Annotated in this window: 57 protein-coding genes, 1 pseudogene and 1 riboswitch (1 of these 59 running past the window's edge); of the genes and pseudogenes, 11 read left to right on the plus strand and 47 right to left on the minus strand. The window is 61.0% G+C overall.

Going from position 1 to position 57056, the window contains the following annotated elements; genetic code table 11:
* Positions 1 to 70: 70 nt before the first annotated feature.
* Positions 71 to 1282: a tyrosine--tRNA ligase gene (tyrS, locus tag DW925_RS00005; RefSeq protein ID WP_117629202.1), complete on the minus strand. Its 1212-nt coding sequence runs from the start codon at positions 1280 to 1282 to the stop codon at positions 71 to 73.
* Positions 1283 to 1379: 97 nt separating this feature from the next.
* Entirely contained in the window at positions 1380 to 3356 is a 1977-nt protein-coding gene (locus tag DW925_RS00010; protein WP_158551615.1) for a U32 family peptidase, read from the minus strand.
* Between the two features lie 162 nt (positions 3357 to 3518).
* Between DW925_RS00010 and DW925_RS00015 the strand changes: the two genes are divergently transcribed.
* Positions 3519 to 5735, plus strand: coding sequence for a transglycosylase domain-containing protein (locus DW925_RS00015; protein WP_117629204.1), 2217 nt, complete (start codon positions 3519 to 3521; stop codon positions 5733 to 5735).
* A 184-nt stretch (positions 5736 to 5919) separates the two neighbouring features.
* Here DW925_RS00015 and DW925_RS00020 read toward each other — a convergent pair whose 3' ends face one another.
* The 23 genes from DW925_RS00020 to yqeB all read right to left on the minus strand — a co-directional run bounded on the left by DW925_RS00020 (position 5920) and on the right by yqeB (position 20550).
* The gene (locus DW925_RS00020; RefSeq protein WP_006235280.1) at positions 5920 to 6357 is read right to left on the minus strand and encodes an arginine repressor; all 438 of its coding nucleotides are present in this window, start codon (positions 6355 to 6357) and stop codon (positions 5920 to 5922) included.
* Between the two features lie 132 nt (positions 6358 to 6489).
* The gene (locus DW925_RS00025) at positions 6490 to 7488 is read right to left on the minus strand and encodes a glycosyltransferase (protein ID WP_158549267.1); all 999 of its coding nucleotides are present in this window, start codon (positions 7486 to 7488) and stop codon (positions 6490 to 6492) included.
* 203 nt (positions 7489 to 7691) lie between these two features.
* A complete protein-coding gene (truA, locus tag DW925_RS00030; protein WP_117629206.1) occupies positions 7692 to 8516 on the minus strand; it encodes a tRNA pseudouridine(38-40) synthase TruA in 825 nt (274 codons plus the stop codon).
* A 92-nt stretch (positions 8517 to 8608) separates the two neighbouring features.
* Complete coding sequence (rplQ, locus tag DW925_RS00035) at positions 8609 to 9076, minus strand: 50S ribosomal protein L17 (protein ID WP_006235277.1); 468 nt, start codon at positions 9074 to 9076, stop codon at positions 8609 to 8611.
* Between the two features lie 30 nt (positions 9077 to 9106).
* On the minus strand, positions 9107 to 10048 hold the full coding sequence (locus DW925_RS00040; protein ID WP_006235276.1) for a DNA-directed RNA polymerase subunit alpha: 942 nt from the start codon (positions 10046 to 10048) through the stop codon (positions 9107 to 9109).
* A gap of 32 nt (positions 10049 to 10080) precedes the next feature.
* Complete coding sequence (gene rpsD / locus DW925_RS00045; protein ID WP_006235275.1) at positions 10081 to 10677, minus strand: 30S ribosomal protein S4; 597 nt, start codon at positions 10675 to 10677, stop codon at positions 10081 to 10083.
* A gap of 19 nt (positions 10678 to 10696) precedes the next feature.
* Positions 10697 to 11101 (minus strand): 30S ribosomal protein S11, encoded by a 405-nt coding sequence (gene rpsK / locus DW925_RS00050; RefSeq protein ID WP_006235274.1) that lies wholly within the window; start codon positions 11099 to 11101, stop codon positions 10697 to 10699.
* Between the two features lie 14 nt (positions 11102 to 11115).
* Positions 11116 to 11490, minus strand: a complete 375-nt coding sequence (rpsM, locus tag DW925_RS00055; protein WP_022094275.1) for a 30S ribosomal protein S13 — start codon at positions 11488 to 11490, stop codon at positions 11116 to 11118.
* Positions 11491 to 11504: 14 nt separating this feature from the next.
* Positions 11505 to 11618: a 50S ribosomal protein L36 gene (gene rpmJ, locus DW925_RS00060; RefSeq protein WP_006363204.1), complete on the minus strand. Its 114-nt coding sequence runs from the start codon at positions 11616 to 11618 to the stop codon at positions 11505 to 11507.
* 150 nt (positions 11619 to 11768) lie between these two features.
* Entirely contained in the window at positions 11769 to 11987 is a 219-nt protein-coding gene (gene infA / locus DW925_RS00065; protein ID WP_035137443.1) for a translation initiation factor IF-1, read from the minus strand.
* Positions 11988 to 12135: 148 nt separating this feature from the next.
* On the minus strand, positions 12136 to 12924 hold the full coding sequence (map, locus tag DW925_RS00070; RefSeq protein WP_006235270.1) for a type I methionyl aminopeptidase: 789 nt from the start codon (positions 12922 to 12924) through the stop codon (positions 12136 to 12138).
* The gene (locus DW925_RS00075) at positions 12921 to 13547 is read right to left on the minus strand and encodes an adenylate kinase (RefSeq protein ID WP_055252238.1); all 627 of its coding nucleotides are present in this window, start codon (positions 13545 to 13547) and stop codon (positions 12921 to 12923) included. The genes map and DW925_RS00075 overlap by 4 nt, the downstream gene beginning before the upstream one ends.
* A gap of 18 nt (positions 13548 to 13565) precedes the next feature.
* Positions 13566 to 14852, minus strand: a complete 1287-nt coding sequence (gene secY, locus DW925_RS00080) for a preprotein translocase subunit SecY (protein WP_035137447.1) — start codon at positions 14850 to 14852, stop codon at positions 13566 to 13568.
* Positions 14846 to 15295, minus strand: a complete 450-nt coding sequence (gene rplO / locus DW925_RS00085; RefSeq protein ID WP_006235267.1) for a 50S ribosomal protein L15 — start codon at positions 15293 to 15295, stop codon at positions 14846 to 14848. The genes secY and rplO overlap by 7 nt, the downstream gene beginning before the upstream one ends.
* 3 nt (positions 15296 to 15298) lie before the next feature.
* The gene (gene rpmD / locus DW925_RS00090; protein WP_006235266.1) at positions 15299 to 15481 is read right to left on the minus strand and encodes a 50S ribosomal protein L30; all 183 of its coding nucleotides are present in this window, start codon (positions 15479 to 15481) and stop codon (positions 15299 to 15301) included.
* Positions 15482 to 15483: 2 nt separating this feature from the next.
* Entirely contained in the window at positions 15484 to 16008 is a 525-nt protein-coding gene (gene rpsE, locus DW925_RS00095; RefSeq protein WP_055252236.1) for a 30S ribosomal protein S5, read from the minus strand.
* A 14-nt stretch (positions 16009 to 16022) separates the two neighbouring features.
* Positions 16023 to 16391 carry a 50S ribosomal protein L18 gene (gene rplR / locus DW925_RS00100; RefSeq protein ID WP_006235264.1) on the minus strand — a complete coding sequence of 123 codons (369 nt, stop codon included), beginning with the start codon at positions 16389 to 16391 and terminating at the stop codon, positions 16023 to 16025.
* A gap of 75 nt (positions 16392 to 16466) precedes the next feature.
* Positions 16467 to 17003 (minus strand): 50S ribosomal protein L6, encoded by a 537-nt coding sequence (gene rplF / locus DW925_RS00105; RefSeq protein ID WP_006235263.1) that lies wholly within the window; start codon positions 17001 to 17003, stop codon positions 16467 to 16469.
* Positions 17004 to 17036: 33 nt separating this feature from the next.
* Positions 17037 to 17435 (minus strand): 30S ribosomal protein S8, encoded by a 399-nt coding sequence (gene rpsH / locus DW925_RS00110; protein WP_006235262.1) that lies wholly within the window; start codon positions 17433 to 17435, stop codon positions 17037 to 17039.
* Between the two features lie 119 nt (positions 17436 to 17554).
* Entirely contained in the window at positions 17555 to 17740 is a 186-nt protein-coding gene (locus DW925_RS00115) for a type Z 30S ribosomal protein S14 (RefSeq protein ID WP_022094280.1), read from the minus strand.
* Positions 17741 to 17819: 79 nt separating this feature from the next.
* The gene (gene rplE / locus DW925_RS00120) at positions 17820 to 18377 is read right to left on the minus strand and encodes a 50S ribosomal protein L5 (protein ID WP_006235260.1); all 558 of its coding nucleotides are present in this window, start codon (positions 18375 to 18377) and stop codon (positions 17820 to 17822) included.
* Positions 18378 to 18702: 325 nt separating this feature from the next.
* Positions 18703 to 19746: an XdhC family protein gene (locus DW925_RS00125; protein WP_117583041.1), complete on the minus strand. Its 1044-nt coding sequence runs from the start codon at positions 19744 to 19746 to the stop codon at positions 18703 to 18705.
* Between the two features lie 9 nt (positions 19747 to 19755).
* On the minus strand, positions 19756 to 20550 hold the full coding sequence (gene yqeB / locus DW925_RS00130) for a selenium-dependent molybdenum cofactor biosynthesis protein YqeB (RefSeq protein WP_117583042.1): 795 nt from the start codon (positions 20548 to 20550) through the stop codon (positions 19756 to 19758).
* 102 nt (positions 20551 to 20652) lie between these two features.
* On the opposite strand from yqeB, the gene yqeC reads away from it, so the two are divergent.
* Complete coding sequence (gene yqeC, locus DW925_RS00135; RefSeq protein ID WP_117583043.1) at positions 20653 to 21390, plus strand: selenium cofactor biosynthesis protein YqeC; 738 nt, start codon at positions 20653 to 20655, stop codon at positions 21388 to 21390.
* Between the two features lie 79 nt (positions 21391 to 21469).
* Here the strand turns inward: yqeC and hydA are convergent, their stop codons facing one another.
* The 5 genes from hydA to dpaL all read right to left on the minus strand — a co-directional run bounded on the left by hydA (position 21470) and on the right by dpaL (position 27853).
* Positions 21470 to 22837, minus strand: a complete 1368-nt coding sequence (gene hydA, locus DW925_RS00140; protein WP_117583044.1) for a dihydropyrimidinase — start codon at positions 22835 to 22837, stop codon at positions 21470 to 21472.
* 9 nt (positions 22838 to 22846) lie between these two features.
* Positions 22847 to 23461 carry a nucleotidyltransferase family protein gene (locus DW925_RS00145; RefSeq protein WP_158551618.1) on the minus strand — a complete coding sequence of 205 codons (615 nt, stop codon included), beginning with the start codon at positions 23459 to 23461 and terminating at the stop codon, positions 22847 to 22849.
* Positions 23462 to 23611: 150 nt separating this feature from the next.
* On the minus strand, positions 23612 to 24814 hold the full coding sequence (ygeW, locus tag DW925_RS00150; protein ID WP_055252229.1) for a knotted carbamoyltransferase YgeW: 1203 nt from the start codon (positions 24812 to 24814) through the stop codon (positions 23612 to 23614).
* 201 nt (positions 24815 to 25015) lie between these two features.
* Positions 25016 to 26401, minus strand: a complete 1386-nt coding sequence (locus DW925_RS00155) for a YgeY family selenium metabolism-linked hydrolase (protein WP_099432046.1) — start codon at positions 26399 to 26401, stop codon at positions 25016 to 25018.
* Between the two features lie 237 nt (positions 26402 to 26638).
* Positions 26639 to 27853: a diaminopropionate ammonia-lyase gene (dpaL, locus tag DW925_RS00160; RefSeq protein WP_055252227.1), complete on the minus strand. Its 1215-nt coding sequence runs from the start codon at positions 27851 to 27853 to the stop codon at positions 26639 to 26641.
* A gap of 277 nt (positions 27854 to 28130) precedes the next feature.
* Here dpaL and DW925_RS00165 point away from each other — a divergent pair, with 277 nt between their 5' ends.
* The 5 genes from DW925_RS00165 (at position 28131) to DW925_RS00185 (ending at position 34239) form a co-directional block, all read left to right on the plus strand.
* On the plus strand, positions 28131 to 28784 hold the full coding sequence (locus tag DW925_RS00165) for a transcriptional regulator (protein ID WP_117647522.1): 654 nt from the start codon (positions 28131 to 28133) through the stop codon (positions 28782 to 28784).
* Positions 28785 to 28907: 123 nt separating this feature from the next.
* Positions 28908 to 29894: a hypothetical protein gene (locus tag DW925_RS10155; RefSeq protein ID WP_117790099.1), complete on the plus strand. Its 987-nt coding sequence runs from the start codon at positions 28908 to 28910 to the stop codon at positions 29892 to 29894.
* A gap of 266 nt (positions 29895 to 30160) precedes the next feature.
* A riboswitch (SAM riboswitch) is annotated at positions 30161 to 30251 on the plus strand.
* Between the two features lie 8 nt (positions 30252 to 30259).
* Positions 30260 to 30625 (plus strand): hypothetical protein, encoded by a 366-nt coding sequence (locus tag DW925_RS00175; RefSeq protein WP_117790100.1) that lies wholly within the window; start codon positions 30260 to 30262, stop codon positions 30623 to 30625.
* Positions 30626 to 31015: 390 nt separating this feature from the next.
* The gene (locus tag DW925_RS00180; protein ID WP_233540195.1) at positions 31016 to 32821 is read left to right on the plus strand and encodes a hypothetical protein; all 1806 of its coding nucleotides are present in this window, start codon (positions 31016 to 31018) and stop codon (positions 32819 to 32821) included.
* A gap of 182 nt (positions 32822 to 33003) precedes the next feature.
* Complete coding sequence (locus DW925_RS00185) at positions 33004 to 34239, plus strand: hypothetical protein (RefSeq protein ID WP_117790102.1); 1236 nt, start codon at positions 33004 to 33006, stop codon at positions 34237 to 34239.
* A gap of 43 nt (positions 34240 to 34282) precedes the next feature.
* On the opposite strand, the gene DW925_RS00190 is transcribed toward DW925_RS00185, so the two are convergent.
* The 3 genes from DW925_RS00190 to DW925_RS00200 form a co-directional block, all read right to left on the minus strand.
* A complete protein-coding gene (locus DW925_RS00190) occupies positions 34283 to 34534 on the minus strand; it encodes a hypothetical protein (protein ID WP_117790103.1) in 252 nt (83 codons plus the stop codon).
* Positions 34531 to 35016 carry an exonuclease domain-containing protein gene (locus DW925_RS00195; protein WP_158565713.1) on the minus strand — a complete coding sequence of 162 codons (486 nt, stop codon included), beginning with the start codon at positions 35014 to 35016 and terminating at the stop codon, positions 34531 to 34533. The genes DW925_RS00190 and DW925_RS00195 overlap by 4 nt, the downstream gene beginning before the upstream one ends.
* A gap of 466 nt (positions 35017 to 35482) precedes the next feature.
* Entirely contained in the window at positions 35483 to 36094 is a 612-nt protein-coding gene (locus tag DW925_RS00200; RefSeq protein WP_233540196.1) for a DUF4143 domain-containing protein, read from the minus strand.
* 841 nt (positions 36095 to 36935) lie between these two features.
* Here DW925_RS00200 and DW925_RS10060 point away from each other — a divergent pair.
* Complete coding sequence (locus tag DW925_RS10060) at positions 36936 to 37934, plus strand: hypothetical protein (RefSeq protein ID WP_147349505.1); 999 nt, start codon at positions 36936 to 36938, stop codon at positions 37932 to 37934.
* A gap of 345 nt (positions 37935 to 38279) precedes the next feature.
* On the opposite strand, the gene xdh is transcribed toward DW925_RS10060, so the two are convergent.
* The 5 genes from xdh to DW925_RS00235 form a co-directional block, all read right to left on the minus strand.
* Positions 38280 to 41057: a selenium-dependent xanthine dehydrogenase gene (gene xdh, locus DW925_RS00215; RefSeq protein WP_117790107.1), complete on the minus strand. Its 2778-nt coding sequence runs from the start codon at positions 41055 to 41057 to the stop codon at positions 38280 to 38282.
* Positions 41058 to 41069: 12 nt separating this feature from the next.
* Positions 41070 to 41549, minus strand: coding sequence for a 4Fe-4S binding protein (locus DW925_RS00220; protein WP_006235055.1), 480 nt, complete (start codon positions 41547 to 41549; stop codon positions 41070 to 41072).
* Positions 41550 to 41560: 11 nt separating this feature from the next.
* Positions 41561 to 44560: a putative selenate reductase subunit YgfK gene (gene ygfK / locus DW925_RS00225; RefSeq protein WP_117790108.1), complete on the minus strand. Its 3000-nt coding sequence runs from the start codon at positions 44558 to 44560 to the stop codon at positions 41561 to 41563.
* Positions 44561 to 44710: 150 nt separating this feature from the next.
* Positions 44711 to 46066: a putative aminohydrolase SsnA gene (gene ssnA / locus DW925_RS00230; RefSeq protein WP_117790109.1), complete on the minus strand. Its 1356-nt coding sequence runs from the start codon at positions 46064 to 46066 to the stop codon at positions 44711 to 44713.
* A gap of 195 nt (positions 46067 to 46261) precedes the next feature.
* A complete protein-coding gene (locus DW925_RS00235) occupies positions 46262 to 47656 on the minus strand; it encodes a uracil-xanthine permease family protein (RefSeq protein WP_055285183.1) in 1395 nt (464 codons plus the stop codon).
* A 352-nt stretch (positions 47657 to 48008) separates the two neighbouring features.
* On the opposite strand from DW925_RS00235, the gene DW925_RS00240 reads away from it, so the two are divergent.
* On the plus strand, positions 48009 to 48665 hold the full coding sequence (locus DW925_RS00240; protein ID WP_233540197.1) for a transcriptional regulator: 657 nt from the start codon (positions 48009 to 48011) through the stop codon (positions 48663 to 48665).
* Between the two features lie 112 nt (positions 48666 to 48777).
* Here DW925_RS00240 and DW925_RS00245 read toward each other — a convergent pair whose 3' ends face one another.
* Entirely contained in the window at positions 48778 to 49155 is a 378-nt protein-coding gene (locus DW925_RS00245) for a RidA family protein (protein ID WP_117583058.1), read from the minus strand.
* 298 nt (positions 49156 to 49453) lie between these two features.
* Between DW925_RS00245 and DW925_RS00250 the strand changes: the two genes are divergently transcribed.
* Entirely contained in the window at positions 49454 to 51949 is a 2496-nt protein-coding gene (locus tag DW925_RS00250; RefSeq protein ID WP_117790110.1) for a U32 family peptidase, read from the plus strand.
* 15 nt (positions 51950 to 51964) lie between these two features.
* Positions 51965 to 52624: an RluA family pseudouridine synthase gene (locus DW925_RS00255; protein WP_233509001.1), complete on the plus strand. Its 660-nt coding sequence runs from the start codon at positions 51965 to 51967 to the stop codon at positions 52622 to 52624.
* A 431-nt stretch (positions 52625 to 53055) separates the two neighbouring features.
* Here the strand turns inward: DW925_RS00255 and DW925_RS00260 are convergent, their stop codons facing one another.
* The 8 genes and pseudogenes from DW925_RS00260 to rpsC form a co-directional block, all read right to left on the minus strand.
* Positions 53056 to 53802 carry a DeoR/GlpR family DNA-binding transcription regulator gene (locus DW925_RS00260; RefSeq protein WP_117639605.1) on the minus strand — a complete coding sequence of 249 codons (747 nt, stop codon included), beginning with the start codon at positions 53800 to 53802 and terminating at the stop codon, positions 53056 to 53058.
* Positions 53803 to 53805: 3 nt separating this feature from the next.
* Positions 53806 to 54885 carry a Gfo/Idh/MocA family protein gene (locus DW925_RS00265; RefSeq protein ID WP_117790111.1) on the minus strand — a complete coding sequence of 360 codons (1080 nt, stop codon included), beginning with the start codon at positions 54883 to 54885 and terminating at the stop codon, positions 53806 to 53808.
* A 334-nt stretch (positions 54886 to 55219) separates the two neighbouring features.
* Positions 55220 to 55525, minus strand: a complete 306-nt coding sequence (rplX, locus tag DW925_RS00270; RefSeq protein ID WP_006235043.1) for a 50S ribosomal protein L24 — start codon at positions 55523 to 55525, stop codon at positions 55220 to 55222.
* Positions 55526 to 55538: 13 nt separating this feature from the next.
* Positions 55539 to 55907, minus strand: coding sequence for a 50S ribosomal protein L14 (rplN, locus tag DW925_RS00275; protein ID WP_006235041.1), 369 nt, complete (start codon positions 55905 to 55907; stop codon positions 55539 to 55541).
* A gap of 118 nt (positions 55908 to 56025) precedes the next feature.
* Positions 56026 to 56286, minus strand: a complete 261-nt coding sequence (gene rpsQ, locus DW925_RS00280) for a 30S ribosomal protein S17 (protein ID WP_006235040.1) — start codon at positions 56284 to 56286, stop codon at positions 56026 to 56028.
* 16 nt (positions 56287 to 56302) lie between these two features.
* The gene (gene rpmC / locus DW925_RS00285; RefSeq protein WP_006235039.1) at positions 56303 to 56518 is read right to left on the minus strand and encodes a 50S ribosomal protein L29; all 216 of its coding nucleotides are present in this window, start codon (positions 56516 to 56518) and stop codon (positions 56303 to 56305) included.
* Positions 56519 to 56625: 107 nt separating this feature from the next.
* Positions 56626 to 57021 (minus strand): annotated as a pseudogene (rplP, locus tag DW925_RS00290) (50S ribosomal protein L16); the annotation flags it as partial.
* Positions 57021 to 57056 carry the 3' portion of a 30S ribosomal protein S3 gene (gene rpsC / locus DW925_RS00295; RefSeq protein ID WP_006235037.1) on the minus strand. The gene runs 675 nt beyond the window's last position, so the window shows 36 of its 711 coding nt (coding positions 676-711); its start codon lies beyond the right edge, outside the window; it ends in the stop codon at positions 57021 to 57023. The pseudogene rplP and the gene rpsC, both read right to left, overlap by 1 nt.

Here is a 57056-nt window from a genome sequence, read left to right on the forward strand (position 1 = left end):
TGAAAGGCAGATTGCCGCTCTGGCGGGTTTGCAGCGTCAACCGGTTACGCGGTTTGGTAAAACCGCGTAACTAAACCAACTTAAAGCCCTTGCGCTTGCCCACGGAGAGGGTGTCGCCCAGTTTGAGGGCGCTCGGATCGATGTTGTAGCTCTTGGGAGCCACAGCCTTGCCGTTGATCTTGACGCCGCCGCCGTCGATGTCGCGGCGGGCCTGACCGGCGCTGGCCGAAAGGCCCAGGTCCTTGAGCAGGCCGGCGAGGTAAATCTGACCCTCGTCGTTGACGGTCAGCTCAACGTGCTTCTCGGGGAAGTCGGCAAGCTGGCCCTCCTTGAACACGCGGTCGAACTCGGCCTGTGCCTCGTCGCCGGCGCCGGCGCCGTGGTAGGTGTCGCACAGGTCGCGGCCCAGTGCGCGCTTGAGCTCATAGGGGTCGGCGGAGCCATCGGCCAGGGCGGCATCGATCTTGTCGACCTCGGCCGGGGCGAGCGAGCTGGCCAGACGATAGTACTTGCCGATCATCTCGTCGGGGATGGACATGGTCTTGCCGAACATATCCTTGGGAGCGTCGGTCAGGCCGATGTAGTTGCCATAGGACTTGGACATCTTGCGCACGCCGTCGGTGCCCTCGAGCAGCGGCATGGTAAGCGCGATCTGCGGCTCCATGCCCATCTTCTCCATGAGCTCGCGGCCGGCGAGCAGGTTGAAGAGCTGGTCGGTGCCGCCCATCTCGACGTCGGCCTTGATCTGAACGGAGTCGAAGGCCTGCATCACGGGGTACAGAAACTCGTGCAGGGCAATCGGCGTCTGGGACTGGTAGCGCTTGGTAAAGTCGTCGCGCTCAAGGATGCGGGCGACGGTGAACTTGGAGCACACCTGCAGCAGGCCGGCCAGGTCCATCGAAAGGATCCAGTCGCCGTTGTGCACGATGGTGGTCTTCTCGGGGTCCAGGATCTTCATGGCCTGGCTCACGTAGGTCTCGGCGTTGGCCTCGATCTGCTCCTGCGAAAGCTGCGGGCGGGTGGAGTTCTTGCCCGAGGGGTCGCCGATCAGCGCAGTGCCGTTGCCGATGATAAGGGTGACGTTGTGGCCCAGGTCCTGGAACTGACGCATCTTGCGCAGGGGCACGGCATGGCCCAGGTGCAGGTCGGGGCTGGTGGGATCGACGCCGAGCTTGATGTTGAGGGGCTCGCCCTTCTCAAGCTTCTTGCGAAGGTCGGCCTCGGGGACGATCTGCGCTGCACCCGAGGTGATGATACGCATTTGCTCGTCAACAGACAGCATTGGGTATCCTCCTTTTGCTATAGCACCCTCACCGGATACGGCGGTGCTGGAAGTTCATAAACCCACTAATAATAACCAAAACAGCGCGACGCGGCACCTACGACAGGAAAATCCTCGTCCTGCCGCACGCGTCGATAACGACCGGCAAACGCGTGCCGTCACGTTCGACCAAAAAGCGCGCCTGCTGACGGCGCGAGCAGTCACGGCAACGGACCTGCCCCGTTGCATCCGTGGCGCAGGCGCCCTCGGCAGTCAGCAAGCAGTGCTCGCACACCATGAGCTCGGGACGGTCGGCATCGACAGGCCCCAAGACACCGGGGCAAGCGGCAAGCTCGGCAACACGCTCCGCATCATTGCCGAGCAACTCGGCCGACAAGCACACCCGCCCCGCACCGAGTCCGCGCAGCCAGGTAAGCGTGGCCCGATTGGCACAGAACACCGGCGCCGCCACGTCAAACGTTGTGCCCAGCTCGCGGGCCATCGCCACTTGTCCCAGATTGCGGCAGACGACGCGCCCGGCACGCTGCATAAGCGCCCGAGTCCGCTCGGCGTCGCCCGCGCGGCACACTTCGTCGAGCACCACCGTTGTATCGGACAGATCTCGCTCATCGCGCGGACCCACATCCATCAGCTCCCAGGCAAAGACCATACGAGCAAAATCCTCGCGCTTTACCGGCCCCGCCGACCCCGCCAACTCCGTCGACGCGCCGCCATCCACCGCAGCGTCCTCAAAGGGCAGCACCTCAACGGCACGCGCAACGGGCGCAATCGCATCCGCCTCGGCCCGCATGCGCTCCAACACCGCCGTCGTCTGATCCAACACGCCGGCGCTGCGAATCAGATAGACCTCGCAGCCCGCGTCCACCTTACGCTTGCAATGCACGACGACGCGCTTCCCCGCTGCGGCATCCACCGGGCAGGGCACCTGCGGCCAGCGCTTGGGCACATCGGGACGCGCGTCGACACCCGGATAGAACCGAATCTCGAGCGTGTCACCCGCCGCCACGGCGGCATCGAGCTCAACGGTCACCTCTTCGTGGCCCACAGCGACCAAGCGCCCCACGCGCACGCCCTGGTTGATCGCGCGCTCAAAGCTCATGAGCTCGGCACCCGAACGACCCCGCAGGTAAGCATCGGTAAACCCACGGTTAAACGACCTTCCCAGCTCGCGTTCAAGCTCTTCCACGGCACCGGAGTCCCACGCGCCGTCGCACAGCATATCGAGTGCCCGACGCCACACCCTCACCACGTTGAATACGTAATCGGGATTCTTCATGCGTCCCTCGATCTTGAGCGATGCCACGCCGGCGGCAACAAGCTCGGGCAGGTGCGCGATACCCAGATAGTCACGCGGACAAAGCAGGCGGTCTCCCTCGACGGCAACAACACTCTGCCCCGCCTCGTCCACTAGGTCGTACGCCAGACGGCACGGCTGCGTGCAGTCGCCGCGCATCGCCGAGCGCCCACGCCGCAGGGCCGAGAACTCGCACGCCCCCGAATAGCCGATGCAAATCGCACCGTGGCAGAATACCTCGATGGGCACGCCCGTGGCACATAGCGCCGCAATCTCGTCGACCGTCAGCTCGCGTGCCGTCGTCACGCGCTCGACCCCCAGTTCATCGGCGGCAAGCCGCACGGCACCCTCGCTATGAGCGCCCGCCTGCGTGGACAGGTGAATCTCGACCCCGGGAATCGCCGCGCGCAGCGCGCAGGCCAACCCGGCATCGGCGACAATCAGAGCATCGGCGCCCAGCTCCAGTGCATGAGCTCCCAACGCCACCGCGTCGGACAACTCATCGTCAAACACGAACACGTTGAGCGTTACGTACACATGCACGCCATGGGCATGCGCCACGGCGCAGCCGCGCGCAAACTCGTTATCCGTAAAGCCATGGGCGCTCACACGGGCGTTAAAGCCGCCCAACCCCGCATAGATGGCATCGGCACCCGCGGCGATAGCCGCAAGCATCTGGTCGAGTCCGCCCGCCGGCGCCAGCAGCTCGGGCAGCGCCGCACTGACAACATCCAATCCAGTCTCGTATTGTCCGCTCGGCCCCATCGTCCGAATCGCCATCGACAAACTCCTTACCAAGGTATGCATTCACTCTGAAAAATGCCGTCTTCCAGCATACACGAGGCCTCGCGCGCCCCGTTTGGTTTATCGTGTAATAACTTATGTCCATCCTGCCCCGACGGCACATCCACCGTCTGGCACGACATACCTGGAGGTCAATATATGGGTCCTCGCCAACGACAGGGACACAGCCGTTCAAAGACGCACGCCCTGCCCATAATCCTGCTCTCGTTTTTGGGCTTTCTGCTGATTGCGGGCGTGGCGTTTGGCATCGGCATGGTCGGTAACGTCAACCGCTGGCTGTCCGATCTGCCCGACTACACCGACGCCAACGCGTATCTGGTGAGCGAGCCCACCGAGATCGTCGACTGTAACGGCAACAAGATCGCGAGCTTCTACACGCAAAACCGCAAGTCCATCACCAAGGACGAGGTCTCCCCCTACGTGCTGCAGGGCACCGTTGACGTCGAGGACGAGCGCTTCTACGAGCACGGCGGTATCGACCTGTGGGGTATCGCGCGTGCTGCGGTGGCAACCCTCGGCGGCGGGCACGAAGGCGCCTCGACGATCACCCAGCAGCTTGTGCGCAACACCATCCTGCAGGAGGAGCAATTCGACTCGACCATTGAGCGTAAGGTGCGCGAGGCCTACATCGCCATCAAGATGGAGGACATGTACTCCAAAGACGAGATCCTCATGATGTACCTCAACACCATCTATTACGGCCACGGCGCCTACGGCATCGAGGCCGCAGCCGAGACCTATCTGTCCAAGAGCGCCGCCGACCTCACCCTGAGCGAGGCCGCGCTACTCATCGGCCTTCCCAACTCGCCTTCGCAGTACGACCCCACGGTCAATCCCGATCTGGCACTGTCTCGCCGCAACAAGGTTCTCGACAACATGCTGCGCCTGGGCCACATCACCCAGGAGGAGCACGATGCCGCACAGGCCGAGCCCATCACCCTCAATGTGACCGAAATCTCGGGCAGCGGCGTCGACGTATACTCGCAGCCCTACTTTGTCTCCTACGTCAAGCAGCTGCTGGAGCAGGAGTTCTCGACCGACGTGCTCTTTAAGGGCGGCCTGACCGTCAAGACCACCATCGACCCCACGATGCAGCAGGTGGCAGAGAATGCCGTCCGCGAGCAGCTCGACACGCTCTCGCTTGACGGCCTGGACATGGGCATGGTCGTCGTCGACCCCAAGACCGGCTACATCAAGTGCATGGTGGGCGGCTACGACTACAACGCCGACGAGAACCACGTAAACCATGCCACGGCCAAGCGTCCCGTCGGCTCCACCTTTAAGGCCTTTACGCTGGCAACTGCCATCCAAAACGGCATGAACCCCAACGTCACCCTCAACTGCAACTCGCCGCTCAAGGCCAAGGGCACCACGACCGAGGTCCAAAATTACGCCAACCAGAGCTACGGCAACATCACGCTTAAGCAGGCGACGGCATACTCCTCCAACACCGGCTACATCCAGGTGGCGGAAGCCGTCGGCAACAGCAAGATCATCTCGCTCGTCAAAAAGCTCGGCATCGACCCCGCCAAGGACAACATCGAGGACGTTCCCGTCATGACGCTCGGCACCGGCTCGATCTCGCCACTCGAGATGGCCGCCGCCTACGCGACGTTTGCCAACGGCGGCTACTATCGCCAGCCGATCGCCATCACCGAGATTGATTCTCGTACCGGTTCGGTGCTGTACCAGCACACCGACAATCCCTCACAGGTGCTTACCGAGGGCGAGGCCGCCGCGGTCACCGATGTTCTGTCCGGCGTCATGAAGGGCAGCGGTACGGGTGCTGCCGGCGCCCTGAGTGTCAACCAGCCCTATGCCGGCAAGACGGGCACCACCGACAACACCACCAACCTTTGGTTCTGCGGCTATACCCCGCAGCTGGCGTGCGCCCTGTGGACCGGCTATTCCGCGGGCGAGATCCCCATCCAAAAGTACGGCACGGACCTGCTGGGCGACAGCACCAACCTGCCTGTCTTTAAGCGGTTTATGAACACCGTTCTGACCGGTACCGAGCGCGAGGAGTTTGCGACCGGAACGGCGCCCACCTACAAGAACAACAGCGTCTGGAAGTTCTACGGCACCAACAACACCAAGAAGTCGGAGAACGACGACAAGGACGAGGACGAAGAGGAAGAGGAAACCACCACAACAACTACCACGACGACCACGACCACCGAGACCACGGGCGGCGACACCACCGGCGGCACCGGTACGACCGGTGGCTCGACGGGCGGCTCCACTGGTGGCTCGACGGGCGGCTCCACTGGTGGCTCGACCGGCGGCGATGGCGGCACGCCTACGCCTACGCCCACTCCCGACCCCTCGCCCACGCCTGACGATACGGTCGGCTAAGAAGTACGCGACTAAAGCCAACAAGGCCCCGAGCAGCTTATTGAACTGCTCGGGGCCTTTTAGTTTGAAGCGACCTGGTGGGCGGTCTTTATACCGGCAAACAAAAAGGGGTACCGACCAACGTCGATGCCCCTTACAAGCCACTATGTCAGCGCACGCAATGCCGAGCGCGCGGCCCGCACACCTACTTGCGAGAATTGCTCAGCTTATTGATCAGCGCCTCGAGGCGCTCGCCGTCCTCGGCCGTCTGGGCAATAACCAAAATCGTATCGTTGCCGGCAAGCGAGCCAAGCACATCGGGCAACTCTGCCGCATCAACGGCGGCGGCGATGCCGGAAGCCGTGCCAGGCTGAGCCTTGATCATAACCAGATTATCGGTACGCAGAACGCCCGTTACGAGCTCGGAAACCATACGCTGCAGGTGCAGGTCCTCTGCCAGAACATAGATGCCCTCAGGGAGCTTACGCAGCCCCATATCGGCAATATCGCGAGAGACAGTCGCCTGCGTGCAATCAAAGCCCATAGCACGGAGCTCATCGACCAGCACGCGCTGCGTGCGGACATCCTTATTGCGCACAATATCTCTAATGGCATCCTGGCGCCCATTGCGTTTTTTAGCCATACAAACCCTCTCTCCAAAAGATGGCGGAGACAATCAATCAGTGATTGAATAGTTTAACGCTATTTGAAGGCTTTTGTGTATAAGAACGCATTTCGAAACAATTCTATGCAAGTTTGTTTCGTAATGAGCCGTTTAGGCGGTTTTTGCGCCCGTCCGGTTAAGAAAAGCTGCCAGATGCGTACACATCACGCAGCGCGCGGGCTTGGCGCTGGCGATCGGCCCAAACAACAGACCGAGTCCCCGATGGTTATCCTTGAGCGCGGCGACCATCTGACGGGTTCGAGGCGCCTCGAGCATATCACGCATGCGGGCGGAACGCTCGATTGACGACACTCCATGCGGGCTCAGACACAAATTCTCGATGCAGGCGACCAGTCCGGCAAAGTAGAACTTTTGGCTTGCCAGCTTGAGCCGACCACCGCTATCTGCTTCCGAGAGTGAGTCCGCAAGCTCGTCGAGCGCCCGGGCGTCATCGGATACCTTGGCATACATGGTGGGATCAAAGGCATCTGTAAGCTTAGGCGCCGCCGCGTGGAAACAAGCGTCGCCGCATCCGGAGACGCGCTGTGCCTGCGAGAGCGCGCACGCCATAAACCCAACCGTGCGAAACGTCTTATCGCACAAAAGACATGCCTCAAACAGTGGACGGCTGTACATCACGCCAGAGACTTGAGCAACCAAGCCGCCTAAAATCAACTGGGGCAGCCCAGTCACCATAGAAGACTCGTCTTCTATGGCAATAGAGGCAGCATCCAAGACGCGCGAATGACGCTCGCGATGCGCATCGTATCGATCGAGCGACACCGAGGGGAGCACAATGTCTGCCGCAGTATCGCACGCGATATCGACCATCTTGGAAAGGGCCTGCGGAGCAAACCACTCATCGGCGTTCATGGCGATGATTTGAGAGCCGCGCGAGGCATCAAAACCGGCACGAAGACAAGCGCCGCGCTTCGCGTCCTCGACGTCAATCAAATCAATATGGATGTCCCTGTCGGCAGCAACTTGAAGCGAATGGCGCACACCGGGCACAGCATCGCGGCAGACAACGACAATCTGCAAATCATAGAGGTCTTGGTTCTGGATACTCTCGAGCGCACGCATCGCATAGCTGGGCGAACCTTCTACCACAAGGATCACCGAAAGTCGCGGATGCGAACAACGTCGAACCAAGTTTTCCATCCTCTCGATAGCACCAAATCAAACTGTCGTTCATGGTACACCCGAGCTATAAAAGCAACGAGCCGCCTAACATGTTGCACGCCAAGAACAGATGTTGCACACGCGCAGCTCACACATAGTATGTGCAAGGCACAGACGCGCCGAGCACTCCCCTAGTCGAGAACGACAAGCTCGTCGGGGCCGTAATCCACACCCATAAACGTAAGGCCGCAGGCAGGCGCCGTGGGACCCGCAGCGGTTCGGTCACGGGCGTCAATAACCTCGCGCATCCACTGGGGATCGCGACGATGCATGCCAATCTCCACGAGCGTTCCTACAATGGTACGCACCATCGAGTGCAAAAACGCATTGCCCTCGATAGTGAAGGTCAGGATATCCTCGCCAAAAGCGACCTCGTGGCCAAACTCCGCACGCATCACGCAGCGGTGCGTGGGCTTGCCCACAGCAGAGGCAACCTTGCAAAAGCTCTTAAAGTCCTGCTCGCCCAAAAGCGCAGGGCAGGCGGCCGCCATCGCATCGACGTCGAGGGGATAGCGATGCCACCACACCGCACCGCGCGAGAGCACGGGGCGCGCATCGCGATCGGCAATACGGTACGTATACGTACGGGACCGCGCGTCAAAGCGGGCAGAAAAGCCCCTACGGGCCTTGTAGACCTCGTTTATGGCGATATCTTTGGGCAGGAGGGCATCCATAGCCCTCAGCCACCTACGGCGCGTCAGAGCAAGCTCAGCGTCCGTTACGGGCACGCTAATGTACTGGGCCACCGCATGCACGCCGGCATCGGTACGACCCGCACACGTCAGATCGATCGGGCGGCGCAGCAGCGTCTCGATAGCGCGGCGCAACTCGCCCGCAACGGTCGTCTGGCCCGGCTGCTCGGCAAATCCGCTATAGGACGAGCCATCATAGGCAACACAGAATACAAGCGTGGCATCGAGCTCAGGAATCGAATTGAAATCAGACGGCGCGGTCATGGGCGCTCCCAACAAACAATCAACGGTATCGCGACAAAAAAAGAGGGGTACGCGAACGTACCCCTCGAATATAGCCTATGCAGACGGATTGTCTACTCAGCGGTCTCCTCAGCAGGAGCCTCCTCGACGGCCTCGACCTTCTTGGGAGCAGCGGCCTTCTTGGGGGCCGGAGCAGCCTTCTTGGCCTTAGGCGTGCAAGGCTCGGTGACGAGCTCCATGATAACGATAGGAGCGTTGTCGCCCTTACGGTTGCCGAGCTTCATGATGCGGGTATAACCGCCGTTGCGGTCCTGCCACATGCCCTGGGCAGCCTTGTCGAAGATCTCGGCAACGAGCTGCTTATCGCCGAGCTTGGCGATAGCCAGACGACGAGAGTGCAGGTCGCCCTTCTTGGCCCAAGTGATGATCGGATCGACGACCGAACGCAGCGCCTTAGCGCGGGTCTCGGTGGTCTTGATGCGGTCGTTCTCGAAGAGGGCCTTAGCAAGGCTCTTCTTCATGGCCTTGGTGTGGCTCGCATCGGTGCCGAGCTTCAGGCCCTTCTTAACGTTGTGACGCATGGTCTAGTTTCTCCTCAAATATGCGAAGCATTAAGCCTTCAGGCTCAGGCCCATGGACTCAAGCTTGTCCTTCACTTCCTCGATCGACTTAACACCGAAGTTACGGATGTTGAGCAGATCGTTCTCCGAGAACTCAACGAGTTGACGGACCGAGTGAATGCTGGCGCGCTTAAGGCAGTTGTAAGAACGGACGGAAAGGTCCAGATCCTCGATCTGCTTGTCCAGCTCGGCGTTGTCGTTGGTGACCTCGGGAGCGAAGATCGAAGCCTCCTCCTCAACCTCGGGGGTCTCGGCAAGGTTCATAAAGGCGGCCATATGCTGATTGATGATATTGGCAGCCTGGACCACGGCGTCGCGCGGGGCGATGGAGCCGTTGGTCTCGATCTCGAGGACAAGGCGGTCGTAGTCGGTGTGCTGACCGACACGGCAAGCCTCAACGAGCTTGGCGCAACGGGAAACCGGCGAGTACAGCGAGTCGACGTGGATCACACCGATGGGATCGTTGTCGCGCTTGTTGGCCTCGCCAGAGACATAGCCGCGGCCATAGCCGATGCGCATGCTCATGGTGAGATGGCCACCCTCGGTGAGCGTAGCGATGTGCTGCTCGGGGTTGACCAGCTCAAACTCGGACGGAATAAAGAAGTCCGCACCGGTGACCTCGCAGGGGCCGTCAACCGAGATGGTGGCGGTCGCCTCGTCGGTCGTGCCGAGAGCCCTGAAGACAAGACCCTTGACATTCAGGACGATGTCGGTGACATCCTCGACCATGTTAGGGATGGTCATGAACTCGTGCTGCGCACCATCGATCTGAATAGCCTCGACGGCGGCACCCTCGAGCGAGGACAGAAGAACGCGACGAAGGGAGTTACCCAGCGTATCGCCGTAACCACGCTCGAGCGGCTCGACGGAGACACGAGCAGACGTCTCGTTGATCTCTTCGACCTGAACCTGAGGCCTAATGAATTCTGACATGTATTACCTCCAGCCTCAGCAGCCCGGATGGACTACTTAGAGTAGAGCTCGACGATGAGCTGCTCGTTGATATCACCGCTGATCTGCTCACGCGTCGGCAGAGCGAGCACGTTACCAGACAGCTTCTCGATATCGACCTCGAGCCAGCCAGGGACCTCAAAGCGCTCGGAGGAAATCAGGGCCTCCTTGATGGGGAGGAGGTCACGGAACTTCTCGCCGACAGCGACGACGTCGCCGGCCTTGACGCGGTAGGACGGGATGTCCACACGCTTGCCGTTCACGGTGAAGTGACCGTGACGGACGGACTGACGAGCCTCTTTGCGGGTGCGGGCGAAGCCAAGACGGAAGACGACGTTGTCGAGGCGAGACTCAAGGATGATCATGAGGTTCTCACCGGTGACGCCGTTCATCTTGCGGGCCTTGTTGAAGTAGCCGTGGAACTGCTTCTCCAGAACGCCATAGATGAACTTGACCTTCTGCTTCTCGCGCAGCTGCATGCCGTACTCAGATTCCTTGCGACGGCGCTTGGGCTGACGGATAGATTCCTTCTTGCTGCTGTAACCGAGCTCAGCGGGATCGATCCCGAGCTGACGGCAGCGCTTAAGAACAGGAGTCCTGTCGATTGCCATATTGATACGATCCTTTCAGTTACACGCGGCGACGCTTCTTGGGGCGGCAGCCGTTGTGCGGAATGGGGGTCTTGTCCTGGATGCTCGAGACCTCGAGGCCAGCAGCCTGGAGGGAGCGGATGGCGGTCTCACGACCGGAGCCGGGGCCCTTGACGAAGACGGAAACCTTCTTCATACCGTGCTCCATGGCCTGCTTGGCAGCAGCCTCGGCAGCCATCTGGGCAGCGAACGGCGTGGACTTACGGGAGCCCTTGAAGCCCACCTGGCCAGCCGACTTCCAGGAAATGACGTTGCCCTGGGGATCGGTGATCGAAACGATCGTGTTGTTGAACGTAGAACGAATGTGAGCCTGGCCCACGGAAATGTTCTTACGGTCCGCGCGCTTCAGACGGGCAGCGCGAACGTTCTTCTTAGCAGTAGCCATCTATCTAGCGCTCCTTATTTCTTCTTCTTAGCACCGATCTGACGCTTCGGGCCCTTGCGGGTACGAGCGTTAGTGTGGGTGCGCTGGCCGCGGACCGGGAGGCCCTTGCGGTGACGAAGGCCGCGGTTGCAGCCGATGTCCATAAGGCGCTTGACGTTCTGGTTGCGCTCACGGCGGAGGTCGCCCTCAACCATGATCTGGTTCTTATCGATATAATCGCGGATGGCGTTAACCTCATCCTCGGTGAGGTCCTTAACGCGCGTATCCACGTTAACGTTGCACTCGACGCAGATCTTCGTCGCAGTGGTGCGGCCGATGCCGTAAATGTAGGTCAGACCGATCTCAACGCGCTTCTCACGCGGGAGGTCGACACCATTAATACGGGCCAACGTAGTCTCCTCTCTTAACCCTGACGCTGCTTATGACGGGGGTTCTCGCAAATGACGAGGACCTTGCCATGGCGCCTAATGATTTTGCACTTATCGCACATCTTCTTGACCGAAGGACGTACCTTCATCGTTCTTCCTTTCGGTAGCGCTCAAACTACTTCCCTACTATCTACTCGCCCAGCCGCAGGCGTTTAAAACTATGGCTGGTCTTCACACACAATCCGACCGTAGGTTGAGCTAAGCCTGCAGCCGGAAGTGGAGTGCGTGTATGCGTGCCGCTATTTGTAGCGATAGGTGATGCGGCCACGGGTCAGGTCGTACGGGGAAAGCTCCACGACAACCCTGTCACCGGGGAGAATACGGATGTAATTCATTCGAATCTTGCCAGAAATGTTGCACAGAACCGAATGACCGTTCTCGAGCTCGACCTTAAACATGGCGTTGGGCAGCGGCTCCTTTACCGTACCCTCGAGCTCAATTGCGTCTTCCTTCTTCACAAGCAATCATCTTTCTCTAGAAAACGACAGCGATTGAGTATTCTACAATACGCATGCACGTATCGTAATATCTTCGTAATGGCTCCACAACTAAGCGGAACTTGTTACTTTTCAGAAATGTAGATGCCGACGTGTTTGAACGCGGCCCCTACATTTCACCGCCCTGCAAGGAACACCAAGCACCTTGGGCATCCGTGGTGAGAATCACCGGACCGTCATTGGTAATGGCGACGGTATTCTCGTAGTGCGCGGCGGGCAGGTGGTCGTTGGTCGTAACAATCCAACCGTCGGAGCCCGTGCTCACATGGTTGGAACCCATCGTAACCATCGGCTCGATGGCAATGACCATGCCGGCCTGGAGGCGAACGCCCCTCCCCTTCTTTCCATAGTTAGGAACGTTGGGGTCCTCGTGCATCACGCGGCCAATGCCATGGCCCACATAGTCACGAAGCACGCCGTAACCGTGAGACTCGGCGAGGGACTGAACGGCATAACCGACGTCCCCGATATGGTTACCGGGAACAGCCTGCTCGATGGCAGCCTTAAGACAATCGCGCGTGACCTCGCACAGGGCCTTAGCCTCGGGCGTGGGGGTGCCGACGAAAAACGTCCAAGCGTTATCGCCGACCCAACCGTCGACAACGGCTCCCGTATCGATGGAGATGATATCGCCATCGCGCAGGATCATGTCGGGGTTGGGAATACCGTGGACCACGGCATCATTGATCGATGCGCAAATGGTCCCCGGGAACCCGCCGTAACCCTTAAAGGCCGGGGTGCCGCCATGCATGCGGATAATCTGCTCCGCAAGCTGATCGAGCTCAAAAGTCGAAACACCGGGGCGCACCATGGCTCCAACGTGGCGGAGCGCCATCTTAGATAGCGCTCCTGCCTTCTTCATCTGCTCGATTTGCGTTGCAGACTTAATCTTGATCATAGACCGAGAGCCTCTTTGACATCCCCGTACACGGTCTCGCGAGCCTGGTCGCCGTTGACCGACTTGAGCAGACCCTGGCCACGATAGTAGTCGACGAGCGGGCTCGTGGACTTCTCGTAGACGTCGAGACGATTCTTGATGGTCTCGGGCTTGTCGTCGTCGCGCTGATACATCTCGCCGGCGCACTTGGGGCAGGTAGCATCGGCAGCGGTGCCGGTGTAACCACAGGCGCGGCAGGTGCGACGCGAAGACAGACGATCGATGATGACCTCGGGGGCCACGTCGACCAGAAGGGCGCAGTCGATCTCGCGACCCATGGCGGAGAGCTCGGAGTCGAGCGTCACAGCCTGGGCGGTGTTGCGCGGGAAGCCGTCGAGGATGAAGCCCTGCTGGGCGTCATCGGCAGCAAGGCGCTCCTTGACAAGGTCGATCACGAGCTGGTCGGGAACGAGCTCGCCAGCGTCCATGTACTTCTTAGCCTGAATACCAAGCTCGGTGCCACCCTTGACGGCAGCACGCAGCAGGTCGCCCGTGGAAATGTGAGCGACGCCAAACTCGGCGACGAGCTCCTGCGCGACGGTGCCCTTACCGGCACCCGGAGCTCCGAGCAATACGAGGTTCATGAGCAATCCTCCTCTAGCCTATTTAAAGAATCCATCGTAATCATACATCTTGATCTGGCCTTCGAGCTTATCGACCGTGTCGAGCACGACGCCGACCATGATGAGGATGGACGTGCCGCCAAATGCCTGGATCAGATGGTTACCCGTGAAGGAGAAGATGATCGAAGGCACGATGGCGATGAGCGCCAAAAAGACAGCGCTGGGAAGCGTGATCTTGTTGAGCGCGTTCTTGATGTAGGCCGCGGTAGCCCTACCCGGACGGACGCCCGGAATAAAGCCACCCTGCTTCTTAAGGTTGTCGGCCGTGTCATCGGGGTTGAACACCATGGAGGTGTAGAAGTACGCGAAGAACACGATGAGGACAACGTTAAGCACCCAGTTGAGCCAACCGGTCGAAAGCGCAGAGGCAACTGCCTGAATCCAGCCGATGCCGGGGAAGAACACGGCAATCTGAGCCGGGAAGTACAGCAGCGCCGAGGCAAAGATGATCGGCACGACGCCCGCGGTGTTGACCTTGATGGGCAGGTAGGTGGTCTGGCCACCCATCATGCGACGGCCCACGACGCGCTTGGCATAGGAGACCGGGATGCGGCGCTGGCCGCGCTCAAGGAAAACAATCAGCGGGATAACCAGCAGGATGATGGCGCAGATGATCACCATGGTGATGATGCCACCGGCATTACCCTCGGTGCTGGAGAAGATAGCCTGCGGAAGGCCGGCCATGATGTTCGCAAAGATGATCAGCGACATGCCATTGCCGATACCGCGCTGGGTGATGAGCTCACCAATCCACATGATCAGCATAGCGCCTGCGGTGAGCGTACCGACGATCATGAGGTCGAAGATGATCTCGGGAGCGCCGGCGCCATTGAAGCTGATGCCGAAGCTCTTAAAGAGGAAGAGGTAACCCACGGAGTTGAGGATTGCCAGAGCCAGGGTGAGGTAACGCGAATACTGCGTAATCTTGGTCTGACCGACCTCGCCCTCGCGGGCAAGCTCATGCAGGGAAGGCACGACGGCCTGGAGCATCTGGAGGATGATCGAGCTGGTGATGTAAGGCATGATGCCCAGCGAAAACACCGACACATAGCTCAACGCGCCGCCAGAGAAAAGATTCAGGAGGGCCATAGCACCTGCGGCGACCGAATTGTTATCGGTCGAGAAAAGGCCCAGCATCCCCTGGAAGGGAATGCCGGGCACAGGAACGTGCGCACCAATGCGGTACACGACGAGCATAGCTATGGTAAAAAGAATCTTTTCGCGCAATTCTTTGATGCGGAAAGCATTCTTAAGACCATTTAGCACGGCAGCTCGACCTTTCCGCCAGCGGCCTCGATCTTGGCCTGCGCAGAAGCGCTGACCTTGTCGACCTTGACCGTGAACTTCTTGGTGAGCTCACCATTGCCGAGCACCTTGACGGGCTCGAACTCGCTCTTGGTGATGCGAGCGGCCTTAAGAGCGGCACCGTCGATTACGGCGCCGTCCTCGAACTTACGCTCGAGACGCTCAACGTTAACAGCGGTGTACTCGATACGACGGGGGTTGCGGAAGCCCGGAAGCTTGGGCAGGCGCATAGCCAGCGGAGTCTGGCCACCCTCGAAGCCGGCACCCTTGGTGCCACCAGAGCGGGAACCCTGGCCCTTCTGGCCGCGGCCAGAAGTGGTGCCGTGACCCGAAGAATTGCCACGGCCGACGCGCTTGCGGTTCTTGGTGGAACCGGGCGCGGGAGTAAGATCGTGAAGCTGCATTTGCTACTCCTCTACAATCTCGACAAGGTGCTTGACCTTGAAGATCATGCCGCGGACGGACTCGTTGTCAGCAATCTCGCGAACCTCGCGGATCCTGTGGAGACCGAGGGCACGGACAGTACGGACCTGGTCCTGCTTGCAACCGTTGGTGCTGCGGACCTGCTTGATCTTGATGGTGTCAGCCATGCTTAGTTCTCCTTACCGACGAACATCTCGGAGACCGTCAGGCCACGGCGAGCCGCGACGTCCTCAGGGCTGGAGAGCTCCTTGAGGCCCTCGACGGCAGCCTTGATGATGTTGAGGCCGTTGTCGGTACCGAGGGACTTGGACAGGACGTTCTTGATGCCAGCAAGCTCGAAGAGGGGACGCACAGCGCCGCCGGCGATAACGCCGGTACCCTCGACAGCGGGCTTGATGATGATGCGGCCGGCACCAAAGTGGCCGAGAACCTCGTGCGGGATGGTGCCCTGCTCGGTCACCGGCACGTGGAACATGTTCTTCTTGGCATCGAGAGACGCCTTGGAGATGGCCAGGGGCACCTCAGCGGACTTGCCCATACCAACGCCGACGTTGCCCTTGCCGTCGCCAACGACGACGAGAGCGACGAGGCTCATGCGACGACCACCCTTGACGGTCTTCGACACGCGGTTGATGTAAACGACGCGCTCCTCGAACTCGGAGGCCTCGCGCTGCTGCTTCTGATTACGAGCCATGTGCTACATACCTCCTAGAACTCGAGACCGGCGGCACGAGCACCGTCGGCGAGGGCCTTGACGCGGCCATGGTAGATACGGCCACCGCGATCGAAGGCGACCTTGGTGATGCCGGCCTCGATGGCACGCTTGCCAACGAGCTGACCGACCTTCTCCGCAGCCTCCTTGTTCGAGGTGTGGGTGCCCTTGAACTCGGCCTCGAGGGTCGAGGCAGAGACGAGCGTCAGGCTGGAGCCCTTGCTGTCGTCGATGATCTGGGCATAGATGTTGGCGTTAGTACGGGTCACGCGAAGACGCGGACGCTCGGAGGTACCCGAGACCTTGCCGCGAACACGACGCTGACGACGCTTGAGGCCTTCCAGCTTCGCCTTATGCTTGTTCATACGTAAACTCCTAAAAAGGTTGATCTTGCCAGCACCTGACGGGGTGCTGGTCTTATGCGAGTGAGTCGGTTACGACTACTTGGCGGCCTTACCCAGCTTGCGGCGGATGTGCTCGCCAACGTAGTGGATACCCTTGCCCTTGTAAGGCTCGGGAGGACGATGGCCGCGGATCTCAGCGGCGATCTGACCGACCTGCTGCTTGTTGATACCCTTGACGTTCACGTGGGTGTTGTCGGGAACCTCGAAGGTGATGCCCTCGGGAGCCTCGACGATCACGGGGTGCGAGAAGCCCAGGGAGAACTCGAGGTTCTTACCCTTCTGCTGCACGCGGTAACCGACGCCGGCGAGCTCGAGCTTCTTCTCGAAGCCCTCGGAAACGCCAACAACCATGTTGTGGATGAGGGCGCGGGTGAGGCCGTGGCGGGCACGGGTCTCACGCTCGTCGTCGGGACGGGAAACGGTGAGGACGTTGTCCTCGACGTTGATAGCGAGCTTCTCAAAGACATCGAGCTCGAGCTGGCCCTTGGGGCCCTTGACGACAACGTTGTTGCCGTTGACTGCCACTTCGACTCCGGCGGGAATCTGGACAGGCTTATTACCGATACGAGACACGGTGATCTCCTTTCCTTCTACCTACCGAGCGAATTACCAGACGTAAGCGATGATCTCGCCGCCGACGTTGTGCTTGCGAGCATCGCGGTCGGTCATGACGCCATGGCTGGTGGAAATAATGGCGGTACCAAGGCCACCGCGGACGCGGGGCATGTCGGCAACGCCGGTGTACTTACGCAGGCCCGGCTTGGAAATGCGGCGGATGCCGTTGATGACCTTAGCCTTCTTGGGACCATACTTAAGCGTGATGTGCAGAGTCTTCTGGGGAACGGTGTCCTCGACATCGTAGCCCTCGATGTAGCCCTCCTCGTGCAGAACACGAGCGATCTCGACGAGCTTCTTGCTGCTCGGCATGGAGACCGTGGCCTTGTTCACAGAGTTAGCGTTACGGATGCGCGTAAGCATATCTGCGATCGGGTCTGTAAGGTTCATACAGATTCTCCTTCGTTCTTGATGAACACGTGCTCTTGGTTCTTCGCCGCCCTTAACGGCAAAGCCTTTTTAGCGCGTTTTCCCTGTTCCAAACTGATGCTTGAAACGCTGGTAGTGACTTACCAGCTGGCCTTCTTAACGCCGGGAAGCTCGCCCTTGAGTGCAAGCTCGCGGAAGCAGACACGGCACAGGCCGAACTTGCGGTACACAGAGTGCGGACGGCCGCAGCGCTGGCAGCGCGTGTACTCACGAGTAGAGAACTTCTGCTTGCGATTGCACTTGACGATCATCGATGTCTTAGCCACTTATATCCTCCTCACATAGAGTATTGTTCGCCCCAAGCGCCGCCCCCTTCTGGGAACGGCGCTCATAGGGCAGGTGAACCTATTTCTTGAACGGGAAACCGAAGGCGTCCAGAAGGGCCTTGGCCTCCTCATCGGTGTTGGCGGTGGTCACGAAAGTGATGTCCATACCACGCTGGTGATCGACGGAGTCGAAGTCGATTTCGGGGAAGATGAGCTGCTCGGTGACGCCCATGGAGAAGTTACCACGGCCGTCGAAGCTCTTGGCGGAGATGCCGCGGAAGTCGCGGATACGGGGGATTGCGACAGAGGTCAGACGATCGAAGAACTCCCACATACGGTCGCCACGCAGGGTAACCTTGCAGCCGATCGGCATACCAGCGCGCAGGCGGAAGGTAGCGATGGACTTGCGGGCACGGGTGATCATCGGCTGCTGGCCGGTGATGGCGCGCAGGTCGCGCACGGCACCGTCGATGGCCTTGGAATCGGTAGCGGCCTCGCCGACACCCATGTTCACGACGATCTTCTCAAACTTGGGGATCATCATGACGTTCTCGTACTGGAACTTGTCCTGAAGCTGCTGCTTGACCTCGTTGTTGTACTTGGTCTTCAGACGCGGCACATACTTCTCTTCTGCCATTGTTCACTCCTTCTTGGGGTTTTAAGCACGGGGCGTGGCCACGATGGGTTGTCCTCGTGCCTCCTGGCTGCATCCGCGCCGCTCATGGCATTACGCGGTTTGGACTCGACACAGCAGGAGCCGACAAAACAATCGGTACTATACGCGCATCGGGAGCGTTTTTCCAGAAAAACCTCGTCTGCCTGCACAACTCCACAACTCCCCCGCACAAACCGATCCGCATGCGACGGAGGAAAATGACAGTTGCGGTGAAATAGGGACTGTTTGACGGCTTAACTGGCTTAAACAGCCCGCATTTCACCGCAACTTATTGATGGGGATGCGACTAGCGCTTGCGGGGGACGAGTTTGGTGCGGCGCAGGTGGATCATCTCGGCGGCGATGGAGATGGCAATCTCCTCGGGATCCTCGGCCTCGATGGCAACGCCGATCGGCAGGTGCAGCTCGTCGATCTGGTCCTGCGTAAAGCCCTCCTGCTCCAAACGGGCGCGCACAAAGGCCGTCTTGCGGCGCGAGCCCAAGCAGCCCAGATAGGCGGGTTTAGCGCGCATGGCCTGAATCACCACGTCGATATCGGACTTGTGGCCTGCTGTGGCCACGACCACCAAGTCGCGCGGGCCGATGGGGCACTGCTTGCTCAGGTTCTTGTAATCGACCAGGCGACGATCGTAGACACCGGGCACCCATTCGGGCGTCAGCGTGCCGGGGCGGTCATCGCACGCCACAACGGCAAAGCCCGCCGCCGTGAGTACGCGCGCCGTCGCAGCGCCCACGTGTCCGCAGCCAAAGATGTAGGTCAGGCCCTCGGGGCAGAGCGTCTCGATGTGCGCCGGGGGAATCTCGGAGGCGGCGTTGGTGTAGGTGACCTTACTCCCCTCCTCCACCAGCGAAAGCTCGGGGCAGCCCGCAATGGTATGGCGCGATGCCCCGCCATGGTACTCGGCCACATCGCCCTCGAGCGCGTTTGCGATAAACGGTTCAAAGTCGATGACGAAGTCGCCGATGCGTCGATACGCCAAGACGTCGGCAACCGACTGGAACAACAGCACCTGCGATACATCCAGGTGCAGATAGCACAGGCAGATGGCTCCGCCGCAGATCATGCCGGTATCGGAGTTCTCGCCGCCCATGGTGTAGCGGACCAGACGCGATTGCCCTGCGGCCAGCAGCTCGCGCGCCTCGTTCAGCGCAAAGAGCTCGATCTTGCCGCCGCCGATGGTACCTGCTTGGCTGCCATCGGCAAAGACGGCCATCCAGGCGCCCACGCCGCGCGGCGATGACCCTGCCGTGCCGGCAACTACCACCAGCTCGCACGTCTTACCGGCCTTCAGAGCGCCAAGCGCAGCATTCACCACATCGAGCTTTTCCATTGCAATTTCCTATCCCTGGAATACACCGGTGAGCATGGCGAGCGCCTCGAGCACGCCGCCGCCGACCGACGTCGCCTTGTCCGAAATATAGTTGATATAGCTGGCATCGCCGCGCGGGTCGACGTCGGCACATTTAAAGCCCTCGGTCACCTGAACGCCGTCGGCCAAAAGGCCGCGCAAGCAGCCATCGATCTGCGTGCACATGGGCGTATCGCCCGCGTAGCCAATCACGTCCCCGGCGCTCACGATATCGCCGATCGCATGGTCGGACCTAAACACACCGGCAGCGGGGCTGTGGATAACACGTTCCTTGCCATAGCCGGCGATGACACCCGGCACGCCCGTGTTGGGCTGGGGCGAACCTTGGGTAATGACACGGCCGAGAAAATGCCCGCGCATGGTCTCGACCACGGCGTCGCAATCGACCGGCGCGGTAAAGCCCGGCCCCACGGCAATGACGGCAGGCGCCATGTCGCGCGTGGTGCCCAAGTTGCGCTTGGCCAAAATCGCGTCGACCACAGCCGCGGGTTTCAGCTCGCCGAGCATCTTGGCCTGAGGGTCCACCACAACGGCGACGTCTCCGGCCTCGGTAATCTCAAGCGCCTCAGCCGGCGTCTGCGCCAAGCGAGCGCGAATGCCTTCGACCTCGACCTCGCCCAGGCGAATGGCCTCGCAAAAACTAATTGTGCGGCGGATGCACGTGGGAACCGCGATATCGGCCATAACGACCGACACGCCGGAGCGCACCAAACGGGCAGCGACGCCCGTGGCGATATCGCCGGCGCCGCGAACATAAACGAGCATTCCCGGGGCACCTCCCTGTGCTACGGTTTGAGCAGAGCAAAAGCGGTTCGACCGCTGCTCTGATGATTATTTATTATCACAGTATTATACGGCGGTGAACATATGGAAACGGTTAACGGTAATCTTGCCTCGGCGCTCAGGATCGAGCCGGGCATTACCGCGATTATCGGCAGCGGCGGCAAGTCGACCTTGCTCAAGACGCTGAGCCTTGAGCTTATGCGCGCTGGCGGCCGCGTGCTCCTCTGCACCACCACGCATATGTTTCCCGTCGCCGGCGTGCCGTGGGACGGATCGAGCCGTCGTCTGGACGCCGCGCCCTGGAAGCCAGGTGCCCTACACGCCCCAGGCTGCACCTGCGAGGCCTGCGCGGGGCTTGTGCGGGGAAGGATCTGCCAAGCAGGTGTCTTGGACCCCCAGACGGGCAAGCTCTCCTCCCCCGCCGCGCCGCTCGACCAGCTGGCGCAGCGCTTTGACTACGTCCTGGCCGAGGCGGACGGCAGCAAGCGGCTCCCGCTCAAGGCGCACGCCGCCTGGGAGCCGGTAATTCCCGCCGCCACGGCAAACGTTGTCTGGGTCGTCGGCGCCTCGGGGCTCGGCAAGCCCATCAACGAAGCCGTCCACCGCCCCGAGCTCTTCTGCGAGCGCTGCGGCTGCGAGCCCACCGACGCTGCCACCCCAGAGCGCGTCGCCCAGGTGCTCAATGCCGAGCTGCAGATGCTGAACCTCAACAATGCCCGTATCATGCTCAACCAAGCCGACACGCTTGCCGACCCAACAATGGCAGATCGCTTCGAGGCAGCCCTCAACCGCCCCCTCATCGCCACCAGCCTCCAGGGGTAGCAAATTTGGGACGGGGCTCTTTTTGCTACCCCGTCCCAAAAAATCATCTCCCAAATTAGCTACCCCGGCGGTCTTCCCGTTAGCGGGGCACGTAGCGGCCGGGTTGGGCTCCGGTGGGCTCGCCGTCGCGCGCGGCCAGCACGCCGTTCACAAACACGGCCTTGGCGCGGCCATGTGCCTCAAAACCCTCGAGCGGCGTGTAGTCCACAGCCTGATGCTGCATCGCGGCACTGATCGTCCAGCGCGCCTTGGGATCCCACACGCACACGTCGGCATCGGAGCCCTCGGCAAGACAGCCCTTGCGCGGGTACATGCCAAACACGCGCGCCGGGTTCTCGCTCATCAGGCGGCAGAGGTCCTCGGGGCCCAGCTGTCCCTCAAAGCTCGTGGCAATCGCGACGGGACGATGCTCCACGCCGGGCCCGCCGTTGGGAATCGCGCGGAAATCATCGCGTCCTCGGTCCTTTTGCCCGTGCAGGTTAAAGCTGCAATGATCGGTCGCAATAGTATCGATCTCGCCAGCCACAAGCGCCTCGCGCAGCGCGGCACGGTCACCGGCATGGCGCAGCGGCGGGCTCATCACGTACTTGGCGCCCGCAAAGCCGTCCTCGCCCTGCTCCAGATAGCAGGTGTCGTCGAGCATCAGATACTGAGGGCATGTCTCGACATAGATGTTCTTCTGCCCGCGCGCTTTGGCAGCGCGAATGGCCTCGAGCCCCAGCTTGGTCGAAAGGTGCACCACGTTGACCGGAGCGTCCCCGGCCAAGTGCGCCAGATACAGCAGGCGGCTCACGGCCTCGGCCTCACACACGTCCGGACGGCTGAGCGCATGGCCCTCGGGCCCGTGGATACCCTGCTCAAACACGCGCTTCTGCAGCGCGTTGACCAACGTGCCGTTCTCGCAATGCACGCACAGGATACCGCCCACGCGCTTGAGCTCCTCCAGCACCTCGAGCGTCTCGGCATCGTCCAGGCGCAGATGGTCGTAGGCAAAGTAGGTCTTAAACGACGACACGCCCGCCTCGCGCATGGCCGAAAGATCGGCGCGGTTGCGCTCATTCCACTCGGCAAGCGCCATATGGAAGGCATAGTTGGCGGTGCAGGTGCCGTCGGCGCGATGACGCCACTCGACCAAGGCATCGGGCATGGTCACGCCGCGATCGGCCGTCGCGTAGTCCACAATGGTCGTCGTGCCGCCGCAGGCAGCCGCGCGCGTGCCGGTCTCAAAGCTATCGGCTGTCCAATCCATGCCGGTCCAGCACTGCATGTGCGTGTGCCCATCGATAAAGCCCGGGAACACCCAGCAGCCCGCAGCATCCTCGACGGTATCGCCCTCGGCCGGCTCAATCGCCGCGGCAATCCGCACGATCTTATCGCCATCCATGGCAAGATCGGCGCGGCGAAGCCCCTGGGGCGTCACGAGTGCGCCGTTTTTGATGATGATCATAATTGCTCCTTATTGATTGATGCAGTTGGCCACGCGATCAAAATACGAGCAGGCGGCGATATGCTCCGTTATGCGTCGCTGTCCCTTGACGGTATCGACGTCCCACAGCTCGTAGGCACGCGCCTCGACCAGCACCACGTCGGTACGGTCCTTGAGGATCGAACCGCCGCCGTCCTTACCCTCAAGACACATAAGTGCATCGAACAATTCCGCCGGAAAGAGCACCGGGCTCGAAGGCTCGCCGTTGCACGCAAGACGCACCGGATGATTGCGGTCACGCTCGTCAAACGCACGAACCATACCCTCAAAAGAATCCGAACTCACAAGCGGCTGGTCGCCCGGCAAAAAGAGGCAGCCTTTCCAGTTGCGTTCGACTCCCCACGAAAGGCCCGCACGGACGCTTTCGCTGCGCAGTTTGCCATCGTGCAGCACACACGGGCAATGCTTGTCCTCGCAAATCTGGGCGACCTCGGGCCAACGCGTCGAAACCACGACGTCAAAGCCCCGGGGAACCGAATCAATGGTCCGGGCAATCAGCGGCTTGCCATAGATATCGGCAAGCATCTTGTTAGAGCCAAACCGCTTGCCCTCGCCCGAAGCCATAATGACGCAACCAAGTTTCATGGCGATACCTCCCCTGAAGCCATCGTACCCATAACTCGCGTCGCGGGGCATCTACATCGAAAGCGCTTATCCCGCACGCCCACGATGCAAAAAGGGGCACCCCGCCGGTTGGCAGAGCGCCCCCTTTACATGGCTTACCCCAGCGCGGCTTTAGGCCTGGAACCAACGGGCGGTGTTGCGCTCGTCGAGGGCCTTGAGGGTAGCGGCGGGATCGGCAACCTTCTGCAGGAACATCATGGCTGCGATGGCGTACGGCTTGTAGCTGGCCTCCTTGTACATGCCCACGCGGTGCATGTCAAAGACGTCGGCGTTGACCTCGCCGTGCTCGCAGGAGACACCGGAGATGTCGGCGGGCAGCGGGTGCATAAAGATGGTGTCCTGGCCGTTGGCGGTCTTCTCCATGAGCTCGGTCGTGGAGCACCAGTCCTGATGGGTGGCGTTCTGAGCGAGCAGCTCCTTCTCGAGCGCTGCGATGCCGGCGTCGTCGCCCTCGGCGTACAGGTTGGTACGCTTCTCCATGGCGGCAAACGGAGCCCAGCTCTTGGGGATCACGATGTCGGCGCCCTCGAAGGCCTCGGCCATGGTGTTGACCTGCTTAAAGGTGGTGCCGGACTCGGCGGCATAGCCCTTGGCGCGCTCGACGACCTCGGGCATGAGGTCGTAGCCCTCGGGGTGGGCCAGGGTGACGTCCATGCCAAAGCGGGGCAGCAGGCTGATCAGCGACTGCGGGCAGGACAGCGGCTTGCCGTAAGAGGGCGAATAGGCCCAGGTGACGGCAACCTTCTTGCCCTTGAGGTTCTCAAGACCGCCAAACTCGTTGATGAGGTAGAGCATGTCGGCAGAGGACTGCGTGGGGTGATCGGAGTCGGACTGCAGGGAGATGAGCGTGGGACGGTGATCCAGAACGCCGTCCTCGTAGGCCTGCTGGACAGACTCGGAGACCTCGGCCATGTAGGCGTCGCCCTTGCCGATGTACATGTCGTCGCGGATGCCGATGACGTCGGCCATGAAGGAGATCATGGTAGCGGTCTCGCGGACGGTCTCGCCGTGAGCGATCTGGGACTTCTTCTCGTCCAGGTCCTGCAGCTCGAGGCCGAGCAGGTTGGCGGCCTTAGAGAAGGAGAAGCGCGTACGGGTGGAGTTGTCGCGGAACAGGGAGACGGCCAGGCCCGAGTCGAAGATCTTGGACGAAACGTTGTTCTCACGCAGCTCGCGCAGGGCGTCGGCAACGATGTAGAGAGCCTTGAGCTCATCGGTGGTCTTATCCCAGGTGTGCAGGAAGTCGCTGCCGTACATGCCCTTAAAATCGAGGCCGTTCAGCTGCTCGACGAGCTCGGTAAACTTGGCGTCCATGTAAATATCCTTTCCATAGATGAAACGATCGCAATGAGTAGATGTGCTCCGGCATGCGCGTGTGGCTAGAACATGCAGAGCGCTATGACGAGGACCCGCTACCGTTGAGGAAGCATGGGAGATAACGACCGCGGGCCCCAAGTCAACAGGGGGTGCCGGGGACACAGGCTGTCCCCGGCTCAACAAGATCGAGGAATGGGACTAGTCGATCTTGTTGTTGGTCAGACCAGCGCGGAACACGGTAGCGTCGCCATCGGCCTGGCTCGGATCGTAGAGGTTCAAAGCAGCAACATACATGGCGGCAGCGGTGACCAGGTCGTCCTTGTAGGTGACCTCGTTGGGAGCGTGAGCCTGAGACTCGGCACCCGGGCCAAAGCCAACGCAGGGGATGCCATAGCGGCCCTGGATGGAAACGCAGTTCGTGGAGAAGGTCCACTTGTCGCACAGCGGACGGCCGGTGCGCTTGTCCATGCTGGGCTCGCAGCCGATGCGCTCGTCACCGAACATGGCCTTGTGGGCGTCGACGAGGGCCTTGACGTGCGGAGCGGTCTCCTTGTTGATCCACGTGGGGAAGTAAGCCTCGGTCTCGTAGACCTCGCCGGTCCAGGACGGACGGTCGTACATGTACATGGAGACCTTCACGTCGTCGCCGTACTTCTTGGCGGCCGGCAGGTTGCGGATCTCGTCCAGGCAGGACTCCCAGGTCTCGCCGGCGGTCATGCGACGGTCGATGGAGATGGCGCAGGAGTCAGCGACAGCGCAGCGGCTGGGGCTGGTGTAGAAGATCTGGCTGACGGTGCAGGTGCCGCGGCCCAGGAAGCGGGCGTCCTCAAAGTGCTCGGGGTTGTACTTGGGGTCGAGCATCTTGACGAGGCCCTTGATGTCGGTCGACTCGTCGCAGCCGTTGTTGTTGAGGGCGCGGACGTCGGCGATGATGTCGGCCATCTTGTAGATGGCGTTGTCGCCGCGGTCGGGAGCGGAACCGTGGCAGGAGGTGCCGTGAACGTCGACGCGGATCTCCATGCGGCCGCGGTGACCGCGATAGATGCCGCCGTCGGTGGGCTCAGTGGAAATGACGAACTCGGGCTTAATGCCGTCCTTGTTGTAGATGTACTGCCAGCACATGCCGTCGCAGTCCTCTTCCTGGACGGTGCCGACGACCATGATCTTGTAGCCCTCGGGGATGAGGCCCATGTCCTTCATCATCTTGGCAGCATAGGTAGCAGAAGCCATGCCGCCCTCCTGGTCGGAGCCGCCGCGGCCGTAGATGATCTCGTCGGTTTCGTAGCCCTCATAGGGATCGGCATCCCAGTTCTCGATGTTGCCGATACCGACGGTGTCGATGTGGGAGTCGATGGCGATGATCTTGTCGCCCTCGCCCATAAAGCCCATAACGTTGCCCAGGCCGTCGACCTTGACCTCGTCATAGCCAAGGCTCTCCATCTCGGCCTTGATGCAAGCGACAACCTCACCCTCCTCGCAAGACTCAGAGGGGTGGCTAATCATTGCGCGAAGAAAACGCGTCATATCAGCACGATGGGACTCAGCCGCAGCCTTAATGGCATCAAAATCGAGTTCTTTAGTCATAACAGTCAACCTTTCTACAAGGGTTTACCTACAGGTAGATATTTCAGATAGATCACTTGTGCCAAGCGGCGTGAGGTTGAGCACCCCACAAGCAAGTAACCATAGGAGGCGGACGGAGGACTTTGCTCCGTCGCGAGTTCCGCACGAGCCGGAGAGCACTTAATGTGCTCTCCGTGCGAGCAGGACTGTCCGAGCAGGGAGTAAAGTCCTCCGGCTGCCTCCGGACAGGTCAGTCTGCTAGCAAGTGGGGTACTCGCCCTCCCAGACGATGCGACGGTACTGATCCGGGTCCGTGTCACCTTCCGTGGAGAAGCAGAGCACGGAGCTTGTCTTGTCCAGACCGATGAGCTCTTTGAGCTCGGCGTACTCGGGATCGAGCATGAGGGTCTCGACCAGGCCGGTGGTCACGGCGCCGGACTCGCCGGAGATGACGCGCGGGTCGCCCTTCTCGGGAGCGCCCAGGGTGCGCATGCCGCGAGCGGTGACCCAGTCGGGGCAGGACACGAAGGCGGTGGTGTGGTTGCGCAGGATATCCCAGCCCAAGATGTTGGGCTCGCCGCAGCACAGGCCGGCCATGATGGAGGGCATGTCGCCGTCCACGATGCGCGGGTCGCCGTCGCCGGCGGCAGCGCCCTTGTACAGGCAGGCGGCAGGCGCGCACTCGACCACGACGAAGGTGGGCGGGTTATCGGGATACAGGTTGGTGAAGTAGCCCACCACGGCGCCGGCGAGCGAACCCACGCCAGCCTGGACAAACACGTGCGTCGGGCGGTTGATGGCCATCTCGCGCAGCTGCTCGGCAGCCTCGGAAGCCATGGTGCCGTAGCCCTCCATGATCCAGGACGGGATCTTCTCGTAGCCCTCCCAGGCGGTGTCCTGAACGATGACGCCGCGCTCGCAGGCATCGGCCTCGGCGGCGGCCATGCGCACGCACTCGTCGTAGTTGACCTCTTCGATGGTCACCGTGGCGCCCTCGGCGGCGATGTTATCGAAGCGTGGCTTGGTGGAACCCTTGGGCATGTGCACGACGGCCTTCTGGCCCAGCTTGTTGGCAGCCCATGCCACGCCGCGGCCATGGTTGCCGTCGGTGGCGGTAAAGAAGGTAGCCTGGCCAAAGTCCTTGGCAAGCTGATCGGAGGTCAGGTAATCGAAGGTGCACTCGGCAACGTCCTTGCCGGTCTCGTCGGCAATGTAGTTGGCCATGGCAAACGAACCGCCCAGGACCTTAAAGGCGTTGAGGCCAAAGCGATAGCTCTCGTCCTTAACGCACAGGTTGGACAGGCCCAGGCGCGCGGCCTGGCCATCCAGGCGGGCAAGCGGAGTGACGGTGTACTGGGGGAACGACTGGTGGAAGGCGCGGGCCTTCTTCACGTGGTCGAGGCTCATGATTCCCAAGTGCTTGTCATCGCTCTTGGGCATCGTGTTGCCCGCCCACTGGATCTTATCGGCCATACGGTGAACTCCTTAAGTTCTCTCTTGCCGGCCCCCGCATACGCGTTTCAGCCCGATCCCATTCACACGGCTGAACTTTTATGTGGATGCCAAACAAAAAGTTTGTTAGCACTGTTCTATCACACTTTTTGATTGGAAAACCTAACAAATTGTTTGTTGCCGTAATCGGTACCTTTTCGCCGCCGAACGGTCACATAACACAGCGACACTTTCGTTATTTGCGAACAAGTGGGGTTTATGGCACAGTGAGCCCAAACTAATTTTTAGGAAGGCACCCATGACCCCCGCACAGATTGAGTTTTACAAGCGCCTTGCACACGGTCTGGCGCTCCAATTTGGCCCCAACTGCGAAGTCGTCGTCCACGACCTGGAGACCGAGGACGTGGACCGCTCCATCGTAGTGATCGAAAACGGCCACGTCAGCGGGCGCAAACTGGGTGACGGCCCCAGCCATATTGTGCTTGAATCCATGCACGAGGGCACCGCCGACGTGCACGACCGCGAGCCGTACCTCACCAAAACCGCCGATGGCAAGCTGCTCAAGTCCTCGACCATCTTTATCCGCAACGATGAGGGCAAGCCCGTCGGCATTTTGGGCATCAACTTTGACATTACGCTTATGAAGGCTTTTGAGCGTTCGCTCGACGCCTTTACCGGCACCGGCGGCACGGGCTACACCGAGCCCGAGCCCATTACCAAGAACATCGGCGACCTGCTCGAGGACCTGCTGCACGAGTGCGAACAGTTTGTGGGCAAGCCCGCGGCACTCATGACCAAAGACGAGCGCATTCGTGCCATTGGCTACCTCGACCGTCGCGGCGCCTTCCTCATTTCCAAGTCGAGCGAACGCGCCTGCGAGTTCTTTGGCATCTCCAAGTACAGCTTCTATAGCTACCTCAATGAGGCCAAGGCGGCGGCCGACGACAAGTAGGCACTCGCCTAGATTGCCCCTCCCCTTTTGGGCGCGAGTTCTGGAAAGCTCGAATCCAAGACCGAGCCGCTTGGGAAGTTCCATATAATCGATGTCATTAGTATTTCGAAAGGGTGGAACAGAATGGCGTTGAGCAAGGCATCATGCACCGGTCGCGGATTGATTCCGGCAATTGGTGGACATGTGCACCGCATGTTCGATGAGGGTGAAGACGACCTGTTTTCGCTGAGCCTTGACGACGTGATGGATGATCGCCCGTGGACCGCCGACGAACTCATGGGCGGCGGGGCTCGCCCGTCAAGCCCCAATCCCGCACTTGCGCCTAAGCCCGCATCTGCGCCGGCTCCTGCGCAGTCGCCTGTTTCGACGCCCGCGTCTGCGCCCACACCCACTTCGGCGCCCACGCCCACTCCCCGCCCCGCAAGCGACCCGTCCGAGACGGCGGCGTTTCTCGCTGCAGCGACGCAGGGCAAATCGGCCGACAGCACCGTTATGTACAGCGCCCGGCAGTTGCCTGTTCCTGCGGCACGCAAGCCTCCGGTCACAAGGCTCGATGAGCCCGTTGCCCATCAGGTTGCCTACGATTCCTGGGCTGCAGCCGATCTGGATGAGACCTCTACCGGCATGCCGGCGCTCGACGTTCCAGTTAATCCGCTTTTTGCCGCCAACACGAGCGCCGCGGGCTATGAGGGCGGTGCGGCATATTCCGATTATTCCGATGGCTATGCTGACGCCGGTCGCATCGAGACCGAGGATTATGGCACCACATCGAGCGATTATCTCAACGATCCGTACGCCGCCACGCCTGCACCGGAATATGACCCGGAGGCCGCGTCCGCACCGGCGTATACCAAAAGCACGGGCGAAGAGCGCTTCGCCGATTATTACGCCGAGGAAAAGGCGCTGCGTTTTTCGGAATTTCCGCAGGCAGTCAAGGTTGCCTTTATCGCCATTGTCATTGCCCTGCTCGGTGTCATTGCGTTTGAGGGATTCCGGCTGTTCTCCGGCCCCACCCAAGCGGAGTCGGAGACCCAGCAAAAAGAGGACGATAACGAGTATCTGGACATCAACACCCTCAAGGGCGACCCCAACGACGGGGACGATGAGTAGCGAGGGCTGAAGGCGGCCGCAGGATCCCGCATCCAACACCGGCTTCTAAGTGCTGTTTTGTCATCCAGCTACACTTTTCCGAAGTTTTAAGGTGCCTATTTCGACACTTTTCCGTACTTTTACACGGCTGATTTCGACACTTTTCCGGATGAAAGCCGAATAATCACTTGGGAAACCAACGCCGTTCACGCGTCATTTCGCAGGCGGCGCTTGATTTCTGTCCGTACACGTTGATAGACTTCCTCTTGCCCGCAAGGAGCGGGCGCGTTTTATCCAGAGTCGGGGTAGAGAGTTGGCTCCACGATCCCGACGCCAACCGGCCAAGAGGCACGGTGGCCCTGCCAACATCGATGAAAGGAGTCCGTATGGACAATTTCTCTGTGCGCAGCGAGCGTAACTTCCACAACCTGATCGTCAAACCGAATCACATGCATCTTCTGGATAAGCCAAATGGCTACGCCTCGGCCATGATCAAGAGCAGCCTCTCCCACCAGATGCGCTTTACGGTGCAGGTGCTCAAGGAAGAACTCTGCGCCGCCGGCAGCCCGCACGTGCTGCAGATCAAGCTGCTTGGAGACGACTCGCGTGAGCCGTCTAGCTGGAAGCTCTTTGCTGACGGCGTATGCGTTGCGGACGGATCCGGCGCCTTTGCCCGAGAGTGCTTCTGCGAGGGAGCCGAGGCATTCCTGGACCTGTGCCGCGACGCCGTGCGCTCGGCCGAGCTGTACTAGTGGAGCCAGAGGGAGTATGAGCTGTTGAGTGCGGCCCGCGGGATTGCGGGGGCGTAGGAACAGAAGCCTCATGATGGTGGCCTCGGCTGGAATGACGTATCGCTCGATAAATGATCTCAACAACGTAGCCGATGCGCCGCATTTCGCCTCAAAGGCATTGAGCGATCGGGTGGCGTCCAGCATTTCTTTGATATCCCCAATTGATTGTTCCGAGAAAGTCTCTTCATGCCCTCATAATCGCCCTTACGAGAAACTTGGACGAGACGGGCGTCCATACGCCGTCTCTAAACTAACGAGCCGTTCGCGGAAAGAACATCAGGCTAGCGTGGGCCAAAGATATACTGGTATCGTTGCAACAATTATGGAAGATCGGCATCGTCAATGACCTCCTTGAAATTCTCCAGGCGCTTCGCGCTTAGCCTGCTCGTCCCGCTGTCCGCCGCCGTAGCGCTAGCTTTGCCCTCAACCGCCCTCGCTGCGTCGGACCCGAACCCGCCCAGCATCTCCAACGTGACGTTATCCGCGACGACAGTCACGGCCGGCTCCACGCTGCATGTCGGCTACGATGTGGACGACCCCGATGGGGTGCGGTCAGTCACGCCGATAGTCGAGGTCGTCGTCGATAGCGATGACGGGGACCAGGGCAACAGCTCCCGCCTCGCCTTCCGGTCGACCGGCGACACGACCGCGGGCTTCGATATCCCCACCTCCCCGAGCGACCGGCCCTGCAGGTACCGGATCATCGGCCTCGGCGTGACCGATAGCCTTGGATGGGTTACCGATGTCTACGACGCGGCGTATGCCGAGGAGAAGGGACTCAACTCTCCGACCTTCGCCACCAGCCCCCTCGTCTATGAGGTGACCGAGGGGCCCGCGGACCAGAACCCGCCGACCGTGTCCTCCGTGTCGTTCTCGAGCAGGGAGGTCGCGACCGGTGCCGACTTCCACATCTCTTGGTCCGTCGCGGACCCGGACGGCGTTCGCTCCGTTTCCCCCATACTGCAGCGGGGCTGGGAGGATAAGGACGACGGCTGCTCCGTTTCGTCGGCCTATTATCACGGAGGCTCGTCTATCGACGGGTTCGACCTCACATTCGACAGCAATAGGATCGGAAGGCACAGGCTGATCGGCCTTTCGGTCACCGATGACCTAGGGTTCGAGACCGATGTGTACGAGAGTTCCTACGCCAGGGCCAACGGCATCTCGGGCGCGACTTTCTCGGTTGCCGACCCGAGCGAGCTGTGCTTCGAGGTGACCGGCAGCGCGATCGACCGGAACCCGCCCACGGTCTCGAACGTTTCCATCTCCGCGAAGAGAGTCCCTGTCGGCGGGCTCCTCCGCATCTATTGCAATGTAGGCGACGCGGACGGCGTGAAGTCTGTCTCCCCGATTCTCGGCGACCCCGGCTATGTCGAGGACCCGAACTCTGTAAAGGCCCGTAAAACGTTGAGCTGCAGCTACGATGCGGCAAGAGGCTATATCGAAATCGAGTTCCCCACGTCGCTCTCGATGGGCTCGTTTGAAATCCATGCCCTCGCGGTCCTCGACAAGGCGGGTCATGAGACCTTCGTCTACAGCTCCGCCTACGCCGAGCGTAACGGCAAGACCGGCGTCCGGACCTTTGATGTCGACGACGCGGAGAACGTCACCTTCGACGTGACCGCCCCGCTGTATGCCGCCACCAAGGGCAACGGACAGGCATATGCAAAGGGCAACGAGAACGGTCTGACCTTCCACTTCAGCGGTCCTCTCGATGAGTTCACGCGTCTCCTCGTGGACGGAAATGAGGCCTCCGCTGAGAACTACACCGCAACCAAGGGCAGCACGATTATCGAGCTCAAGCCGGCCTACCTGGACACGCTTGCCGCCGGCGGACACACCGTCACGGCCGTCTGGAAGGACGGGACGGCGACCGATGCATCCTTCACCGTGGAGGGGAAGGCCCAAGGGGAGCAGGCGGGCGGCAAGACCGATGTAGATTCACCCGGCGACAACAAAAGTGATCCTGCCACTCCTGAAAAGGACGCCGACGAGGCGTCTACAAAAAGGTCGGGACACACGACAACCGATGAACTAAAGCTCGCCGTAACCGGCGACTCCGCTTGGATGGCCAGCATCGCATTAGCCATGGCGGCCACGGCCTGCTTCGCGGCAGCGAGAAGGCTTGAGCCCAAGCAGCATAGGCACGAACAGTAGCTCAAAGCGAACTCAACTGGGAAGGGCAGATGGATAGCCGTCCTTCTCTTGCAATCAACCCAATCCGCTGAAATGCAATCAGTTAACGAGTTTTGCCAGACGCTCGGTCTCTACCCCGCTCTGGCAAGCCACCTAGCAATGAGATAATGCCCACGGCGATCAACGCAAACAAGGAGCACGCTATGGCAGACAACGAGATCAAACCCTCAACGGACGGCGGCCGAGAGGAACTCGTGGCAAAACAGCTCGCATCGACCAAAATCCACCTCGCGCTCACCCAGGAGCGGGTGGACGTCTCCGGCGCCATCAAGCTGCCGCTCGAGCGAATTCCCCAGCTCGGCGTGGCGTTCGCCTCGCTCCCCTCGATGTTTCGCACCGTCACTAACACGGTGAGCGTACCCACGTTGCTCCAGGCGACTGACAAATTTGGCAACCCGCTCGATCCGTCGAAACTCAACTCGTTCAAGGACGGCAGCGGTCTCACAGGGGGCTACCGCGACGCAGTCAAGGGCTTTGGACAGGCGCGCTTCCACGTAGTCGAGGGCGACATCGCCACGAGCGTCACTCAAGTGCCTTACGACCCGACGTCGTTGTTCATGGCAGCCGCAATCGCGCAGATAAACCAAAAGCTCGACTCCATCCAGGAGTCCGTCGACGAGATGTTCGAGTACATGCGTCAGCGCGACAAGGCCAACATGCGTGGCAACCTCAAGACGCTCGCAGACATCCTCAACGGTTACGGCCTCAACTACGGCAACGCCACCTACATGGCAAACGCTCATATGAAGGTGCTCGACATCAAACAGTCGTCCGCGCAGGACATGGAACTCTTCCGCTCGCAGGCGCAAGCGGATCTGAAAAAGAAAGGGTTCATCGAGGTGCGAGACGGCTTGGGCAGACGCCTCGACAAGGTGCTCGACTACCTCAAAGACTGCCAGCTCGCCACCTACATCCACGCGTTCTCACTGTTCCTCGAACCCATGCTCGCCCAGAACTTCGAGCCCGCAAAGCTCGCGGACGCCACCGCGAAGATCGAGGCCGATTCGATTGCGTATCGCGAGCTCTACACCGAGTGTTACGACGCCCTCGAGGCGGGAACTGCCGACACCGTCGATGCGGCACTGCTGGGCGGCATCGCGTCCGCGGGCAAATTGCTCGGTCACGCCATCGCAAAGACCCCCGTGGGCGAACATACGCTCATCGACGAGGCACTCGAGGGTGCAGGAGAGGACATCGGCAGGTTCAACGACAGGCAATCCGAGAAACTCCTCGAAAAGCTCCATCGGGCAAAGACGCCTGACGTCGCACCGTTCAAGCAGAGCGTAATGGAAGTAGACACCCTCTACAACCGCCCCACGCAGATCGCCGTGGACGCCGAGAACGTCTACATCCTGCCTGCCAAGCGGCAGGAAGAGTAGCGATACGCGACAGGCCACGCGCCATGCAGACGGCCAACGCCGCCTATCTCCCCTCCGTCTTCAACCTCAGCTGCAGGTCGCCCAGCTCGGGGCACTTGCTGGAAAGGCGCGTCTGAGCTCGCTCGCCCATCCCCCACCGCTGGCGGATCTCCTGGGCGTGCGGGCTCACGTGATAGTCCCCCTCCATCATCTGCTTGAGCAGCTTGGTGGTCACGCGCACGTCGGCTAGGGCACTGTGGGCATGGCCCGTCGACTCGTCGAACTCGATGCCAAACCACGCTGCCGCGTCACTCAAAGAGACGCACCCGTGGCTGCCCACGTCCATGATCGAGGTGTAAAACGCCTGCAGGTCGGACCAGTCCGTAGGAAATACGGAAAGATCGATTGCTTTGCCTGGCACTCGGTCAAGAGCTGTCGACGATCCGCCTCGCTCCAGCAAACCACCTGGGCGGAGTAGCGACCAATCCAATCGCTGAGCCTTTTGATCACCGTGTAGAGCGGATCGGCCATCGCGGTGTCCACGGTCGATATCCCTGTAAGCTCGCGGACGGGAAACGCAACGCCTTCGGTAAATTCCGTCTGCACAAACTGCGAGAACTCGCCCATCACGTTGCCGTGGTAATCGAGCTCGACGGCGCCGACCTCGATAATCTCATTGTGCAGTCCACGGCGCTGGCGCTGCTTTGGCACCGGCGCAAACTCAAAGTCCAGCACGATCTGGCGCGCAAAGTTCGTCGTATCGATGGCCGAAATATCCGGCGTCTTTTTGTCTGGCACGGTCAGGGCCTTTCTCCGTCAACTGCCGCTCGTTACATAGGCGGCTACATTGTCGTAAGGATAGGCGCCCGTGCGGACACAAAAGCGGGGTGCAATGCCATGCACCAGGCACGCGCCACACAGACGAACCCAAGGGATCCCGCCCGCTCTATTCAAATGCATGTGATAAAAATTGAGGCCCGGTAACTTGAATCAGCGGTCATCCCGGGCCCATCAGAGCTCACAGAGCTCTTGGTTGCTTTGGTCTCGCTCCTCACGGCGCTTATCGGACTTACCGAGGCACTCAAGCAGCGTACGAAGCATAAAAAGAGGGGTCGACGCCGCTAAGGCGATGACCCCTTAATCCAAGCAACGGCGCTACCCAGCTCTTCACTACTTGGGCTGCCGTCGACCTTATTTTACCCACGGGCGCCGGGTTTACCAAATGGATTTTCGGTAAAGGAAGCACGGCACGCCCGCAAAACCACTACGCCCCAAGTGCCGCCATGGGGATCACCGCCACGCCGTCGTCGCGTGTGTAGGCAATGTTCCCCTTTCCAACCACGACCGCCAAAAACGCCGACGCGGCATTCTGGGCGGCAGGATTGGAGAGCACTTTCCTCTCCAGCGCCTTGAGATTTCTCGCTCCATCGTCTGCTTTCGCATCGCTCAGCTTGACCTCGATGGCTCCCCAGCGCCCGTCGTGCTCAACGATCGGATCGACCTCAAGGCCCTTCTCATCTTGGAAATAATGGACACTGTTGTCGACACCGCCGTAGGTGGAAAGGAACACGCGCACGTCGCGCAGAACGAGGTTCTCAAAGAGCATCCCAAACGTTTGCATATCGCCAAGCAGCCGCTCAGGGGTAGCCCCCAGCAACGTCGCCGCAAGTAACGGGTCGCAGAAGTAGCGCTTGGGGCGCACGCGAACGCGGGCTTTCGAGCGCATGGGCGGCTCCCATCCGCACAGGTCCTCGGTCAGCTTGAGCCTGTTGAAGAGATCCAAGTACGCAGCGATGGTCCTCTCGTCGGGGCCCGCCTCACCGTACGAGGCGTCCTTTATGAGCGTCTTGTACGTGACGGCCTGGCTCTCGTTCATGGCAAGAGCTCGCAAAAGGCCGTGTGCAAGCTCGGGCGATCATGCGATATACGAAATTACGCCATTCTCAATGCGGATTTTACGCTACTTCCAATGTAGTTTTTACGCCGTTGCGGATGTAGTTTTTACGCTATGTTCATTGAAGGTTTTACGCTTGGCATCCTTAGCGCGACGCTCACTCAACCCCTGACCACCGGATTGCCCGAATTCCGGGATGCTGCCTCCGCTCCAAACAAAAGGCCCAGCTCGCGATGAGCTGCCTCCCATTTCTTGAACATTAGAAATGGGAGGCTTTCCACCCCATGTCTCTATCGGAAACGGCATCCCGTCCTGAGCATCGAATCCGGGACGTAGTTTCCGCATGCGGCTTCGTTAGGAAAGCATGTTCCACTCTGAGCGCTCATTCCGGGGTGCAATTTCCGCCAGAGACGCCGCCGGGAAAGCGCATCCCGGTTTGGAGCCGAAATCTGGGATGTAGTTTCCGCTTGAAGGGCGATCCGGAAAGCGCGTCCCATTCCGAGTGGCAATTCCGGGTCACAGTTTCCGCAGATACAAGGCGACAGTCCGCCGGCCTTATCACATGCCTTCAAATATGCGATCCAGAAACACAAAACAGCAGATAGAATGCTCTTTTTCAAAAAGTACACGTCCCGAAACTTACCAAGACTTCATATCCAGCTACCGTTCACGGTCGCCGATTACCGCCCACCGATTCAAACAAGAAATATGTCGCCAAAAGCAGGCCATCTACCTGCATGGTTAGATTTTGGTCAGCTTTTGGTCAGCTGAGCGGCAAGTTCCAGCTGATACGTTTTTGCTACCCAAAAGGAGGCGGTAGCTCATGACCCATTGCAATGACCAGCTCATCGACCAACTGCTCACTCAAGCCGAACAAGAGGGGCGCTGTCTGATTCCCCCGAGCACGGCGATCCGAAAAGCGCTCCTTCGGCGCACCGGCGGCACGGTTGTCTCGCCCATGCCGGGGTTGTTTGCGCGAAAAACGCGCTGGGATGAACTCAACCGAGCGCAACGCCATTGCGAAATCCTCCGCGCCCTTGCGATCATCCACCCCGATTGGACGTTCTGTTCGTTTTCGGCCGCCTGTCTGCTGGGGCTCGAGGTCTCGTGGCGACACCTGAATGTCGTGCGTGTCTGCAGCTCGACAAAGCCGTCGGCTCGCCCGGGCGCACATATTCAGCGGCACCAGATTGAGCCGGCCGGAGCAATACGCAGAGCCGGCATATCGGTAACGCCGCCCATCCAAACAGTCACAGATTGCCTGTTGCAGACCGGTTTTGCCGACGGCATGCCCATTGCCGATTCGACGATCTTAAAGCTCGGCCTTGCGCGGGAACAGCTGATGGAGGCCGTCGAGCAACGAGCGACCGCCCGCAATGGTCGCACGATTCGCACCGCCCTCACGACACTTCGATATGCCGACGCCCGCGCCGAGAGCGGCGGGGAATCGGTCGCCCGAGCCATCATGATCGAGACGGGCTTTGCGCCCGATTGGCTTCAATACGAGCTGACGGACCCCTTCAATTCGACCAAGCCCATACGAACGGACTTTGCCTGGGAGCGCCAGGCGCGGGAACTCACACTGGGCGAGCTCGACGGGCTCATCAAATATACCGACCAGACCATGCTGGCCGGACGCACCACCGCCGAGGTGCTCGTCGCCGAACGACAGCGCGAGGCGCACCTATCGCTCTACGGCCATCCGCTCATCCGCTTTACCATGATCGAAGTCCGTTCGGCAGGCATGCTCGCGAAAAAGCTGCAGACGGCAGGCATCCGGCAGACCGCTCTGCCGGCATGGCTCAACGAGGTGGAGTTGTAGGAGCTGTTGAGCTTATGCCCGTCTGCCTGCCAAACCGGGACACACTTTCCGGTTGAAGCTCCAACCGGAAAGTGTGTCCCACTCTGGAGCCGAATTCCGGGATGCGCTTTCCGCCAGAGGCTCTACCGGAAAGCGCATCCCATTCTGAGCATCGATTCTGGGATGTAATTTCCGCCGAGGGCTCCAACCGGAAAGCGCATCCCATTCTGAGCGCCAATTCCGGGACGCAGTTTCCGCTTCAAACAAAAGGCCCCGGCTCGCGATGGAGCCGGGGCCAAAGGCGCAGCATATGCAGTTGATGTTGAGCGCGAACAGCTCGTCAGTAATGGCTGTCCGCGCCCTACCCTACCCGCGGTTGCGGACACGGCTGTAGGGCGTATCCACCATGGGCAGATCCGGACGCAGCTTGCCGTCAAATGCGCGGTAGGCGTTCTGCACGGCGGGCGCCGTGGGGATCGTTGCGATCTCGCCGATGCCCTTGCCGCCGTATGCCACGGGCAACAGCTCGTCCTTCTCCACGTAAATGGCGTGGATATCCGGAATCTCGGGCGCACGGAACAGCCCGAGCGTACCGTACCTTGCCTGGGGTACGCAGTCCTTGAGCGGCCAGTCCTCGGTAAGCGCATAGCCCATACCCATGAGCACGCCGCCTTCAATCTGACCCTGGATGGAGATGGGATTGACCACCTTGCCGGAATCGTGCGCGGCATAGACCTCGCTCACGCGGCCGTCATCATCCAGAATGACCACATGTGTGGCAAAGCCGTAGCAGATGTGGCTCTTGGGGTTGGGAACGTCAGCGCCCAGCTTGTCGGTCGGCTCCAGGTACACGTAGCCAAACTCGCAGCCCTCGAGCGCCTTGATGGCGGTCGCGGGATCCTGAGGATGCATGCCCTGGCCGGCGACGAGCTCCTGCGTGCGCAACTGATAGGCGCGACCGTCGTCGTACTCGATCTTGACGCCGTCGCCATGCGCGCTCACGGGAGTATCGGGCGCAGGCTTGCCGGCCTCGATGCCAACCATGGCATCGCGCAGCAAGAAGGCGGCGCCGCGCACGGCCTCGCCGGTCACGACCGTCTGACGCGAGCCAGACGTGGTGCCGGAGTCGGGAGCGTTCTCGGTGGAGCACTCGCCATTGGCGATGCAGCCCAGCGGCAGACCGCAGGCCTCGGCAACGTCCTGCAAAAAGACCGTGTTGCAGCCCTGGCCGATGTCGGACGTGGCGGCGTAGACCACGGCCACGCCGTTCTCGATGCGGATCTTGCAGCGGCCGGCATCGGGCAGGCCCACGCCCACGCCGGCGTTCTTCATGGCGCAGGCGATACCGGCGTGTCCGGGATGCGCGTAATAGGCATCCTTGACCTCGAGCAGCGTCTCCTTAAGCGCCGTGGAGCAATCGGCGATCTGGCCGTTGGGCAAAACCTCGCCCGGCTCGATGGCGTTACGGTAGCGAATCTCCCACGGATCCAGGCCGACCTTCTCGGCCAGTAGGTCGATCAGACTCTCGAGTGCAAACTCGGACTGGCAAACGCCAAAGCCACGGTACGCGCCGGCAGGCGGGTTGTTAGTGTAGTAGCCGAAGCCGCGGATGTCGGTGTTCTGGTACTTGTAGGGGCCGACGGCATGCGTGCAGGCGCGCTCGAGCACCGGGCCGCACAGCGACGCGTAGGCGCCGGTGTCAAAGTTGATCTCGCAGTCCAGACCGGTAAAGATGCCCTCGGCGTCGCAGCCCAGCGTAAAGGTTCCGTCCATCGCATGACGCTTGGGATGGAAAGCGAGCGACTCGGCACGCGTGAGCTTGCACTTCACAGGACGCTGGAACTTATATGCGGCGAGCGCGGCCAGGTGCTGGACCGAAACGTCCTCCTTACCGCCAAAGCCGCCACCCACGAGCATGGTCTCGACGACCACACGCTCGGGTTCGCTATCCCAGCCAAACATGTGGGCGCACTCTTTGCGCGTATCGTAGGCACCCTGGTCGGTCGACTGCACCTTGACGCCGTTCTTGTACGGGAAGGCGACGGCGCACTCGGGCTCCAAGAAGGCATGCTCGGTAAAGGGCGTAGTAAAGCGCTGCGTCACGGTAAATGCGCTCTCCGCCAACGCCTTGGCGGCGTCGCCGCGCGTCACGTGACGGCTCTGGCACACGTTGTCCTTGAGCTCCACCGTGTTGCCAAAGGCAAAGAAGCTGTCGTGCAGGCGCGGGGCGTCGGCAGCCCTGGCCTCGACAATGTTACGCACAGGCTCCAGCGGCTCGTAATCGATCCTGACGAGCTTCTTGGCCTTCTCGAGCGTCGCCTCGTCCTCGGCAACCACCAGCACGATGGCATCGCCCACGCAGCGGGTGATATCGCCCGCCGCGATCATGACGTCCCAGTCCTGGATAAGGTGGCCGACTTGGTTGACCGGCACGTCCTCGGCGCGCAGGATGCCCACCACGCCGGGCAGGGCCTCGGCCTTGGAGGTATCGATGGAGAGCACGCGGGCGCGCGGATACTTGGAGCGCACGGCGCTGGCATAGGTCAGACCCGGCTGATCGAGCTCGTCGATGTCATCGGGGTACTTGCCCTCGCCGAGCACCTTCTTGCGCACGTCGATACGGAAGGCGCGCTTGCCCACACCGTAGTCGTCGCCGCGCTCCAGATCCTCGTCGATCTGCTTTTCGCCGCGGAGCACCGCAGCGGCCAGCGAAATGCCCTCGATAATCTTCTTGTAGCCGGTGCAGCGGCAGACGTTGCCGCGGATGGCGTACTTGATCTGCTCCTCGGTGGGCTCGGGGTCCTCGGCGATGAGCGCCGCACCCGCCATGACCATGCCGGGGATGCAAAAACCGCACTGCACGGCACCCACGGCGCCAAAGGCGTACACAAAGGCCTCGCGCACGTCCTGGGGCAGGCCCTCGACGGTCACGATGTTGCGGCCGGCGGCAAGAGCGGTGGTCAGTACGCATGCCTTGACGGCCGCGCCGTCTACATGGATGGTGCAGGTACCGCAGGCGCCCTCGGAGCAGCCGTCCTTAGCGGAATGGATGTGCAGGTCGTCGCGCAGGTAGCGCAGCAGCGGCTTGTTCTGAGTCGTCGTGCGCTCGACGCCGTTAACGGTAAAAGTGAATTCCTGTGCCATGGTGATTCCCTTCTACACGCCGGCGGCGATGCCGGTGCGGTCGTGGATGGCGCCATGCGGGCAGACGACGGCGCACATGCCGCACGATAGGCAGTCCACGCCGTCGATATGGGCGCAGTTGTCCTCGATGCGGATAGCGCCGGCAGGGCACTTTTTGGCGCACATGCCGCAACCGATGCAGCTCGTGTCGCAGATCTTGCGCGCAATGGCGCCCTTATCGGTGTTGTTGCAGCGCACCAGAATGTTCTGGTAGCCGGGAACGAAGGCAATCACGCGCTGCGGGCACGCCATGCCGCACAGGCCACAGCCCGTGCACTTGGAGCGATCCACGCGGGCGATGCCATCGACCAGCGCAATGGCGCCGTGGGGGCAGGCCGTGACGCAGGCGCCACAGCCAATGCAGCCTTCGCTGCAGCGGGCGTCGCCGCCTGCGGAGGCACAGCCGCTTCCGCAGGCAACGTAGGCCACGTTATGTTGAATGGATTTGGCCATAAGAGACTCGCCTATTTCTTAAGAAGGTACGAATAGTTGTCGCGCACGGCCCTGATGGTCAGGCGGACGGCCTCGGGAAGACCGGTGTTGACGGCATCGACCGAGACGGTGCGGACCGTGCCGGCGACGCGGACCTTAAAGTGATCCTCGTCCACGGCCAGGAAGCCCTCGTTCTCGGAGTTCTCCATATCCTGCTCGCTCCAGAACAGGGTGAGCTTGTCCTTGTAGGGACGACCCTCCTGGTAGGGGCAGAACACGGCGCAGTTGCCGCACTCGTTGCACATACCATCGACATGTACCACCTGGTGCTTGGCCAGGCCCGGCACCTTAATTGCCACGTTGGCGCGGTTGGGGCACACGTCGCAGCAGACCTCGCACACCGAGCCGCAGCCCAGGCAGCGAGTCTTGGTGCAGTTGCGCTTGTCACGGCACAGCGACCCCTTGCGCTCGTAGCAGGTGTCCTCGCGACCGGCCTGAGCATTCCGGTCGGCGTACTTGTTAAAGTCCACGCCGGCGATGGCGCGGGCGACTTCGGCGGCGTCGGCAATAGCCTCGACCACGGTGGCCGGACCGCGACGGCAGTCACCTGCAGCCCAGACGCCCTCGACGCCGGTGGAGGTGGCGGCAAGGCGGCCGCGACGGTCGTGTTCGACGCCCGCGGCGTCGTACAGGCTGGCATCGATGCCCTCGCCCACGGCACAGATCACCGTGGTGGCGGGCAGCTCGACGGTCTCGCCCGTGGCGACGGGGCTGCGACGGCCGCTTGCATCCGGCTCGCCAAGTTCCATGACGTCGCAGGTCAGCACGGCGCCGTTGAGCGCCTTGGGCGCCAGCAGCTCGCAGAACTCAACGCCGTCGGCAACAGCAAGATCGAGCTCTTCCTCGTCGGCGGGCATCTGCTTCTTGGTGCGGCGATACACCAGGCGCACGTTCTTCACGCCAGCAAGGCGCTTGGCCACGCGGGCCGCGTCCATGGCGGTGTTGCCGGCGCCTATGACCACGACGTCCTCGCCCAGCTCGAGCTTCTCGCCCTTCTTGGCGGCCTCGAGGAACTCCAGCACGTCGAGCTCGGCACCCTCGCCCAGGCCCGCAGAGCCGGGCATCCAGGCACCGGTGGCCACGACCACGTCGGTAAAGCCCTGGGCCTTGAGCTCGTCAATGGACTCCACGCGAGCGTTGAGCTGAACCTTGGCGCCAAAGGCCAGGCAGAGCTCGGCGTCGTGGGAGATATCGTCGCTCGCGATACGGAACTCGGGGATCACGTGACGGACCACGCCGCCGAGAGAGTCGCGGGCCTCGAAGATAGTGACGGGCACGCCGGCGCGCGTCAGGAAGAACGCCGTCGCCAGACCGGCCGGGCCGCCGCCGATAACGGCAACGTTGCGCTCGGCGTCGTTGGCAATGGCCTGGGCGCGCAGCTTGGGCAGCACGGCGGTCATGGCCTCGCGGGCGGCCTTGAGCTTGCTGGCGCGAATCTGGGCGCCCTCGGGCTCGTAGAATGCACGCTCGCAGGCACGGCCGCAGGGATGCGGGCAGATGGTACCGGTAATGAACGGCAGGGCGTTGCGCTCGATGATGATGTTGAGCGCGTCCTCGTAGCGGCCCTCGTCAACAGCCGCCAGATAGGCAGGGATATCCTGCTGGATGGGGCAGCTCGTACGGCAAGGCGTGGTAAAGCAGTCGGAAAGCAGGCTCTTACCGGCGACCTTGCGGTCGGGCAGCGGGCGCAGCGGCTTCTTGTAGAGCGGGTTGGTGAGCGAGTCGGTCTGGATCGCAGTCACGGCCTCGAGAGAGACGCCCGCGAACGGCTTGCCATCCAGGTCGGTAAACTCGCCGGCCATCTGGCTAAAGCGCTCGTATCCACCGGGCTTGAGCACGTCGGTCGCCAGGGTAACGGGCCAAATACCGGCATCATACAGGGCGCGGATGTTGTAGACCGTGGCACCACCGGAGTAGCTGATGCGCAGCTTGCCGTCAAACTGCTCGGTAATGCGGCGGGCAGCCTCGATGGTCAGCGAGAACAACGAACGGCCGGACATATACATCTCGGTGGAAGGCAGCTCGTTCCTCGTCACGTCGACGGGGAAGGTGTTGGTGAGCTTGACGCCAAACTCCAGGCCGCGCTCGGCGCACAGGGCAATCAGGCGCTCGAACATGGGCACGGCGTCGACCCACTGCAGGTCCTCGCGGAAGTGTGTGTCATCGAAGACGATATAGTCAAAGCCCAGCTCGTTGAGGCGCTGACGTGCAAACTCATAGCCCAGCAGCGTGGGGTTGCACTTGATGTAGGTGTTGAGGCCCTTCTCGGTGATGAGGTAGGTCGCGATGCGCTCGATCTCCGCCGGCGGGCAGCCGTGCAGGGTAGACTCGGTAATGGAGTTGGAGACGCGTGCCGGGATGGACTCGACAAACGCGGCGTCGACATGCTCAAACTTGTCCAGGTTGGCGAGCGCCCAGGCACGGCACTCGTTCCAGACGTCGGAGCCGCTGGCATCCTTCATGCCCTCGATGTAGGCGTCGACCTTGGGGCTCTTAATGCCCTCCAGGTCATAACCCACCGACATGTTGAAGACAAAGCCGTCCGGGCTGCCCAGACCGTACTCGCGAGCGATCAGGTGGCAGGCAAACCATGCCTTCACGTACTCGGCAAAGGCCTGCGGAACCTCGAGCTCGGTCGACCATTCGCAGTTGTAGCACTCGTCCTGAGCCACGATGCAGGGCTTGTTGACGCACTTGGAGAGCTCCTCGCCGTCCATAACCTGGACGGTCTTGAGCTCAAAGAAGCGAGAACCGGCCACATAAGAGGCCACGATGTTCTGGGCCAGCTGCGTATTGGGACCGGCGGCCGGGCCAAACGGAGTCTCGATGCGCTCGTCAAAAATGGGAAGCGCACCCTCCTGGTTGGTCGTGACCATCTTACGCACGCCAAAGATGGCGTCCTGGGTCTTGTGCTCCTCGATGATCCAGTTCATCAGCTGCGAAAACGGGATCGGCCTCATGATGTCGCTCATAGTGAGCTCCTCTCTGTAACGCCCGGCGAGACCGCGCGACGGGCGCAAATACGGTGTAGCGCTAGCACAGCGCCGGCGACCCCGCGGAGGCCGCCTATGCGCGCGTCGGATGCGGCGAAACATCCGACGCGCGCGAATCTCCAATTGGAATTAGTACACGCGATCGTTGAGCGTGCTCCAGAGCTTCTTGGACTCGGCCATGGTCCACGCGTTGATCTTGTCCTCATCAATCCCAACGAACTCACGATCCTTGTACAGGACGCGGCCGTTGATGATGGTGGTGCGGCAGTTTTTGCCCATCATGCCAAAGAGCATGTGGCCGTCGATATTCTCCTCGCTCAGCGGCGTAAAGGGCTTGTAGTCCATGACGATGACATCGGCGGCAGCGCCGGCCTCGAGCACGCCGAGCTTGCGATCGAAGTACTTGCTCGCCATCTTGGCGTTGTTCTCGAACAGCATGGTCATGGCCTCGCACCAGCCCACGTTGGGCATGGCGGCGTTGTGGCGCTGAATGATCAGGAAGACCTTAAGGCTCTCGAGCATATCGTGGGTGTAGGCGTCGGTGCCCATGCACACGGGGATACCGCGGCGGAAGAACTCGGGCACGGGGGCGCAGCCCACGGCGTTGCCCATATTGGATTCGGGGTTGTTGACGAGCCAGGTACCGGACTCCTTGACGATATCCATCTCGGCAGGCGTCACGTGGATGCAGTGGCCGAGCATGGTGTCGGGACCCAGCAGATTGTGCTGCAGCAGGCGCTCGACGGGGCTGATGCCACCGCGGTTGAGGCGGGAGTCCCACACGTCATTCATGCCCTCGCACACATGGATGTGGAAGCCGGTCAGGCCGTTGTTGGCCTCGGCCATCTTATCCATGGTCTCGTCCGACAGCGTAAAGGTGGCATGTCCGCCAAACATGGCGGCGATCATGTGGTTGTCGTTATCGCGACGCTCCTTGGCGGCCCACTGGGCAAACTCGGCGTTCTCGGCAATGGCCTGGTCGCATTTTTCCTGGCCGCGGCGGTCGGAGACCTCGTAGCACAGGCACGAACGCATGCCCAGCTCCTGAGCTGCATCCTTAATGGTAAAGAGGCTTCCCGGGATTTCGCAGAAGCTCGCATGGTGATCGAAGATCGTGGTGACGCCATCGCGGATGGAGTCAAGAATCGTGGCATAGGCGCTGGCCTTGGTGCCGTCGAGCGTCAGGTTGTCGTCGATCTTCCACCACTGCTGCTCAAGATTCTCCAGGAAGTTGGTGGGGTTGCAGCCCTTAATGGCAAGGCCGCGGGCCAGACCCGAGTAGATGTGGGTGTGGCAATTGATGAGTCCGGGCATGATGAGGTTGCCCTGGGCGTCGACGTACTCGGCATCCGGGTACTTGGCCTTGAGCTCGCACTCGGGGCCCACTTCGACGATCGTATCTCCGTCAATGGCGACCGCACCGTTGGGAATGAACGGGGTCTGAGCGTTGCGAGTAAAGACGGAACCGTTAGCGACCAGAAGCATGAATGCTCCCTTCAACATCAGGGGCGGGGTTTGACACCTCTGACATGGCGGAGTGCGAAGCGCCGGCCTACACCGGAAACGGGCCCTCTCCCGTCAACGCTTCACCAAAGGGACAAACCCTTTGAAGTGCGGCTTGGCGCCGCATGGCGTCGGCGGACGAGGCGATGCGCCCGCCGACGAATAGCACCGAATTGGTTACTTCTTGCTCTCGGGCAAGACCAGATCCACGGCAGCGTCCTTGGCAGCATCGATGTGCTGAGCCACGACCGGCGTCTGCGGAAGGATCAGGTTAAGGACAATGGCCATGATGGCGGTGGGGGTTACGGCATTGGAGCCGATGACGGTGGACACCCAGGCGGGCATACCCTCGCCGGCAAGGCAACCGCTGGCCATCCAGATACCCAGGCCAAAGACGACGGAGGTGCCGACGATGGTGGTAGTGCGCTGCGTGAGGCCCTCGCGGGTGAACATGCGCACGCCGTTCATGGTGATGGTGCCAAAGACGCCGACGGTCGCGCCGCCGATAACGGGCTGCGGGATAGCGGAAAGGACGGCAGAGAGCTGCGGGAACAGACCGGCGATGGCAAAGACGGCCGCGATGATCACAAAGACCCACTTGTTGACGACCTTGTTGGAGCAGATGATGCCCACGTTCTGGCCAAGGGCGCTGGTGGGAAGACCGCCCAGCAGGCCGCCGACCATAGAGGTGAGGCCCTGGGACACGATAGCGCCGGAGAGCTCGCGCTCGGTGGGCATACGGTCGATGGAGCCCAGGCAGGCGGCGGAGACGTCACCGATAACCTGGATGGCAACCATGGGGAACACGACAGCGAGGGTAATGCAGACTTCGGGATCAAACTCGAGCGCGTAGGGCATGAGCTTGGGAAGGGCGAAGACCTGAGCGGTGGCGACGCTGGAGAAGTCGATCATGCCAAAGGGGATCGAAACGATCATGCCAACGATCATGCCAAAGAACACGGATCCCAGCTTGAGCGTGCCCTTGCCAAAGTTGGCGAGCGCAAAGACCACGGCGAAGGTGATAAGAGCGACGCACCAGGCCTGCGGAGTGCCCCACAGCGGCGTACCCATACCGCCGGCCATATACTTGACGGCCGTGGGATACAGCGAAACGCCGATGGAGAAGATGACCGTACCGGTCACGACGGGCGGGAACAGCCACTTGATCTTGCTGTAGGCCAGACCAAAGAGGACCGCGACGGCGCCGCCGACGATCTCGCCGCCCAGCAGCGCACCAAAGCTAAAGCCCGAGGCACCCATGGCCTGCAGAGCCGGCAGGAACGCGAACGAAACGCCCATGACGATGGGCAGGCCGCCGCCGATGCGACGGAAGGGAGCGAAGGCCTGAAGGGCCGTATCGATCGCCGAAAGAATGAGCGCGACCTGGATGATGTCGGTGCTCTGCTGGCTATTAAAGCCGTAGACGCCGGCCATGATGACCGCCGGGGTAATGATGCCGGCAAACGATGCCAGTACGTGCTGAAGGGCACACGGGATCATTTCCTTAACGGGAGGCATGCCTTCGCGAGTGAACAGGGCTTCAGTGCCGTTCGTAACCGTCTCCTGGGTCATTTGACCACCAATCCTCGAAGTAGTTGTTTTCGCATCTAACGCTCTATTGTGACGCAGTGCGGGGTTGAGGTTGTGCCTTCGTTGCATATCGTATTAAAGATGATTCTCATTCTCAATAATAATTTTTTGTTATCAGACTATTCTTAAGCTGAGACAATGCATTTCCGCAGGTCAGGAAAGTGTCCGGTCAAAATAACATCTAACTTTTCTTTTGGTCAACCGTTTACCGCCAAAATCCTACCGCTCGTCTGTATTACGCAATGTACCTGCGAATATGCGAGTCAATAGACACCGTGTTACCATGAGAAAAAATTGTTATGAACATTTCCGATTTCACCCAAAGGAGTTGCCCGTGAACGAGACCGTACGCCGCTTTTTGCCGATGGTCGATTTCCTGGAGCAGATACTCGGTAAGAACAGCGAGATCGTGCTGCACGATTTCTCGGATCCCGACCACGCCATCGTCGATATTCGCAACGGCATTGTGAGCGGCCGTAAGGTCGGCGGTCCCGCCACCGATCTGGCGCTCAAGATCATGCACGACCCCAAGTATCGCGACCTGCCGTTTATTACGGGCTACGAGGGCCGCGGCGCCGGAGGCAAGACGCTGGAGTCCGCGACGTTCTTTATCCGCGAGGATGACGAGATCGTCGGTATGCTCTGCGTCAACACCGACCTCTCGACCGTACGCTCCATAAACGCCATGGCGCAGCAGCTCATGGCGTGCTTCGACGCAGCGCCGACGCGCACGGAGCCCGCCCCTATCGAGGTCGAAAGCCTTTCGGAGTCCACCCAGGAGCTCATCGACCGCAGCATTGCCGAGTTGCTGAGCGCGCGCGGGCTGGATGTAGCGTCGCTTGGTCAGAACGACCGCGTGGACGTCATTCGCCACCTCAACGGCAACGGGGTGTTCATGCTCAAGGGCGCCGTGGCCTGCGCTGCCACCGCGTTGGGCATCTCGGAGCCCAGCGTGTACCGCTACCTGCAAAAAGTCCGCAAGGAGGGCTAACGAGCAAAATGGAGCGCGGCTCCACAAGCGATTCGTCACCTGACAAAAGACCCTGCAGCTCGCACGCGCTGCAGGGTCTTTTTGCATGTCATGTTTAGTTGTGGTCAACGCCTTAGAGAGCGGCGACGACCTCGATCTCGACCAGACCGCCAGCCGGAAGAGAGGCAACCTGGAAAGCGCTGCGCGCGGGGAACGGGGCCTCGAACTTGGAGGCGTAGATCTCGTTCACGGCGGCGAAGTCGGCAATGTCAGCCAGGTAGACTGTGGTCTTGACGACATCGGCAAAGGTGGCGCCGGCAGCGGTCAGCAGGGCCTCGACGTTAGCAAGGGACTGCTTGGCCTGGGCCTCGACGCCCTCGGGCATCTTGCCAGTTGCGGGATCGATGCCCAGCTGGCCGGACAGGAACACCATGTTGCCGGTCTGGATACCAGGGGAATACGGGCCGATGGCTGCGGGTGCGTTATCGGAAGACACGACGGTCTTGCTCATGTTTTTCTCCTTACAAGTAAAAGGGAACGGGAGCGCGGCGTTCACACCGGGAGGCACAGTTCGGTCTGAACACCGCGCTTGATTGGGATAGTACTCAAGGTGTCCGCGCGATGCAAGATTATTATCACGTTGCGAGAATATTTTATCGCCCAACGGTTTCCCCGGACCGCTGAACGGTTCTCATGTGAAGCAGCCAGTCCAAGCTGCTGAAGACTTTATCCCGCTTAGAGCACGGGCATCGCCTGCCGCGACGGCACCACTATACTTTTGATTATCTGAGCATTTTGAAAGGCAGGATATGACCGCAACCGCCAGTCGAACCACCAACCGCAGACCCGAGCTTTTGGCGCCCGCCGGAGGGCCCGAGCCCTTTGCCGCCGCACTCGCCGCCGGGGCAGACGCCATCTACTGCGGCATGGGCAGCTTCAACGCCCGCCGCAAGGCCACCAACTTTACCGACGAGGCCTTTGAGCAGGCCTGCCGCGCCGCGCATCTGGCCGGCTCGCGCGTCTACGTCACGGTCAACATCGTCATCAAGCAGTCCGAGATGAGCGATGCGCTGCAGCTCATCCATCGCTGCTCCACGCTGGGCGCCGACGCCTTCATCATCCAGGACTGGGGCCTGTTCTTTGAGGTCAAACGCACGATGCCCAGCATCGAGACGCATATCTCGACCCAGACGAACATCCACGACGACCGCGGAACCCTTTGGTGCCGCGAGCAGGGCGCCGACCGCGTGACCCTCTCGCGCGAGCTTTCCATCGACGAGATTGCCGCCATTCACGATGCCGCGCCCGATGTGGACCTTGAGGTCTTTAGCCATGGCGCCATCTGCTTTTGCTATTCGGGCCTGTGTCTGCTTTCGAGCTTTGCCATGGCGGGCCGCTCGGCCAACCGCGGCATGTGCGCCCAGCCCTGCCGCCTGCCCTACGAGCTAATCGACGAGAACGGCCGCACGCTCTCCCCCGCCGGTCGCGAGCGCGCGCTGTGCCCGCGCGACACCAACACTTCGCAGCTTGTTCGCCGTCTGTATGACGCCGGCGCCGCATCGCTCAAGCTCGAGGGCCGCATGAAGGCGCCCGATTACGTGTATTCCATCGTCGACGTGTATCGTCATCAGATTGATGACATGCTGGCCGGAACCACCGTTGCCAAGGACGAGAAAGCCGCCCGCCAGCGCCAGCTCAAGCGCTGCTTTAACCGCGACTTTACGCACGCCTATCAGGACGGCACCTCGGGCGACGAGATGATGAGCTATGAGCGTTCCAACAACCGCGGCCAGATCGTGGGCACGGTGCTGGGCAGCCGCCCGGCCAACCGAGATGTGCGCGGCCTCAAGCCCGACGACCGCCGTCGCCGCGCCGCCATCGCCCGCATTGAGCTGTTTGAGCCCGTGGAAAAGGGCGACCTGCTGGAGCTTCGCCACGATGATGAGTTCGATCAGTTCCTAACCACTATCGCTGCCGATGATGCCGCCGTCGGTGACATCATCGAGTGCCGCGTGCCCCGCAGCATGCCCGAGGGCTGCCGCGTGCGCGTCATCCGCAGCCAGCGCGCCATCGACGCCGCCGGCGCCGCGCTCAAGCGCGACGTGCTTCGCCGCCGCGCCGTTGATGTAACCGTTGTGGCGCATCTGGGCGAACCGTTTACCGTGACGCTCACCTGCTGCGACGCCCCATCGCTTACGGCCACGGCCACGGGCTTTACCGTCGAGGCCGCCAAGACCCGCGCGGTCGAGGCGTCCGATTTGGTAGAGCACGTCGGCCGCATGGGCTCCTCGCCCTTTGAGGCAGCGAGCTTTGACGTTTCGCTCGACGCCGGCTGCGGTATGGGCTTCTCCGCCGTGCACAAGGTGCGCGCCGCCGCCTGCAAGGCATTGGAGGAGGCCATTCTGGCGCCGTACGAGGAGCGCGCGAAAACGCTCGAGTTGCCGGTGATTGTAACCAGTGGTTCCCGCCCCGCGCCCGCGCACTACCGCGACGAGCCGCAGATCTGCGCCACCGTCACCACGCTCGAGGCTGCCGAGGCAGCCCGCGCGGAGGGCGCAACGCGCATCTACATGACCACCAACGCGCTCGATGCGGCCAAGCTCTCCCCCGCCGATACGTTTGAGCAGGGCATCGTACCCGTGCTCGATGAGGTCTGCCGCGCCGTTGACCACGTCCGCGTTGACCCGTGGGTTGTTGCCGGTGCCACGGTCGCTATTGGCAACATCTCTGAGCTTGCCCTGGCCGCCCAGGTTGGCGCCACGGCCGAGATTCGCTCTTGCCTGCCGGTTCATAACACGCCCTGCATGGAAGCGCTTGCCGAGCGCGGAGCCGGTGCGTTTTGGCTCTCGCCCGAGATCACGCTCGACGAGATTGTCTCGCTCGGCGCCGCCGCGCCCGCGGCGCTGGGCATCACCGTCTTTGGCCGCCCGCGCGTCATGACAAGCGAGCATTGCATTCTGCAGGTTGCCAACGGCTGCATCCACGATTGCGCCAACTGCCGCCTGCGTGCCCGCAAGCTCTCGCTCAAGAATATCGACGGCAAGGTCATGCCCGTGCGCACCGACATCCATGGCCGCTCTCGCTTGTACGACGCCTACCCCATCGACCTTACGCCGCAGGTACCACAGCTGCTCGACGCCGGCGTGCGCCGTCTTATGGTGGACGGCACGCTGCTCGAGACGGATGAGGTGGGCCGCGCCGTCGCACGCGTCCGTCGCGCTGTCGAGGCGGCTCAAGCCGGCCGCAAGCCGGCCGCCCGCCTGCGCGGCGCCACCTCGGGCTGCATGTTTGTGGGAATTAGCTAACCGAAAGGCTTACACGTGAACGAAGAACCTCAAGTCCTCTATTGCGACGCCTGGCTCATGGTCATCGACAAGCCCGCCGGCATGATCGTCCACGGCGACGGCACCGGCGAGCGCACGCTCACCGACTACGCCAGCGACCTGCTGCTGGCGATGGGCGACGGCTTTGCCGCGACCGATATGCAGCCGCTCAACCGCTTGGACCGTGACACCACCGGCGTGGTGCTGTTCTCACTCGACAAGCAGACGCAGCCCGCCTTTGACCAGATGATCATCGACCACGCGTTCGAAAAGCACTACCTGGCGCTCGCCGAGGGCAAGATCGACTGGAACGAAAAGCTCATCGACAAGCCCATCGCCCGCGACCGTCACGACAGCCGCAAGATGCGCGTCGGCGCCAGCGGCAAGCCGTCTCAAACGCGCGTGAAGGTGCTCAAACGTCTTAAGAGCCGTCGTGGCCTGCCCACGCGCTCGTATATCGATGTCGAGTTGCTCACCGGCCGCAAGCACCAGATCCGCGTACATCTGGCCAGCGAGCGCCATCCCCTGGTGGGCGATGACCTGTACGGAACGCCGCGTCCCTACGGCCTGATGCTCCATGCCCACAGCGTGTCCTTTACGCATCCCGTAACCGGCGAGCACATCCACATCGAAGCCCCCTGCCCCTGGGAGCCCTAAACCACCACAAAGGGGACAGGCACCTTTGTGGTGGTTTTGTGCCGCGATGGCTCTGCCGGATTCCCAAACATCTCGATCTGTAACAGCTAAAGCCCATTTTGCGGTCCATCTGTTACAGATCGAGACATTCGAATCCCCTCAAGGGAATAATCTCAATCTGTAACAGTAACTCGGCAAAATCAGTCCCAGATGTTACAGATTGAGACAAAGGGACGGCGCGGTTCGTAAGTATCTCGATCTGTAACACCTAGCCCACTTTTTACGGTCCAGTTGTTACAGACTTAGACAAACCGGCAGACAACGAAAGCGGCGACGCCCGTGATGGACGTTGCCGCTTTTCTATTGAGAAAACTACTCGGTTTTCGTTACTAACCACCACAATGGGGACAGGCACCTTTGTGGTGGTTTTGGCCTTAGCCCGTCCCCTGCTGTTAGACCGTGATGACGTTGTCCATTGCCCGGTACTTGGCGGGGACCTCGCCTGCGGTAATAATCGTTGCGTCGCGGAAGTCCGCAAACTTGACGGGCGCCACCATGCCAAATTTGCTGGCGTCCGAGATTACGAAGCGTTTGGCCGTATGACGCATCGAGATGCGCTTTACTTGGGCCTCCTCGATATCGGGCGCCGTGAAGCCCTGCTCGGCGGCGATGCCATTAGAGCCCCAAAAGCCACAGTTGAAGTTGTAGCGATCTAAGGTTGCCAAGGCATCGGGGCCAACGAGCGCCTCGGTCTCGGGTTTGAGCTCGCCGCCCAGCACCACGGTACGCATGCCGCGCAAAGCGAGATGCTGAGCATGGAGCACGGAATCAGTCACATAGGTGACCCCTTCGAGATGCGGAAGATGCTCGATGAGCCTGAGCGTCGTCGAACCCGAATCGATGTACACAAAGCTCTCGGGCTCTACCAGCGCCGCCGCACGGGCGCAGATACGTTCCTTGTCGTCGTTATGGAGATCGCTGCGCTCATTAAGCGTTAGGTCGCGCGTCACGTGCGCGCGCTCAAGGCTTGTCGCGCCGCCGTGCACCTTGGCGATGCGGTGCGCTCGGTCAAGTGTCTGCAGGTCGCGTCGAATGGTAGAAGCCGTCACACCCAGGGCATCGGCAAGCTCTGGCACCGTTACTGAGCCAGCCTGTTGCACCATCGAGACGATCGCATTGAGTCTATCTTCCGCGAGCATCGCTTACTCCTCCTCGGGGTAGACGACTCCCCAATCGGCACGGAGCTTGGTCATCAGCTCCATAACATCAGAAGCATAATCCAGAAGCTCACGCTTGGAATCATCGCCGGCGACGGCCTTCTCGAGGTCAGCCATCTCGTAGCATAGGGCGTAAGCCTCGGTGCCCGCGGCGACCTCCTCGCGATGACCGTCCGCAGTCCACACGATCGTCGCATGATCGGCACGCGGATATTCGTTGACCTCGATATAGCACTTATCGAAGCTAATAATCGAGCGCTTGGGCTGCTTGGAGTGGAGCGTAAGACTCACGACGCCCAGCTGCTGCTCGGCGTTTCGGCAGACAATGCCGCCCGCGACATCGACACCAGTCTCGCAGGTGTTGCCGAGCGAAACAACTTCGGTTGGCTGGCTGGCCATAAACAGGCGCATGACCGAAAGGGCATACACGCCAATATCGAGCATGGCACCGCCGGCAAGGTTGCGATTGTAGAAACGGTTGGTCAGGTCGCCGTACTCCTTGTAGCTACCAAAGTTGAGCTGAGCGAGGTTCATGCGGCCGAACTCGCCGGCATCCATGCGACGACGCAGCTCCTGATACAAGGGCATATGAAGCACCGTGGTAGCGTCCATAAGGACAACGTTGTGCTCGGCGGCAATGGCACGGGCCTCATCGAGTTCAGCGGAATTGAGGGTAATGGCCTTCTCGCAGAGCACGTGCTTGCCGGCTACCAGGGCAGCGCGCAGATAGGTGATATGAGTGTTGTGCGGGGTAGTGATGTAGACGGCGTCGATGCCAGGATCGGCGTAGAGGTCCTCAACCGTGTCGTAGACCTTCTCGATGCCATACTGCTCGGCAAAAGCCTGAGCCTTGGACAGCGTACGGTTGGCGACGCCCGCAAGCTTGCGACCGGCAAGAGCAAGGGACTGAGCCATCTGGTTGGCGATAACGCCGCAACCGATGACGGCCCAATGGAGCTCGGGAGCCGCAAAAATATCGTCGGGGAACGGCTTGTCCTGGACCGAAGCGAACGCTGCTTTGGCGGCTGCCGCGGCGTCGAGCGGAGCCTGCTTGGAATCTGCCATTATGTGCCTCCTGTGTCATAGAACGCCTTGCTTTCTGACAGCTCTATATTCGCACAAACACGCGCTTCTGTGCGCGTTTTTGCGTATCTCACCGCTAAACGATCATTGTTGTCACAAAACGGCGCATCTATACGCATGGGTGTGCAATTAACGCAATCTAACGCGCATAAACGCGCACACAAGCAATTTGTACAGCGCACCCGCTCATCTATGCTTGCCCATTAAGGGCACTCATTTAAGTCTGTCCCCAATGAGTGCAATGAGTAGGGATAGAAAAAGGCCCGGGTGCCGTGGCATCCGGGCCTTTGCTAGCAACTTAACTGTTGCTGGCAGCTTAGAACTTGTGGCCGCACTTCTTGCAGACGCGCAGCTTGTTCTTGCCGTCCTTCTCGTGACCGACGCGGGTAACCTTACCGCACTCGGGGCAGACGAGATTGACGTTGGAGGCGTCGATGGGAGCCTCCTGCGAAACGATGCCGCCCTGCTGGTTGGCAGCGTTGGGCTTGACGGCCTTCTTGACGACCGAAACGCCCTCGACAACGACCTTGTTCTCGGCGGGGAGAGCACGCAGGACAACGCCCTGCTTGCCGCGATCCTTACCAGAGAGAACCTGGACCTTATCGCCCTTCTTGATATACATATATCTCCCCTAACTACAGGGTCTCGGGAGCGAGCGAGACGATCTTCATGTACTTCTTGTCACGAAGCTCGCGAGCGACGGGCCCGAAGATACGGGTGCCGACGGGCGAACCATCGTTGTTGATGACAACGCAGGCGTTCTCATCAAAGCGAATGTAGGAGCCATCCTTGCGGCGGATCTCCTTAACGGTGCGAACGACGACGCAACGGACAACGTCCTTCTTCTTGACGTTGGCGCCAGGGGTAGCCTCCTGGACAGCACCGATGAACACATCGCCGATGCCTGCATAACGACGCTTGGAACCGCCAAGCACCTTGATGCAGCGAATCTTGCGAGCGCCGGAGTTGTCGGCGACGTTCAGCATGGTTTGCATCTGAATCATGGTAGATGTTCCTCCGAACTAAGAACCGAAGAGAGGTGCGCAGCCTTTATACGGCCCGTGGTATGCAAGCCAGGCATACGCACATCTTCGGAAACGTACAAGTCGTAAGAGCGACTGCTTATTTAGCGCGCTCGACGACCTCGATGAGGCGCCAACGCTTCATCTTGGACATAGGACGGGTCTCCATAACGCGGACGGTATCGCCCACGCCAGCCGTGCACTCCTCGTCGTGAGCGTGCAGCTTCTTGGAGCTGGTCATCATCTTGCCGTACTTGGGGTGACGCTTGCGCTCGGTGATGGTGACAACAATGGTCTTGGCACCGGAGACGGAGGTAACGACACCCGTACGGACCTTACGCGAGTTACGCGAATCAGTCATGTTCTCTCCTTAGGTCCTACTCGGCGACAGCGGACTTCTCCGCTGCGATCTCGCGGGCGCGCTGCTCCGTGAGGACGCGAGCGATGTCCTTCTTCACGGTGTTGACGCGAGCGGTGTTGTCCAGCTGGCTGGTGGCCATCTGGAAACGAAGGTTAAAGAGCTCGGCGCGCATTTCCTTCAGCTTCTCAACGAGCTGAGCGTCCGAGAGCTCACGAATCTCTGCGGGCTTCATTAGTTCTCCTCCTTGGCGGCGGCGGCGTCCTCAGCAGCCCACTTGGCCTCGAGAGCGGCCTCCTCAGCCATCTCCTTCTCGATGCGCTGCTCAGCGTTCTTGGCAGCAACAATCTTGGTCTTGATGGGAAGCTTGTGCTGTGCAAGACGCAGAGCCTCGCGAGCGACCTCCTCGGGCACGCCCTTGACCTCGAACATGATGCGGCCGGGCTTGACGACGGCCACCCACTCCTCGGGGTTACCCTTACCAGAACCCATGCGAGTCTCGGCAGGCTTCTTGGTGATGGGCTTATCGGGGAAGATCGTGATGTAGACACGACCGCCACGCTTCATGTAGCGGGTCATGGCAATACGAGCGGCCTCGATCTGACGGTTGGTGATCCAATGGGCCTCGAGAGCCTGGATACCAAACTCGCCGAAATGCAGCTCGGTATTACCCTTGGCCTGGCCCTTCATGGAGCCACGCTGCACCTTGCGGTGAAGAATACGCTTAGGGGCAAGCACTACTGACCCCTCCTCTCGGAGTTACGACGACGAGG

It is taken from the genome of Collinsella sp. AM43-1 (assembly GCF_003467925.1).
In the GTDB taxonomy this organism is placed as follows: Bacteria; Actinomycetota; Coriobacteriia; order Coriobacteriales; family Coriobacteriaceae; genus Collinsella.

Bases quoted from the DNA above. Each gene is read 5' to 3' on its own strand.
- DW925_RS00250 (WP_117790110.1), top strand. From the start codon at position 49,454: ATGACCGCAACCGCCAGTCGAACCACCAACCGCAGACCCGAGCTTTTG.
- DW925_RS00165 (WP_117647522.1), top strand. From the start codon at position 28,131: ATGACCCCCGCACAGATTGAGTTTTACAAGCGCCTTGCACACGGTCTG.
- rplN (WP_006235041.1), bottom strand. From the start codon at position 55,907: ATGATTCAGATGCAAACCATGCTGAACGTCGCCGACAACTCCGGCGCT.
- yqeC (WP_117583043.1), top strand. From the start codon at position 20,653: ATGGAAACGGTTAACGGTAATCTTGCCTCGGCGCTCAGGATCGAGCCG.
- dpaL (WP_055252227.1), bottom strand. From the start codon at position 27,853: ATGGCCGATAAGATCCAGTGGGCGGGCAACACGATGCCCAAGAGCGAT.
- yqeB (WP_117583042.1), bottom strand. From the start codon at position 20,550: ATGCTCGTTTATGTTCGCGGCGCCGGCGATATCGCCACGGGCGTCGCT.
- rpsD (WP_006235275.1), bottom strand. From the start codon at position 10,677: ATGGCAATCGACAGGACTCCTGTTCTTAAGCGCTGCCGTCAGCTCGGG.
- xdh (WP_117790107.1), bottom strand. From the start codon at position 41,057: ATGGCACAGGAATTCACTTTTACCGTTAACGGCGTCGAGCGCACGACG.
- DW925_RS00235 (WP_055285183.1), bottom strand. From the start codon at position 47,656: ATGACCCAGGAGACGGTTACGAACGGCACTGAAGCCCTGTTCACTCGC.
- DW925_RS00245 (WP_117583058.1), bottom strand. From the start codon at position 49,155: ATGAGCAAGACCGTCGTGTCTTCCGATAACGCACCCGCAGCCATCGGC.
- DW925_RS00015 (WP_117629204.1), top strand. From the start codon at position 3,519: ATGGGTCCTCGCCAACGACAGGGACACAGCCGTTCAAAGACGCACGCC.
- rplX (WP_006235043.1), bottom strand. From the start codon at position 55,525: ATGTATATCAAGAAGGGCGATAAGGTCCAGGTTCTCTCTGGTAAGGAT.
- rpmC (WP_006235039.1), bottom strand. From the start codon at position 56,518: ATGAAGCCCGCAGAGATTCGTGAGCTCTCGGACGCTCAGCTCGTTGAG.
- rpmD (WP_006235266.1), bottom strand. From the start codon at position 15,481: ATGGCTGACACCATCAAGATCAAGCAGGTCCGCAGCACCAACGGTTGC.
- rpsH (WP_006235262.1), bottom strand. From the start codon at position 17,435: ATGAACCTTACAGACCCGATCGCAGATATGCTTACGCGCATCCGTAAC.
- DW925_RS00260 (WP_117639605.1), bottom strand. From the start codon at position 53,802: ATGCTCGCGGAAGATAGACTCAATGCGATCGTCTCGATGGTGCAACAG.
- DW925_RS00020 (WP_006235280.1), bottom strand. From the start codon at position 6,357: ATGGCTAAAAAACGCAATGGGCGCCAGGATGCCATTAGAGATATTGTG.
- map (WP_006235270.1), bottom strand. From the start codon at position 12,924: ATGATCAAGATTAAGTCTGCAACGCAAATCGAGCAGATGAAGAAGGCA.
- hydA (WP_117583044.1), bottom strand. From the start codon at position 22,837: ATGATCATCATCAAAAACGGCGCACTCGTGACGCCCCAGGGGCTTCGC.
- tyrS (WP_117629202.1), bottom strand. From the start codon at position 1,282: ATGCTGTCTGTTGACGAGCAAATGCGTATCATCACCTCGGGTGCAGCG.
- DW925_RS00200 (WP_233540196.1), bottom strand. From the start codon at position 36,094: ATGAACGAGAGCCAGGCCGTCACGTACAAGACGCTCATAAAGGACGCC.
- ygfK (WP_117790108.1), bottom strand. From the start codon at position 44,560: ATGAGCGACATCATGAGGCCGATCCCGTTTTCGCAGCTGATGAACTGG.
- rpsK (WP_006235274.1), bottom strand. From the start codon at position 11,101: ATGGCTACTGCTAAGAAGAACGTTCGCGCTGCCCGTCTGAAGCGCGCG.
- DW925_RS00010 (WP_158551615.1), bottom strand. From the start codon at position 3,356: ATGGCGATTCGGACGATGGGGCCGAGCGGACAATACGAGACTGGATTG.
- rpmJ (WP_006363204.1), bottom strand. From the start codon at position 11,618: ATGAAGGTACGTCCTTCGGTCAAGAAGATGTGCGATAAGTGCAAAATC.
- DW925_RS10155 (WP_117790099.1), top strand. From the start codon at position 28,908: ATGGCGTTGAGCAAGGCATCATGCACCGGTCGCGGATTGATTCCGGCA.
- DW925_RS00145 (WP_158551618.1), bottom strand. From the start codon at position 23,461: ATGAAACTTGGTTGCGTCATTATGGCTTCGGGCGAGGGCAAGCGGTTT.
- rplR (WP_006235264.1), bottom strand. From the start codon at position 16,391: ATGAACAAGCATAAGGCGAAGCTGGAAGGCCTCAAGCGTCGTCAGCGT.
- DW925_RS00075 (WP_055252238.1), bottom strand. From the start codon at position 13,547: ATGAACCTCGTATTGCTCGGAGCTCCGGGTGCCGGTAAGGGCACCGTC.
- DW925_RS00040 (WP_006235276.1), bottom strand. From the start codon at position 10,048: ATGTCAGAATTCATTAGGCCTCAGGTTCAGGTCGAAGAGATCAACGAG.
- rpsE (WP_055252236.1), bottom strand. From the start codon at position 16,008: ATGGCTCGTAATCAGAAGCAGCAGCGCGAGGCCTCCGAGTTCGAGGAG.
- DW925_RS00155 (WP_099432046.1), bottom strand. From the start codon at position 26,401: ATGACTAAAGAACTCGATTTTGATGCCATTAAGGCTGCGGCTGAGTCC.
- DW925_RS00185 (WP_117790102.1), top strand. From the start codon at position 33,004: ATGGCAGACAACGAGATCAAACCCTCAACGGACGGCGGCCGAGAGGAA.
- DW925_RS00265 (WP_117790111.1), bottom strand. From the start codon at position 54,885: ATGGCAGATTCCAAGCAGGCTCCGCTCGACGCCGCGGCAGCCGCCAAA.
- rpsQ (WP_006235040.1), bottom strand. From the start codon at position 56,286: ATGACTGATTCGCGTAACTCGCGTAAGGTCCGTACGGGTGTCGTTACC.
- DW925_RS00220 (WP_006235055.1), bottom strand. From the start codon at position 41,549: ATGGCCAAATCCATTCAACATAACGTGGCCTACGTTGCCTGCGGAAGC.
- truA (WP_117629206.1), bottom strand. From the start codon at position 8,516: ATGACCGCGCCGTCTGATTTCAATTCGATTCCTGAGCTCGATGCCACG.
- rplQ (WP_006235277.1), bottom strand. From the start codon at position 9,076: ATGCGTCACAACGTTAAGAAGGGCCTGAAGCTCGGCACCGATGCGAGC.
- rplE (WP_006235260.1), bottom strand. From the start codon at position 18,377: ATGGCAGAAGAGAAGTATGTGCCGCGTCTGAAGACCAAGTACAACAAC.
- ssnA (WP_117790109.1), bottom strand. From the start codon at position 46,066: ATGCTTCTGGTCGCTAACGGTTCCGTCTTTACTCGCAACGCTCAGACC.
- ygeW (WP_055252229.1), bottom strand. From the start codon at position 24,814: ATGGACGCCAAGTTTACCGAGCTCGTCGAGCAGCTGAACGGCCTCGAT.
- DW925_RS00125 (WP_117583041.1), bottom strand. From the start codon at position 19,746: ATGGAAAAGCTCGATGTGGTGAATGCTGCGCTTGGCGCTCTGAAGGCC.
- DW925_RS10060 (WP_147349505.1), top strand. From the start codon at position 36,936: ATGACCCATTGCAATGACCAGCTCATCGACCAACTGCTCACTCAAGCC.
- rplO (WP_006235267.1), bottom strand. From the start codon at position 15,295: ATGCAGCTTCACGATCTTACTCCCGCGCCCGGTTCCACCAAGAACCGC.
- DW925_RS00175 (WP_117790100.1), top strand. From the start codon at position 30,260: ATGGACAATTTCTCTGTGCGCAGCGAGCGTAACTTCCACAACCTGATC.